The sequence below is a fragment of the Bacteroides sp. D22 genome (assembly GCF_000163675.1).
GTDB classification, from domain to species: domain Bacteria; phylum Bacteroidota; class Bacteroidia; order Bacteroidales; family Bacteroidaceae; genus Bacteroides; species Bacteroides xylanisolvens.
The window spans coordinates 1-55,379 of sequence record NZ_GG774819.1 but is presented as its reverse complement, the minus strand read 5'-3'; the positions used below and the strand labels follow the sequence as shown (position 1 = coordinate 55,379).

44 protein-coding genes and 2 pseudogenes are annotated in these 55,379 nt (G+C 44.5%); 27 read left to right on the top strand and 19 right to left on the bottom strand.

The features are described from left to right. The 13 genes and pseudogenes from HMPREF0106_RS04815 to HMPREF0106_RS04870 all read left to right on the top strand — a co-directional run. On the top strand, positions 1-615 hold a 615-nt coding region (locus tag HMPREF0106_RS04815), incomplete at its 5' end, for an IS66 family transposase (RefSeq protein ID WP_009040841.1). Positions 616-797: 182 nt separating this feature from the next. Continuing rightward, positions 798-1,799: a tyrosine-type recombinase/integrase gene (locus tag HMPREF0106_RS04820; RefSeq protein WP_009040840.1), complete on the top strand. Its 1,002-nt coding sequence runs from the start codon at positions 798-800 to the stop codon at positions 1,797-1,799. Positions 1,800-2,172: 373 nt separating this feature from the next. Continuing rightward, complete coding sequence (locus tag HMPREF0106_RS04825; RefSeq protein ID WP_004314687.1) at positions 2,173-2,544, top strand: hypothetical protein; 372 nt, start codon at positions 2,173-2,175, stop codon at positions 2,542-2,544. A gap of 36 nt (positions 2,545-2,580) precedes the next feature. Next, positions 2,581-3,879 carry a DUF3575 domain-containing protein gene (locus tag HMPREF0106_RS04830; RefSeq protein WP_009040839.1) on the top strand — a complete coding sequence of 433 codons (1,299 nt, stop codon included), beginning with the start codon at positions 2,581-2,583 and terminating at the stop codon, positions 3,877-3,879. After that, the gene (locus tag HMPREF0106_RS04835; RefSeq protein WP_009040838.1) at positions 3,876-4,928 is read left to right on the top strand and encodes a DUF5119 domain-containing protein; all 1,053 of its coding nucleotides are present in this window, start codon (positions 3,876-3,878) and stop codon (positions 4,926-4,928) included. The genes HMPREF0106_RS04830 and HMPREF0106_RS04835 overlap by 4 nt, the downstream gene beginning before the upstream one ends. A gap of 68 nt (positions 4,929-4,996) precedes the next feature. Then, entirely contained in the window at positions 4,997-6,280 is a 1,284-nt protein-coding gene (locus HMPREF0106_RS04840; protein WP_008021867.1) for a fimbrillin family protein, read from the top strand. 567 nt (positions 6,281-6,847) lie between these two features. Continuing rightward, complete coding sequence (locus HMPREF0106_RS28470; RefSeq protein WP_373167141.1) at positions 6,848-7,612, top strand: hypothetical protein; 765 nt, start codon at positions 6,848-6,850, stop codon at positions 7,610-7,612. Positions 7,613-7,809: 197 nt separating this feature from the next. Beyond that, on the top strand, positions 7,810-9,366 hold the full coding sequence (locus HMPREF0106_RS04850) for a fimbrillin family protein (protein WP_157133826.1): 1,557 nt from the start codon (positions 7,810-7,812) through the stop codon (positions 9,364-9,366). A 246-nt stretch (positions 9,367-9,612) separates the two neighbouring features. After that, positions 9,613-11,196: a fimbrillin family protein gene (locus tag HMPREF0106_RS04855; protein ID WP_229093041.1), complete on the top strand. Its 1,584-nt coding sequence runs from the start codon at positions 9,613-9,615 to the stop codon at positions 11,194-11,196. A 150-nt stretch (positions 11,197-11,346) separates the two neighbouring features. After that, positions 11,347-11,640 (top strand): annotated as a pseudogene (locus HMPREF0106_RS27965) (nucleotidyltransferase family protein). Between the two features lie 24 nt (positions 11,641-11,664). Beyond that, a complete protein-coding gene (locus tag HMPREF0106_RS04860; RefSeq protein WP_004314950.1) occupies positions 11,665-11,961 on the top strand; it encodes a DUF86 domain-containing protein in 297 nt (98 codons plus the stop codon). A 193-nt stretch (positions 11,962-12,154) separates the two neighbouring features. Continuing rightward, positions 12,155-13,720 (top strand): fimbrillin family protein, encoded by a 1,566-nt coding sequence (locus HMPREF0106_RS04865; RefSeq protein ID WP_009040833.1) that lies wholly within the window; start codon positions 12,155-12,157, stop codon positions 13,718-13,720. Between the two features lie 41 nt (positions 13,721-13,761). After that, positions 13,762-15,321 (top strand): fimbrillin family protein, encoded by a 1,560-nt coding sequence (locus tag HMPREF0106_RS04870; protein WP_009040832.1) that lies wholly within the window; start codon positions 13,762-13,764, stop codon positions 15,319-15,321. A 248-nt stretch (positions 15,322-15,569) separates the two neighbouring features. On the opposite strand, the gene HMPREF0106_RS04875 is transcribed toward HMPREF0106_RS04870, so the two are convergent. The 3 genes from HMPREF0106_RS04875 to HMPREF0106_RS04885 all read right to left on the bottom strand — a co-directional run bounded on the left by HMPREF0106_RS04875 (position 15,570) and on the right by HMPREF0106_RS04885 (position 18,270). Continuing rightward, a complete protein-coding gene (locus tag HMPREF0106_RS04875; protein WP_032851596.1) occupies positions 15,570-16,139 on the bottom strand; it encodes a DapH/DapD/GlmU-related protein in 570 nt (189 codons plus the stop codon). A 53-nt stretch (positions 16,140-16,192) separates the two neighbouring features. Next, positions 16,193-17,272: an alpha/beta hydrolase gene (locus HMPREF0106_RS04880; RefSeq protein WP_009040830.1), complete on the bottom strand. Its 1,080-nt coding sequence runs from the start codon at positions 17,270-17,272 to the stop codon at positions 16,193-16,195. 152 nt (positions 17,273-17,424) lie between these two features. Continuing rightward, positions 17,425-18,270: a helix-turn-helix domain-containing protein gene (locus HMPREF0106_RS04885; RefSeq protein WP_004314956.1), complete on the bottom strand. Its 846-nt coding sequence runs from the start codon at positions 18,268-18,270 to the stop codon at positions 17,425-17,427. 384 nt (positions 18,271-18,654) lie between these two features. Between HMPREF0106_RS04885 and HMPREF0106_RS04890 the strand changes: the two genes are divergently transcribed. From HMPREF0106_RS04890 to HMPREF0106_RS04935, 11 genes are all read left to right on the top strand, one after another. Beyond that, entirely contained in the window at positions 18,655-18,936 is a 282-nt protein-coding gene (locus HMPREF0106_RS04890; protein ID WP_009040829.1) for a tetratricopeptide repeat protein, read from the top strand. A gap of 54 nt (positions 18,937-18,990) precedes the next feature. After that, positions 18,991-19,218 (top strand): ferredoxin family protein, encoded by a 228-nt coding sequence (locus tag HMPREF0106_RS04895; protein WP_004297419.1) that lies wholly within the window; start codon positions 18,991-18,993, stop codon positions 19,216-19,218. Positions 19,219-19,229: 11 nt separating this feature from the next. Continuing rightward, positions 19,230-20,312 (top strand): 3-methyl-2-oxobutanoate dehydrogenase subunit VorB, encoded by a 1,083-nt coding sequence (locus tag HMPREF0106_RS04900; RefSeq protein WP_009040828.1) that lies wholly within the window; start codon positions 19,230-19,232, stop codon positions 20,310-20,312. A gap of 193 nt (positions 20,313-20,505) precedes the next feature. Continuing rightward, on the top strand, positions 20,506-21,270 hold the full coding sequence (locus HMPREF0106_RS04905) for a thiamine pyrophosphate-dependent enzyme (protein ID WP_004297416.1): 765 nt from the start codon (positions 20,506-20,508) through the stop codon (positions 21,268-21,270). Positions 21,271-21,290: 20 nt separating this feature from the next. Then, entirely contained in the window at positions 21,291-21,833 is a 543-nt protein-coding gene (locus HMPREF0106_RS04910) for a 2-oxoacid:acceptor oxidoreductase family protein (RefSeq protein ID WP_004297415.1), read from the top strand. Positions 21,834-21,954: 121 nt separating this feature from the next. Continuing rightward, positions 21,955-24,006 carry a putative porin gene (locus HMPREF0106_RS04915; RefSeq protein WP_009040827.1) on the top strand — a complete coding sequence of 684 codons (2,052 nt, stop codon included), beginning with the start codon at positions 21,955-21,957 and terminating at the stop codon, positions 24,004-24,006. Between the two features lie 17 nt (positions 24,007-24,023). Beyond that, positions 24,024-24,863: a transporter substrate-binding domain-containing protein gene (locus HMPREF0106_RS04920; protein WP_009040826.1), complete on the top strand. Its 840-nt coding sequence runs from the start codon at positions 24,024-24,026 to the stop codon at positions 24,861-24,863. A 159-nt stretch (positions 24,864-25,022) separates the two neighbouring features. Beyond that, positions 25,023-25,295 carry a hypothetical protein gene (locus tag HMPREF0106_RS0125110; protein ID WP_032851595.1) on the top strand — a complete coding sequence of 91 codons (273 nt, stop codon included), beginning with the start codon at positions 25,023-25,025 and terminating at the stop codon, positions 25,293-25,295. Positions 25,296-25,375: 80 nt separating this feature from the next. Beyond that, on the top strand, positions 25,376-26,362 hold the full coding sequence (locus tag HMPREF0106_RS04925) for a Gfo/Idh/MocA family protein (protein ID WP_004314960.1): 987 nt from the start codon (positions 25,376-25,378) through the stop codon (positions 26,360-26,362). 155 nt (positions 26,363-26,517) lie between these two features. Then, positions 26,518-26,988: a nucleoside deaminase gene (locus HMPREF0106_RS04930; protein WP_009040825.1), complete on the top strand. Its 471-nt coding sequence runs from the start codon at positions 26,518-26,520 to the stop codon at positions 26,986-26,988. A 39-nt stretch (positions 26,989-27,027) separates the two neighbouring features. Further along, complete coding sequence (locus HMPREF0106_RS04935; RefSeq protein WP_009040824.1) at positions 27,028-27,837, top strand: fimbrillin family protein; 810 nt, start codon at positions 27,028-27,030, stop codon at positions 27,835-27,837. 119 nt (positions 27,838-27,956) lie between these two features. On the opposite strand, the gene HMPREF0106_RS04940 is transcribed toward HMPREF0106_RS04935, so the two are convergent. Both HMPREF0106_RS04940 and HMPREF0106_RS04945 read right to left on the bottom strand, forming a co-directional pair. Then, on the bottom strand, positions 27,957-29,630 hold the full coding sequence (locus tag HMPREF0106_RS04940) for an OmpP1/FadL family transporter (RefSeq protein ID WP_009040823.1): 1,674 nt from the start codon (positions 29,628-29,630) through the stop codon (positions 27,957-27,959). Between the two features lie 26 nt (positions 29,631-29,656). Continuing rightward, positions 29,657-30,985: a hypothetical protein gene (locus HMPREF0106_RS04945; RefSeq protein ID WP_009040822.1), complete on the bottom strand. Its 1,329-nt coding sequence runs from the start codon at positions 30,983-30,985 to the stop codon at positions 29,657-29,659. 225 nt (positions 30,986-31,210) lie between these two features. On the opposite strand from HMPREF0106_RS04945, the gene prmA reads away from it, so the two are divergent. Beyond that, positions 31,211-32,059, top strand: coding sequence for a 50S ribosomal protein L11 methyltransferase (gene prmA, locus HMPREF0106_RS04950; protein WP_009040821.1), 849 nt, complete (start codon positions 31,211-31,213; stop codon positions 32,057-32,059). Between the two features lie 226 nt (positions 32,060-32,285). Here the strand turns inward: prmA and HMPREF0106_RS04955 are convergent, their stop codons facing one another. From HMPREF0106_RS04955 to HMPREF0106_RS05000, 10 genes are all read right to left on the bottom strand, one after another. Further along, a complete protein-coding gene (locus HMPREF0106_RS04955; protein WP_004314967.1) occupies positions 32,286-32,792 on the bottom strand; it encodes a flavodoxin in 507 nt (168 codons plus the stop codon). A 12-nt stretch (positions 32,793-32,804) separates the two neighbouring features. Then, positions 32,805-34,841: a thiamine pyrophosphate-dependent enzyme gene (locus tag HMPREF0106_RS04960; RefSeq protein ID WP_009040820.1), complete on the bottom strand. Its 2,037-nt coding sequence runs from the start codon at positions 34,839-34,841 to the stop codon at positions 32,805-32,807. 37 nt (positions 34,842-34,878) lie between these two features. Next, positions 34,879-36,315 carry a dihydrolipoamide acetyltransferase family protein gene (locus HMPREF0106_RS04965; protein ID WP_009040819.1) on the bottom strand — a complete coding sequence of 479 codons (1,437 nt, stop codon included), beginning with the start codon at positions 36,313-36,315 and terminating at the stop codon, positions 34,879-34,881. Positions 36,316-36,423: 108 nt separating this feature from the next. Further along, a complete protein-coding gene (locus HMPREF0106_RS04970; protein WP_009040818.1) occupies positions 36,424-37,146 on the bottom strand; it encodes a biotin/lipoate A/B protein ligase family protein in 723 nt (240 codons plus the stop codon). 19 nt (positions 37,147-37,165) lie between these two features. Next, the gene (gene lpdA, locus HMPREF0106_RS04975) at positions 37,166-38,509 is read right to left on the bottom strand and encodes a dihydrolipoyl dehydrogenase (RefSeq protein WP_009040817.1); all 1,344 of its coding nucleotides are present in this window, start codon (positions 38,507-38,509) and stop codon (positions 37,166-37,168) included. Positions 38,510-38,585: 76 nt separating this feature from the next. Then, complete coding sequence (locus tag HMPREF0106_RS04980) at positions 38,586-39,479, bottom strand: glycoside hydrolase family 25 protein (RefSeq protein ID WP_004325606.1); 894 nt, start codon at positions 39,477-39,479, stop codon at positions 38,586-38,588. Between the two features lie 169 nt (positions 39,480-39,648). Further along, complete coding sequence (locus HMPREF0106_RS04985; RefSeq protein WP_004314973.1) at positions 39,649-41,295, bottom strand: diphosphate--fructose-6-phosphate 1-phosphotransferase; 1,647 nt, start codon at positions 41,293-41,295, stop codon at positions 39,649-39,651. Positions 41,296-41,501: 206 nt separating this feature from the next. Beyond that, complete coding sequence (locus HMPREF0106_RS04990; RefSeq protein WP_008643984.1) at positions 41,502-42,881, bottom strand: efflux transporter outer membrane subunit; 1,380 nt, start codon at positions 42,879-42,881, stop codon at positions 41,502-41,504. Next, on the bottom strand, positions 42,881-45,985 hold the full coding sequence (locus tag HMPREF0106_RS04995; protein WP_008643983.1) for an efflux RND transporter permease subunit: 3,105 nt from the start codon (positions 45,983-45,985) through the stop codon (positions 42,881-42,883). Before HMPREF0106_RS04995 ends, HMPREF0106_RS04990 begins: the two co-directional genes overlap by 1 nt. 3 nt (positions 45,986-45,988) lie before the next feature. Next, positions 45,989-47,245 carry an efflux RND transporter periplasmic adaptor subunit gene (locus HMPREF0106_RS05000; RefSeq protein WP_004314976.1) on the bottom strand — a complete coding sequence of 419 codons (1,257 nt, stop codon included), beginning with the start codon at positions 47,243-47,245 and terminating at the stop codon, positions 45,989-45,991. Between the two features lie 271 nt (positions 47,246-47,516). On the opposite strand from HMPREF0106_RS05000, the gene HMPREF0106_RS05005 reads away from it, so the two are divergent. Next, complete coding sequence (locus tag HMPREF0106_RS05005) at positions 47,517-49,733, top strand: patatin-like phospholipase family protein (protein WP_009040816.1); 2,217 nt, start codon at positions 47,517-47,519, stop codon at positions 49,731-49,733. Between the two features lie 398 nt (positions 49,734-50,131). Here the strand turns inward: HMPREF0106_RS05005 and HMPREF0106_RS05010 are convergent, their stop codons facing one another. From HMPREF0106_RS05010 to HMPREF0106_RS05025, 4 genes are all read right to left on the bottom strand, one after another. Continuing rightward, complete coding sequence (locus tag HMPREF0106_RS05010) at positions 50,132-51,595, bottom strand: carboxypeptidase-like regulatory domain-containing protein (RefSeq protein WP_009040815.1); 1,464 nt, start codon at positions 51,593-51,595, stop codon at positions 50,132-50,134. A 47-nt stretch (positions 51,596-51,642) separates the two neighbouring features. Next, positions 51,643-52,860 carry a hypothetical protein gene (locus tag HMPREF0106_RS05015; RefSeq protein WP_009040814.1) on the bottom strand — a complete coding sequence of 406 codons (1,218 nt, stop codon included), beginning with the start codon at positions 52,858-52,860 and terminating at the stop codon, positions 51,643-51,645. Between the two features lie 6 nt (positions 52,861-52,866). Then, a complete protein-coding gene (locus HMPREF0106_RS05020; protein ID WP_009040813.1) occupies positions 52,867-53,616 on the bottom strand; it encodes a YjbH domain-containing protein in 750 nt (249 codons plus the stop codon). Positions 53,617-54,030: 414 nt separating this feature from the next. Further along, positions 54,031-54,984, bottom strand: a complete 954-nt coding sequence (locus HMPREF0106_RS05025; RefSeq protein WP_004314983.1) for a tyrosine-type DNA invertase cluster 3b — start codon at positions 54,982-54,984, stop codon at positions 54,031-54,033. 182 nt (positions 54,985-55,166) lie between these two features. On the opposite strand from HMPREF0106_RS05025, the pseudogene HMPREF0106_RS05030 reads away from it, so the two are divergent. Next, positions 55,167-55,379: pseudogene (locus HMPREF0106_RS05030) on the top strand (hypothetical protein); the annotation flags it as partial.

Genomic DNA, 55,379 nt, shown 5'->3' with positions numbered 1-55,379 from the left:
ACCACCGACGGCTACAATGTCTATAAAATGTTTGAACGGGAAGATTCCTCAATAACACGGTACGGATGTATGGCACACGTCAGGCGAAAGTTTGTCGATGCATTACAGACCGACCATCGGTCTGCAGACATAATTAACCTGATATCAAACCTATACTGGGTGGAGGCGGATTGCAGAATTAATCTTCTCTCCGAAGATGAACGCAGGATGGAACGTCAGAAGAGGGCAATTCCTATATTGGCAGAAATATGGCAGATGATAAAACCTGTTTTTGAGCAAACCCGCGGGGATACAGCCAACCTTTTTCTAAAAGCGGTCAGATATGCTGTCAATGAATGGGAAGCAGTATCGCGTTATGTGCAAAATGGAAAGGCGGAAATAGATAATAATCCGGCCGAGAGGATGATGAAACCCATTTGCATGGGACGGAAGAATTATCTGTTTTGCGGTTCTGAACTAGGGGCAAAGAATGCTTCTATGCTATACTCGATTATTGAAACATGTAAGATGAATGGATTACGGCCGGTGAAATATATAGCGGAGATTTTAACTAAATTAACGGCAGGAGAAACAAATTATATGTCACTATTACCTATCAACAATAATAAAGAATAATAATTTTTTTGATGAAGAGATTCTCTATACCCCCTAGAGAGGAAAGAGAAAGGCACAGCCATACAATGAGTGCTTACAAATGGAACTAGTTGAAACATCTTTTGTTTTCTTCGCCCATAAAATTCTTTATCTTGCATCCATAAACATTTCCCCAGTAGGTCTGTTTCAAAAAAGACCGCGGGATGCGGAAATTAAAATTTAAATTTATGGATAAAGAAGAAAAGAATGTTGAGATGGTGCATCTGTCACCATACATGAAGTCGGTCATTGAAAGGTTGACGGCAGACAAGAAACGCCCGGCAGTACATACTTATAATGCCACGCTAAACTCTTTCACGAAGTTTTCCGGCGGACAGGGCACAGAAGAAATGCTGGTAACGGACGTTTTTACGGCAGGCAAGCTGAAAGAGTACGAAGCATGGCTGCGAAGCAGAAATGCAAGCTGGAACACGGTTTCCACCTATATGCGAGTGCTCAAAGCGGTTTACAACAGGCTCGTGGAAGCAAAGCGCCTGACTTATGATGCCAGACTGTTTGATAGTGTATATACAAAGGTGGAGGCACAGTCCAAACGGTCGCTTACAGAAGAGCAAATGAATACATTACTGCGCACAGATTTTGAAAAATTGCCCGAAGACGTACAAAATGTACTCGCTTATTTTCTGTTGATGTTTCTTTTCCGTGGAATGCCATTCATTGATATGGCCTACCTGCGCAAACAAGACCTAAAGGAACACTGTATCACCTACTGCCGTCACAAAACCGGAAAGAAAATGGTAGTACGCATTCCGCATGAAGCAACTGCTCTGTTTGAGAAATGCCGGAACAAGAAAACTGATTCCGGTTATCTCTTTCCTATTCTTGACGAAACAACAGAAAACGAAAAGAAACTATACGAGAATTATCGTCAGGCTTTACGCACATTCAACCGCAAGCTAGCCAAAATGGCCGCATTGCTGCTCCCCGGCACTAATATCAGTTCGTACACCGCACGACACACCTGGGCAACACTAGCCTTTTACTCAGGCATTCCCATCGGTATTATAAGCAAAGCCCTGGGACACTCGTCCATCAAGGTAACAGAAACTTATCTGAAACCTTTCGAAAATGAAAAGGTAGATGCCGCAAATGATGAACTGATAATGTCGGTTGTAAAACGTTCTAAAGAAAAGATAGTAGCGTAAACGACCAAATAACAACAGATTAGAAGAGAAACTATTACTTACCAAGTAACGGACGTTTTACGATGCAAAGTAGTGAATATTTCTTCATATATCCAAATATATATTGTAAAATCTTCTTTTATTTTCAATATTAAAGAACTATATACTGACACAAAACCTGACAAAACAACATATTATCACGACTATGCTTCTTAAGGGCATACGCCCCCAGTTCATTTCTGTACTCCAAAATGAAACATTCTTTCATGCACTTTTCCCGCCAGAAAAGTCTTTCTATTATAAATCAAGCCTACGAAAAAACGCTTTTCACCGCTGCTTAATTATGAACAACAGCCGTTACTTGGTAAGTAACAGATAAATTAAAACGCAAAGTATGTTAACACAAGCCACACAAGCAGCAATAGCAATCCTGCATGATATTTCTACAGGTATCTACTTCCGTTCAGCCAACTTCCGGTTTACAGAGGAAGAATGGGAAAATCTGTTCCATAAATTAGAGGAAGGACATATTATACGATTGTTACCGAACTGTGAAGCAAACATAATATCATCCTACGTATTGTGCCGCTCCTTGAACGACCTTTCCTTATTAGATATACTTGAAGCATTGGGCGAACCTATTTATTGTATCCGCCCTACTCCCGAATCCCTCTATTTGCAGAATATGCAAGTCGCTCAAAAGACAGGCGTGCTCAACCAGGTTACGCGGATGCTTCTGACAGGAATCAAAATATCCGACTGGTAACCGTATAGTACACATAAAAATGACACACATCAACTTATGAAAAATAAACCTACATATTTAAAACGCCTCGCTTTTCTTTTCGGTTTACTATTATCCCTTTCTGCTGATATCTTTGCACAGAAGGAGCATACCGAAGAAATTTCTGTCAAGCCTGCCTTGCTTTATTTCCGCTTTGACAAAGCTTTGGTAGACAGTGGCTATATGGACAATGGACGCACATTACGCCGTTTAGATGAACTTTTCTCGGACAGTATTCCGACCGCACGGATAGATTCAATATACATACTGTCTTTCGCTTCGCCCGAAGGTGTTCCATCCTACAACAACCGCCTGGCAATGCGGCGTTCTCATGCGGTGAGGAATTACCTGATATGGAAATATCCCCACCTCGACAAGTGCCGTATCCTTCCGTGTCCGCAAGGTGAAAACTGGCAGGAATTACGCCGTATGATAGCAGAAGACGCGAACCTGCCCAAACAAAAAGAAGTGTTGCAAATCATTGATTGCACACCGGAAACGGAAAAGCGCAAGGCGCAGTTGAAAAAACTGGATAATGGTATTCCCTACCATTACATCCGCCAAAAGATATTACGCTATTTGCGCAATGCTTCCATCTGTACGGTCAAATTATATGCCGACACCCTGCCGGCTCTACCCGAGCCTGTCTGTGTAAAGCCGGAATACCAACGGCAAGAACCGTATGCGCATAATCTGCCGAATCCCTTGACAGAAGAAACAAGGCGAACTATGGAGCAAGTCCGACAGCAGGAACAGCTTGCAAAAAATAAACGCCCGCTATTTGCCTTGAAAACGAATCTTCTGTTCGACGTCGCCATGATGCCGAATATAGAAATAGAAGTCCCCATCGGCAAACGTTGGTCCATAAATGGTGAATATATGTTCCCGTGGTGGCTGTTCGACGGCGACAAGTACTCCATGCAAATCCTTATGGGCGGTCTGGAAGGCCGCTACTGGTTGGGAAGCCATCAGAAGCGCGAGAATAGCGAAGTGCTGACCGGGCATTTCTTCGGGTTATATGCCGGAGGAGGTAAATACGACCTTCAGTGGAAAGAGAACGGTTATCAAGGAGAATTCTTTATTGCTGCAGGCATCAGTTACGGCTGGGCAACACGGATTGCACGCAATCTGCACTTGGAATTCAATATAGGTATTGGTATGCTACGTACCGATTACCGGCATTACCATGCACGGGACAACTACCAGACCTTGCTCTGGCAGGAGAATGGCAAATACACCTGGTTCGGCCCTACAAAAGCCAAGCTCTCTCTCGTCTGGCTGTTGAACCGTAAAGTGAGGAAAGGAGGTATAAAATGAGTGATAAGTGGTTAATAACAAGCAGCGGACAGCTACTGTTCTTCTGTCTCTTATGTGTTTCCATCCTGCTTGTCTCCTGCGAGCGTCGTGACCTGACCTACTATGAAGTATCGGAGATTACCCTAACTGCCGACTGGAATGATTCGGGATTGGACGACAAAGAGCAAAAATACGGTGCCACAGTCGTGTTCTATCCGCGGAATGGCGGCGAACCGAAAATCTTCATGATGGGTGACCGTTCGGGCGACGCAGTACGCCTGCCGATGGGAGTGTATGACATCATTGTCTTCAACCGTTCGTTCAACGATTTCAGCAACATTGCTTTCCGTGGCAACAGTTATGAGACACTGGAAGCATACGCCCGCAAAGTGGAGACGCGTGTGGACAAAAAGACACGTGTGGAAACACGCACAATCATTTCCTCCCCCGATGAATTGGCGGCAGCCACGCTGAAAGGTTTCACTGTTACGGAAGATATGCTGGGAAATTATAGCCAGACCACCTACGGGCGGACGGCTCCTTCACGCTCGTCGGAAGAGACGCCGGACGGACTTTACCACCTTCATTTCGTTCCGAAAAAGCTGACCCGCGAAGTGTCCGCCGTGCTTCATATAGAAGGACTGAACAACATACGTTCAGCAACCTGCCGCTTGGGCGGAGTGGCAGAATCTATTTTCCTTGCAACAGGAAAAACATCCGCCAACACGGTGACGCAGGAGTTCACACCGTCAAATCCGGAATTCTCGCCCGGTTCTCCTTTCAACGGTACGTTGAGTTGTGAGTTTGAAATATTCGGTCTCAACGTTATTGATAACAACAACCTGCATCTGGATGCATTACTGGTGGATGGAAAAACTGAATTTGAAGGGGATTGTACCAACGTAAAAATAACGGAAAACGACGACGGAACAGGGAGCGTCACGCTTATTCTGGAAGCCAGTACTGAAAAAGTGCCGGACGTAAAACCAGAAGGAGGAGCCGGTTCCGGCTTTGATGTGGACGTAGACGGATGGGGGAACGAAATCAATACGGATATTCCCATCAATTGACTCTATAAAGATGAATGTGCAATAAATTTATTAATATATAAACAATGAAAAACTAAAGCTAAGAAACAATGAAAACGATTAACGCTATGATGTTATCGCTTGCGGCACTGACGATAGCAGGCTGCTCGCAGAATGAAGTGACAGAAATCAGTCCGGACGCTCACCCGCAGGTGGGATTCGGTGTGTACACGGGAGTACCAACCAGAGGTGTGGACATGACTACGGAAAGTATGAAGGATGATCCGACAGATGCCAATAAATATGGTGGATTCGGCATCATGGCCTACTTTACGGGACAAGATAACTTTGAAACTGTAAAGACCACGGTAACCCCCAGCTTCATGCACAACCAGATGGTAAAGTTTGACGGAACCAACAATGTCTGGACGTACTCTCCGGTGAAATACTGGCCGAACAGACAGAATGACAAAATTTCTTTCTTCGCTTATGCACCTTATGAGAGCGACTGGCAGAACGGCAGCAAATCAGGAGTAATCACCTCGGCAGCCACTGCTCCGGGTATCCCCTACATCAAGTTTAAGCTCAAAACAACGGACAAACTCGACAAGATGGTGGATCTTGTGGTTGCCGACCAGCGTGACAAAACGTATACGGCCGAAAATGGAGGCAAGATCAGCTTTACCTTCGAGCATACGCTCTCGCGTATCTCCTTCCGCGCACAGTTGGGAGCCGGTGACTTCGATGGTATGGACGGTACGAACAGTTTCGTTTATATCACCCACATGTGGATTGTAGGTACGGACCACAGTGCTGACGGCAGTAATCTTTCGCTGATAGACCCGGCATCGCCCGTTAATGCGAATTCCAAATTCTACACCAGTGCCAAATGGTCTGAACTTCACTGGAACTATGAGGCGGATGCCACTATTGCCCAGGCAGACTTCAGTCTCGACAAGATGCTGAACCTGGAAAGTCCGGGTATCGATATATCCACCCCCGCCGCAGGACATGACGCACGTACACAAGGTATCCGAATCACAAAAGCGTCACAAGGGACAGCAGAGAAGGCCGTTCCGCTTTTCAAGGATAAAGAGTACCTTTATCTCATTCCGGTAGGAGAAAAGAGCGGCACAGATCTAACCCAAAACAAGGGTTGTGCCAAAGGAGACATCAAGATAGGTTTCCATTACGATATCGTGTCCAAAGATGCGACTAATGCCGGCAAATTCATTGCCAGCCATGGGGAAGCTTTCATCGAGCTACCGGCAGGACACATGAAACGTAAGGAGTCTTATTTGTATACTCTGAAAATCAATCTGCATAAGATTGAGATTAGTGATGCTACGGTCACTCCATGGGAGGATATCAAAACGGAAGCAACAGTAGAATAATCAAACGCTGATTCCGGCAACCAAAGCCGGCACATCAGACCGGGCAGGGTTGAATGTCCCTTCCCGGTCACCAAAGAAAATGAAGAAAGAAGAAATATGAAGAATCGAACGATAAAAGCCGGACGGCTATTCATTCACAAAAACGGGATACGCGCCGGAGTCTCCGTCTTTCTCCTGACGCTGCTCGCTGCATGCGGTGCGGACGACAATGTCCCGGACATGCCGTTGGGAGACCGTTCCATCGATTTCTCCACCACGGTGGAGGATACACAGACGCGAAGCGGAGCGCTTGCCACCGGCAATCTCCTGTCTATGGGCATCTTTGCCTACTACACCGGCAGCAATGACCTGACGATAAGCGAAAAGCCGAACTTCATGTACAACCAGGAAGTAAAACGAAGCAATGCCTCCTCGCCGTGGACCTACAGCCCGGTGAAGTACTGGCCCAACAACCCGGGCGACAAGCTCACTTTCTTCGCCTACGCCCCGTATGTAAAGGAGGCAATCGGCAGTAACCCATCCTTCCGTCCAGCAACGGATAAAGGTTATCCCATCCTCGATTACATCGTGTCCGCCAAGGATAATGACCAGACGGACTTACTTGTCTCTATCCCACCGTCGATGAACCTGACCTACGGAACGAACAACGGCAAAGTGAGCCTCCACATGAGTCATGCCCTGACAAGAGTGTCCGCATACGTGAAAAGCGGCGATAACGTACAAGGGAAGCAGGTGACCGTTTTCTCCATGCAGGCCACCAAGAAAGCCACACTGATATTCCGTGACCCTACGCCGTCTTATAATAAGTATGCCAGCTGGAGCTATATAAACCCTATAGAGATGATTACCGTATCTCCTTCGGCCACTCTCCCATTCGCCGTACCGGCCGTGAAAGACGAGAAAAAGCTGCTTGCCGACTTCTTCCTCCTACCCGCCGCCAGGATAAATGAAAGCGACCATAAGTTCAGTATCACCTATACTACCGCCGGAACGGCCAGCAGTGGCGATACACCTGTGCAGACGGTGACATTGAGTAACCAGACGCTACCCTCGATGAATAAATGGGAATTCGGGGCTTACGTCAGCTATACTTTTCTAATAGAGAAACAGAAACTTACCGTCACTGCCACCTCACACCCCACATGGGGCGATGCCGGAACGGGTACCGTCACCGGCAGCGTGGTCATCACGTATGCCGAAAATGAAAGTACCCCCAACTGGAGCAACGGCGGCTCGGGCTCGGTGGACGGCAAGCCCGTGGTGACCCACAGTACCGTGCAGAACGACGTGCAATGGGAGGACGGGGGAACGGAAATCGTGGAAAAGAGTTGATTCCAAGTCGTAAATCCTACTAAAACAAGATAACAATGAGATACATCAAACACTTATTCGTCCGTTCTTTCTACCGGTGCGCAGCCCCCGCCCGCCTTGCCTTGCTCTGCGCCGGTTTCGCAGCACTGGGCGGTTGTACCGACGAAACCGACAGTGCCGGCGGATCATCCACGGCAGACAGTCACATTCCCCTTGCCTTGGAGATAACGGCAAGCGGCTTCACCGGACAGCCGGACGCCTCGCCTGACACCCGCGCCTCGGAACAGGATAATTATGACACTTGGTTTGAGGAAACCGACGCCATCGGCCTCTTTGCCGTAAGGGGCATCGGTACGCCGGCCGCCGCCATCGTGGACGGCATCAACAATTCCAAGCTGACATACGCCCCCGCCGCCGACGCTTCGCATAAGCCAACGTGGCAACCGGCAGATGCCGCCACCACCTTATATTATTATGCGGACGTGACCTATATCGCCTACTACCCCTACAAAGACGGCATCGTGATAGACCCCACACAAAGCGCGGCCACTATCCTTGCCTCCTTTTCCGGGAAGACGGAACTGCAACCCGCTGCCGACCAGTCCACCCCCGAAGCATACGCCGCCAGCGACCTGATGACCGCCGACGGCACGGCCACCGATACCGCCGACCCCAGCCGGAAGTTGCTGTCGCTTACCTTTACCCACAGCTACTCGCTGCTAGTGTTGAAAGCTAATCTGACCAAGGCGATGTATGTAGCGCCTGCCGGAAGCGCCTTTGACTATCATCCGCAAGCAACCGCTACGAGTGCCGACCCCGGTGCCGCCGACGTAATGATACGCGACGTAAAGGCATATAAGATAGCCGACGGCGTATTCCGCGCCATCACCAAACCTGTTTCTGACGACTACATGCGTGGCAGCTACTCTACCCACGGGATGATGGTGGAGTATAATGCTTCTCTTGCCGGATTGGCATCCCTGAAGGCAAACCAACGGTTCGAATGTACAGTGAATGTTCCCTTGTCCGGAACCGCCGATGCCACAGAACGTGCGTTGCAGCCCGGAGACTACGTTTTCCAACACAACGGCAAGATAGAGATTTATCCGGGCGACGGACCCGTAGATGCGAGCGGCAAGATACCGGACTACACCAACGCCGTAGGAATAGTGACGACTTGCATCCCCGCGAGAATGACTGATGAAGGATGCACCGGCAATGGCTGGACACATGCTTACGTGATGGGGACGGAAACCCATGGCAACAATCTTCGATGGTGCTGGCAGAATAGAATGCTGGCGGATCTTGAGGATGTCACTACCATTACTCAGGCAAAAGACTACATGAACGGCTGTAAAGATACAAAATACATTCTGTCGACAAAATATAATGATTATGAGATATTTGACGAACTGGTTACCTACCGGAATAACAACCCACTCCCTCAAGGAGTAAACCGCAGTCCGTGGTTTATCCCCAGCACAGGCCAATGGTATGACCTGATAGCCAATATAGGCGGAAAATCGCCGGATGATTTTAATAATAACACAACGGCAGGATGGAACAGCAACCAAGACGGAACAGCAATATTAGGAGGGATAAACGCCCGGTTGAACAAAATCGACAAATCCCTTCCCGATGGCGTGCGTTTTCCATGCAGCACAGAACCCGGCTTGGGTGCATGGATGGTCAGGTTCAACGGGAATACCGTTGAATTCGGCACAGTAGATAAAACCCTTAAAGAATTATCGCCATTATACTTTTTCGCTTTCTAATTATCAGCAACTATTAACTACAGTCTGACAATCATGAGATATATAAGCAAACATTCCTTCATAGCCCTCTTCCTCGGTGCCGTCCTTTCAATTTGGGGCGGCTGCACGGAGGAGGCAGACATAGATAAAAACGCCAGAAACAGCAACTCTGCCGCCGACGGCACGCCCCTCACCGTCCGCGCCACGGCAAGTGGCTTCCAAGCACCGGCACAGCCCGGAGGCAGCCCCACCACCCGCACCCCGGTGATGGAGGGCACGAGCACCAAGTTCCAGACGGGCGACGCCATCGGGCTCTTCTGCGTGCGCAAAAACGCATCTGGCACTGAATACATATCAACGGACATCTACAACCTCAAGATGACCTACACCGCAGCAGCGGACGGAACCGGCACCTGGGAAGCTCCTACAGCGGTCTCCGCCCCACTGCTCTATACCGATGCGGTGGCCTACTTTGCCTACTATCCTTATACGGACGCACTGACCACTGCCTCCGTGAACAACGAGCAGGACATCCGCGACTGGCTCAAGACCAATAAACCCTTGGCAACCGATATGCTTACGAAGGAGGTATTCACAGCCAACGACCTGATGACCGCCACCGCCCTGCCTTCGCTGGCCGATGCCGACCGCGGAGCACTGGTGCTGAACTTCAAGCACGAATATGCATTATTAGTGATAAAGCCCATGTTAATGAGCCCATGTATTCCTCCCACAGGGGTGACGGCTTACGGCTATCATGCCGAAGCCCGGAAATGGGGAATAGACAGGAATGTAGTACAAGGTGGCGGAGATGACTTCAAGATGAAGATAAACAACAGGAAAGCCAGCGAAATGAGCGACGGAACCTACCGCATACTGACGCAAGCCACAAACACCGGTTCTTCCATTGGATGCGAGTACACTACGTATGATGATGACTTAGGGCTGTGTCCGGTCACCGCCACCGGTTCCGCCATTTCCGGCGGCTTTCAGGCCAATACGTGCTACACATTGGAAGTGCACTGCACAAGTCGTACAGGAAGTACTGCTGTAGAACGCGCGCTACAACCGGGTGACTTTGTATATCAGCATAACGGCAAAATCGAGATTTATCCTGTCGACGGAGCGGTGGATGCCGGTGGAAAAATACCGGACTATGCCAACGCCGTAGGGATAGTGATGACGTGCGATCCCACAAGGATGACGGATGCGGGATGCAACACAAAGGGTTGGAATCATGCGTACGTAATGGGATTGGCTAACATTTCCTCCGGGCAGAGGACCTTGTGGATGAAAAACGGTCACTCATTATCGACTCCTTACCCTTACCCACCGGTTGCGGATATGAATACAGCGGAAACTTACATGAACGGATATGCTGAAACAGAAACGATGTTGGGAAAAACGCCTCTCAGTGACTACCCTATATTTGCGGCATTACAACAATACCGGAATGATAACGCCGTGCCTGCCGGCATAAATCGCAGCCCGTGGTTCATCCCGAGTATAGGTCAATGGTTTGATGTAATGATAACCCTTTGCGGGAAATCACCGTATGATTTTGTTTCAGTTGGAGAATGGGGTATCTGGCAGTCGGACAACAGCCAAAGAATTGAAATGCTGGGTAAAGCAAATAATTACTTGGCTAAAATTGGCACCACATTTCTTATGCCATCTTCTCCTGAAGAACATGAGATCGGTTTTTGGCTAACTTCCCATTTCGCTAATCAAGGTATATGGGCGTTCTATGGTACCGATAGAAGCGGTGTGTTTGCGATAGAATCTACGTATGGAAATTTAGAAAACTATGACGTGCCTGTTGCCGTCGCCCGTCCCTTCTTCGCCTTTTAACCGGAGACCGGGAGCGTAGTACATCAAAATATCCTTTGCAACTTTCGTTCGCTTATGCAGACCTGTTGCTTGAAATATCGCTCTTTGACATGCTGGAAACGGAAATTATGATTATCTTTGCAAGCATAGCAAAGTAAAAATTATAGAGTTATGAAATCAACTGCTGAAATATTAGAACTTCTCCGCATATATAAAACACAGTTTGCGAGTAAATACGGTTTCAAGCGTCTCGGTGTATTCGGTTCCGTAGCGCGAGGAGAGCAAACGGAGCAAAGCGACGTTGATGTTTGTTATGAAGGCGAGCCGCCATCACTTCTTACCTAGGAACATATACAGAGCGAGCTTGAAGAGCTACTGGGTTCCCCGGTAGATTTAATAAGAATACGTGAGCGAATGAACGCGCGCTTGAAACAAAGAATCTTAAAAGAAAGTATTTATGTATGATAAAGAATTGGCGCTCAACAGTTGATGATTACCCAACGGGCAGCTGTAGCTGCTACCCCGGATGATTTTTTATTATCGCCGGATGGTATGTTGCGTTTGGATGCTATTTGTATAAACCTAATCGCATTGGACGAAGCTGTGAAAGGTTTGGATAAAATAACAAGAGGTGAATTGCTCCCCGGATATCCTGAGATATATTGGAGTGGAGTAATGAAAATGCGTAATAAGATAGCTCATCATTATTTTGAAATGGATGCTGAAGTTGTATTCAAGACCTTAAAAGAAGACATTCCGATGATGCCCCCATTGTGCACCGCATGATAAAAGAAGTTAGTAGCAGTTTATAAACTTTGTAGTAGAATAATTTCCGTCCCGCCCGCCTCTCCCTCGTGAGAAGCGAGCGGGACGTTCCGTTTCCAACAGGTTGAAGGTCCGTCGTACCAGATAGGTGCTATCCTCGTGTGACGGGAAAAATAAACATGATTAGGAATATGATAAAAAAGACAAGATAGTTATGACGTTTAAAAACAAACATTCCTTCATCAGTGGCTTCCTTGGCGCCGCCCTCCTCATCGCGAGCAGTTGCGCTTTGGGAGGCTGCACGGAAATAGCAGATGAGCCGCAGGGCATCGACGATGCAGGCAACGGCACGCCCCTCACCATCCGCGCCACTGCAAGCGGCTTTGTTTCCTGCGTGCAGGGAGACACCCCCGCCACACGCACACCCACTGAGAACGGCTACACCACGGAGTTCAACGACGGCGACGCCATCGGCATCTTCGCCCTTAAAGAGTATGCAACGCCCGATGTAACTCCCGTTGACGGGGTGTACAACCTCAAGCTGGTCTACACCAAAGCCGCGGACGGCTCGGGAAGCTGGGCGCCCGCCTCTGGCGACACGCACGTGCTGTACAGTTACGACGACCTGGTTTACGTAGCCTACTATCCTTACCGGGAAGGAATCACTATCAAACAAGACATCGAGACGGAAATTTTCAAAGACCTGGCAGCCAACGCCAAGCTGCAACCCGCCGCCGATCAGTCCACCCCCGCCGCCTATACCGGCAGCGACCTAATGGCAGCCTTTGCCCGGCCTGCGACCGACCCTACGGATGCCAACAAGAAGGTGCTGACGCTAGCGTTCGAACATCTGCATGCGTTGCTGGTGCTGAAAACAAATAAGTTGTTCAATTGCACGCCCCCTGCCGGGGCAGGCTTTGAATATAGCGATCCAATGCTGGGGGCAGACGCTACAGCCAAAGACGCTGTCATAAATGGCATCAAAGCATTACCTATGGGTGACGGTACGTTCCGTGCCATTGTGAAAACTGCTTCGGCAGATATTGTACCTACCGGAAATTATAAGACTACAGGAGATAAAACAGTTCTCTATACAGGTGCTTCACTGGCAGCAGCTACGTTCACTGCCGGTAAATACTACACCCAACAGGTGAATATGCTGGAATCTCCCGATGAAAGTGTTATTCGCCCGCTTCAAGAGGGTGACTTCTTCTGTAGCAATGGCAAGATTTCACCTTATGAGGCAAACTCTTTCAGCAGTCCCGTTATCGGAGTTGTTTTTTATGTAGGACGGCATCCGGAAGATAACGGTGTATATGTCGATAAAAATGGAAACCCGATGGAAGTACACGGATATGTGATTAATCGGTCAGAAGGGACAGACCAATGGCACAATGGCGGTGGTACTGACTTTGGCACTTATAAAAGCACCACCGACTTTAATGGTTATTTCAATACAGATAAATTACAAGCAATCTCTGCCGGTTATAATGATATGATGACTTATGTAAGAAAGCAGACCAATTCACCCTCAACTACGAGTGGGTGGTTTTTGCCTTCGATAGGACAACTGATTTATATAAAGAAAAAGTATGCAGAGATAATATCTAAAAGTTTTGATAAGTGTGGCGGCGCCATGGGACGCGGATGGCAGCACCATTACTGGAGCAGTACGGAAGCGACTGCGGCAAATTCATATAACATTAATTGGGACTCAGGAACATACAGTCAAAAAAACAAAAGCTCAGGATCTATGGTACGTACCGCCTTAGCATTTTAATCCATCTATAAAAATTATTTTATAATAAATAAGAGAACACTATGCCGTTAAAAAACAAAACATTCTTGTCTAATATTTGTCTCTATACCTTCCTTATCCTTGGAGGTGGTTGTACGGACGAGGCAGGTATGGAGAACATCGGAAATACAGATCGCCGCATCCCTCTTACCATCAGTGTAACGGTGAGTAGTTACACCGCCATTGATAAAAAAAACACCTCCGTCACCCGCACGCCAATCGAGAACGGTTATACCACAGAATTTTCCGATAGTGATGCCATCGGCATCTTCGCCCTCAGGAATTTTGAAACGCCCAATGTAGCCACTATCGATGGTGTGTACAACCTCAAACTGGTTTATACAAAAGCAGCGGACGGAACGGGCAGTTGGGCACCTGCCACCGGTGATACACACGCATTGTACAGCTACGACGACAATCTCGCCTATGTGGCATACTATCCTTATCGGGACGGCATTACAATCAAACGAGACAATAAAGCGGAAATCCTCAAAGACCTGGCAAACAACGCTAAGCTGCAACCGGCTGCTGACCAGTCCACCTCCGCCGCCTATACCGGCAGCGACCTGATGGCAGCCGTTGCCAGCCCCACGGTAGACCCGGCAAATGCGAATAAGAAGGTGCTTACGCTGAAGTTTGAACATCTGCATGCGTTGTTGGTACTCAAACCGATGGGATTAGTTAATTGCGTTCCCCCGGCAGGAGCAAGCTTTGAGTATGCCGGTGGGGTACTGAGGCTGGACGTTACTGCCAAAGACGCTACTATAAACGGCATCAAAGCCCTGCGTATGGACGACGGAACGTTTCGTGCCATCGTACCTTCCCCGGCAGGCGACTTTGTGCCTGCCGGGAGTTATCTAACGAAAGGTGACAAAACGATTCTATATACGGGGACCTCACTAACAGCCGGAAAGCTCGCTGCCGGGAAATACTACACTCAGCAGGTGGAAACAGCGGTCTATACCGACGGAAGCATAACCCGGGCGCTGCAGGTGGGCGACTATTTTTGTAGCGATGGTAAGATTATTCCGGGCGAAACATCCATTATCAAAGGAACTTACATCGGGCTTGTCTTCAAGGTGGGGCGATTTACAGTGGATGATAGTGAATATGTCAATGGTAACGGAGAGCCGATGACTAACATTAATGGATATACAGTGGCACTGAAAGATGCAAATAATGGAGCAGCCATCAAGTGGGGGAACAAGAAGTTCGCTTTGGATTCCAATCGTAACGGAAGTAGTCCGTACGGATATTTTAATGGCTTTAAGATAACACAATTACTCAAAGCCGATGGTATAGGTAATTATCCGGCTGCTAATGCATGTATCAGCTACTCGCCTGCCGCAGATGCTAAAACCAGCGGATGGTTTTTCCCAGCCGGAGGACAGATGCTGGAGTTGAGAAATACAAGAGGAGAGTTAATCAAAAAAACTGTTTTCACTAATTATAATTCGGGCAGATATTGGCAATCCGTCCAAAATGGAAGTGGAGATTCGTGGAGTGTAGGTTTGACAAATGGTAACACTACTCAGTCCTATATATCGACGCCTTACTACGTACGTCCTATTGCCGCTTTTTAATATAGAATAAGATAACACTATGCCATTGAAAAATAAAACACTCTTATCTAATATGAATATAATGTAGAAACGGCTTATAACGAATCAATAAGGAAAACAGGCGTAACTGATTATATGAGTTCTAACCAATCTGCAGAAGGTAAGATATTTATTTCAACTACCTTACCTTCATTAGAGTTAGAACGCACCTTTATTAATTACAGTTTCTTCAGGTATAATTCCTATTTCATCAGGAAGCAGCCATTATATTATTCGCTTGTTTCTATCTTTTTGATGATTCGTGCCGGATTGCCGGCTACAATTGTCATCGCCGGAACATCTTTAGTTACCACGCTACCGGCTCCCACTATCGCTCCATAGCCAATCCTTACACCTGGAAGTACGGTCGAATTTATGCCAATCCACACCTTGTCTTCAATCACAATCGGACGTCCGTATGTGGCACTGCGGTTATCCGGATCCGGATCATGATTAATAGTTATCAAGTTGACTTTCGGCCCGATAAACACATCATTACCAATCGTAATGCCACCTCGTCCGAAAAACGTGCAGCATTGCTGGATGAAACATCGCTTACCAATTTTGACAGGTTTACCATAATCAATGTAGAGTGGCGGCAGGACGGTGGTGGTTGCATCCAGTTCTTTGTCAAGAATACGTTCCATATATTCATGCACCTCTTCAGGCGTACGATAACCCGTGTTCATCTCGGTCGCAGTCTTTATGGTAGCGAAAATGTCCGCAATCAGTTCATCATAACCCGGTTCATCAGGTGAGACCATCTCACCGCTCAAGTCTTTTGCAAAAATATCGTTCATCATTTAATTGTTTTAATTGTATATAGCTATTACTACTGTTTACTCATAATTTATTATTTCAGGTTCTTTCTGAAGAAGTCCTCCAATTTGTCGAAAGGAATTGTACGGTCGTAGAGATCAGTATGGTTCGCTCCAGGGATAATCATCAGTTCTTTATTATCACCTGTCAACTTTTTGAAAGCATCCTCACTGAAATAACGCGAATGGGCATTTTCACCATGAATAAGAAGTACGGGGCGGGAAATCTCATGAATATAAGCTAATAGCGGCATATTGATAAAAGACAGCGTCATTGTAGGACTCCATGCACCATTGGAATTGATAGAGCGAACGTGGAAACCACGGTTAGTCTTGTAATAATCGAAATAATCCTTGACGAATTGTGGCTCTTCACCGGTGATGCTGTCAGGCAACCCAGGGACACCGGGAGTGATTGTACCACTCTGCGCGTCACGGGTACGGATAACATTCATCATCTCCCTTTTTTTGTTGCGGTCGTCGGCACTATCCTCTGCGTCAAAATAACCATTGGCATTCACACGGCTCATATCGTACATTGTCGAAGCCACTGTAGCCTTGATACGTGTATCCATAGCAGCAGCATTTAGTCCCATCCCACCGAAACCACAGATACCAATAATCCCGATGCGCTCTGCATCCACATCAGACAATGCTGTGAGAAAATCGACTGCTGCGCTGAAATCTTCGGTATTGATGTCCGGTGAAGCTACATTACGAGGTTCACCGCCACTCTCACCGGTATATGAGGGGTCAAATGCAAGAGTAAGGAACCCACGTTCCGCCATTGTCTGTGCATAAAGACCGGATGCCTGTTCCTTTACAGCTCCGAAAGGACCGCTCACAGCTATGGCAGCGAGTTTGCCTTCAACATTCTTGGGTTCGTAGAGGTCGGCAGCAAGTGTGATGCCGTAACGGTTCTTAAACGTCACCTTGCGGTGGTTTACCTTGTCGCTTTGCGGGAATTTCTTGTCCCATTCTTGAGTAAGATTCAATGTTTCCATATTATCACTTGTTTCTTGATTTGTTTTACTATTTGTGCAGCCTGCGTCCGCAAGCATGACGATTCCTAACAAGGCTGCGATTGCCACGGATGTAAGATTCGTTGTTTTCATTCTGCTATTACTTAAATGGTTGTTGAATTATTCTTTCTTATTTTACAGCGCAAAGGTAAAGCAAAAGCCCCACAGCGGCATTGCTGTGAGGCTCAGATAGTATTGCTCAAAAGCTCAATATAAAACTGTCCCGATTTACACAAATAAGAATTCTATGCAAATATGGCGGTCGGTGATATACCATATTGTTTCTTGAATGCGGTTGAAAAATGGGAAGGATTCTTAAACCCTACTTCTGCGTAGACGTCCACAACCTTTTTACCGCCTTCCTTCATCTTGTTGTAAGCCACCTCAAGACGCTTGCGGATAAGCCACTTTTCAGGTGTCAGGTCACTTATCTTCTTGAAGTCCCGCTTGAACGTGGCAAGGCTGCGCCCGGTATAATGAGCCATTTCCTCCATTGTGAACTCATACATGTAGTTCTCGCTCATAAATTCCAGAATATCTATTTTCCACGGCTCGTTGAAATCGAAAAGCGTCGGGGCAAACCGTTCATCTATATCCAACAAAGCGAGCAGACCTTCCTGTATCTTCAGATTCATAAAATCATCTTTCGGTTTTACTTCAGGATTGAAATAAGGTGTCATTGAAGCGAAAAGGCTTGCGAGTTCCACCGTTTGGGGCAGTTTTATCACACCCGAATCAAGTTTTGGAGTATTGACGGGTACTCTCCGCTGTCCCAATTTGCTATACATCTCACGTAAAAAACGACGTGTAAACATCAGGAAAATACCACAATACCGCTCACCGTTGTACGTTCTCTTATACATTGTTATATGATGATCGCGGGGGATAAAGACACATTCGCCTTTTCTGACATGAATTTGTTCTTTTCCATTATCGAGAATCATCTCACCTGAATACACATAGTTGATAGCATATTCACGAGAACGGTGTATACAACCGCCAAGGTCATCATAATAGAAGCTGTAAAATACATTGTTATAATTGAATATAAGCTTCATTGGTTCTACTTGTTCCGCATCGCCCTTAGTCATAACATTGAGTGTTTTTTTAATTTCCAATCGCAAATGTAACAAAAGAATTCTGTTTCTTAACGGCTCATTATCCTTTTATTTGTGTGAGGGTATTTGAACTATCTAACCGAATTGAATCTTTTGTGGGATGTACAGGAGTTTTCGCTGAAAAATATTCCTTAAGTAACAATCAGGGAAAGCTATAAATAAAAGCATAGGATAACCAAGCATCAGTGTACATAATGTGACAAAAAACGCAAAATTCAAATGAGTTCTCTTTCCCCTGACTATATATTCATAGAATATGCAATAAACTCAAAACGTTGCAAATTTCCGTCCTCATTTGCCCTGTTTACATAAATAAAAACTATCTTTGCGTTTCAGAATCCCGAAAGACGAAAAGAAATGGAGCAAATAGACAACCTAAAAGAGCTTATCAATCAGGGGGATGTGGACACAGCGATTAAGCAATTGGACCAGCTTCTCCAGGACAGTTCTGTCGAAAAAGAGAAAGATACTCTTTACTATTTACGGGGAAATGCCTACCGAAAGAAAGGAGATTGGAAGCGGGCACTGGACAACTACCAGTATGCCATCGAGCTCAATCCGGACAGTCCTGCCGTTCAGGCCAGGAAGATGGTAATAGATATCCTCAACTTCTACCACAAGGATATGTTCAATCAATAAAAGAGATGTATAATCAATAACCGTACTCAAAGATAACGTAATAAAATAAAGATTATGGCAAAAATCAAAGGAGCAATCGTAGTCGACACGGAGCGTTGCAAAGGATGCAACCTGTGTGTAGTGGCGTGTCCGCTCGATGTAATCGCCCTCAATAAAGAGGTAAATATGAAAGGCTATAACTATGCCTGGCAAGTGAAGGAAGATACCTGTAACGGATGCAGCTCGTGTGCAACGGTTTGTCCGGACGGATGTATTTCAGTGTATAAAGTAAAAGTAGAATAAAAGAAAAGAATATGGCAGAAGAAGTTGTATTAATGAAAGGAAACGAAGCCATCGCCCACGCAGCTATCCGTTGCGGTGCCGACGGTTACTTCGGTTATCCTATTACTCCCCAATCGGAAGTGTTGGAAACGCTTGCCGAACTGAAACCGTGGGAAACAACCGGCATGGTAGTACTCCAGGCGGAAAGTGAAGTGGCAGCTATCAATATGGTATATGGAGGTGCAGGTAGCGGAAAAAAGGTAATGACCTCCTCTTCAAGTCCGGGTGTGAGCTTGAAACAAGAGGGAATCTCTTATTTGGCCGGTGCCGAACTTCCTTGTCTGATTGTGAATGTAATGCGTGGCGGTCCCGGACTGGGAACTATCCAACCTAGCCAGGCTGACTACTTCCAGACAGTAAAAGGTGGTGGCCATGGCGACTACAAACTGATTGCCCTCGCTCCGGCATCCGTACAGGAAATGGCGGATTTCGTAGCATTAGGATTCGAACTGGCCTTCAAATACCGTAATCCGGCTATTATCCTTGCCGACGGTGTGATCGGTCAGATGATGGAAAAGGTTGTTCTTCCTGTACAAAAGCCACGCCGCACAGAAGCAGAAGTAATTGAACAATGTCCATGGGCTGCTACCGGAAAAGCAAAAGACCGCAAACCTAATATTATCACTTCCCTCGAATTGAAACCGGAAGCAATGGAAATCAACAACCTCCGTTTTCAAGCTAAATATCGTGAAATTGAAGAAAATGAAGTACGTTTCGAAGAGATCAACTGCGAAGATGCAGAGTATTTGATTATCGCTTTCGGTTCAATGGCACGTATTGGCCAGAAAGCAATGGAACTAGCCCGTGAAAAAGGAATTAAAGTAGGTATCCTTCGCCCAATTACACTGTGGCCGTTCCCAACCAAAGCGATTGCTGCATACGCTGATAAAGTAAAAGGTATGCTCGTTACGGAACTAAATGCCGGACAGATGATTGAAGATGTCCGTCTCGCTGTTAACGGTAAAGTAAAGGTAGAACATTTCGGACGTCTAGGTGGCATCGTTCCCGATCCGGATGAAATTGTAACTGCCTTGAAAGAAAAAATAATCAAATAACGAAACAATGAATCCCGATAAAATAAGAAACGTACTGAACATCCTATTTATGATATTGGCTGTTGCAGCCATTATCACCTACTTTGTAGCAAAAGATGATTTTAAAATGTTTATCTACGTATGCGGCGCGGCAATCTTTGTCAAGCTGATGGAGTTTTTTATACGGTTCACCAACAGATAAGGAGATGAAGTTATGACTAAAGAAGAAATAATCAAACCCGAGAATCTGGTTTACAAAAAACCGACTCTGATGAACGATAACGCCATGCACTACTGCCCGGGTTGCAGTCACGGTGTGGTACACAAACTCATTGCCGAAGTCATTGAGGAAATGGGTATGGAAGATAAAACTGTGGGAATCTCTCCGGTGGGATGTGCAGTGTTTGCCTACAACTATCTCGATATTGACTGGCAAGAAGCAGCACACGGACGTGCTCCTGCTGTGGCGACTGCTGTGAAACGCCTGTGGCCGGACCGCCTTGTTTTCACTTATCAGGGCGACGGTGACTTGGCTTGTATCGGTACAGCCGAAACAATCCACGCTTTGAACCGTGGTGAAAATATCACGATTATCTTTATCAATAATGCGATCTACGGTATGACAGGCGGCCAGATGGCTCCGACTACACTGGTAGGTATGAAGAGCTCGACTTGTCCTTACGGACGTGACGTTGAACTTCACGGCTATCCATTGAAGATTACTGAAATCGCAGCCCAACTGGAAGGAACTGCTTACGTAACCCGTCAGTCCGTACAATCCGTACCGGCTATCCGTAAGGCTAAGAAGGCAATCCGCAAGGCTTTTGAGAACTCCATGAACGGTAAAGGTTCCAACCTGGTAGAAATCGTTTCCACTTGTAGTTCAGGCTGGAAGATGACTCCGGAGAAGGCGAACAAATGGATGGAAGAACACATGTTCCCATTCTATCCGCTGGGTGATTTAAAAGATAAAGAATAACGCTAAAAGTCAACAGAACAATGAAAGAAGAAATAATTATAGCAGGATTCGGTGGACAAGGCGTATTGTCTATGGGTAAGATTCTGGCATATTCCGGTTTGATGGAAGGCAAAGAAGTGACCTGGATGCCCGCTTATGGTCCCGAACAACGAGGTGGAACAGCCAACGTTACAGTTATTGTAAGCGATGACAAAATATCCTCACCGATTCTTAGTAAATACGACGCTGCCATCATTCTGAATCAGCCTTCACTCGAAAAGTTTGAAAGCAAAGTGAAACCCGGCGGTATCCTGATTTATGACGGTTACGGAATTATCAACCCTCCTACCCGTAAGGATATTAAGGTATATCGTATCGACGCAATGGATGCAGCCAACGAGATGAACAATGCCAAAGCATTCAACATGATCGTACTTGGCGGATTATTGAAGCTTCGCCCCATCGTAACGCTGGAGAATGTTATCAAAGGACTTAAGAAAACCCTGCCGGAACGCCACCATCACTTGATTCCTATGAACGAGGAAGCTATCAAGAAAGGTATGGAGTTAATCCGTGAGGTTTAATTAACAGATAATGTACAATGGATAATTGATAATTATTAGCTACGTATAGTACGTATGCAACATAATTTTCAATTATCCATTATCATTAAATCAATTAAAGTAAGTATCTTTGCCTCCAATTATGAGACGAATCTTACTATTATATATAATCTTTTCCGTTATAGGTTTGACAACTGTCCATGCACAGTTCGATAATGGTCGCCAGAGAGTGGACGAAAACGGATACGACCAATACGGTAACCAGGTGGACCCTGCCATGATTCCGGACAGACTGGATAGTGCAAATGTAGAAGTACAGGGGTTACCTCCGAAATTATATATGTGGCGTATTAATAATCAGTTGGGCGACCGGACTATCATCCCGGCGGATACTGTTTATCACCACTTCCAGAATTCAAATCTTACCGAAGGACTTACCGGACATTATAATTATCTGGCCAATATGGGTTCTCCCCGTATGTCACGCATCTTCTTTGAACGTCGTGATCCGGAACCGACTATCTTTATGGAGCCTTTCTCCAGTTTCTTTATTCGTCCTACGGAGTTCAATTTCACCAATAGTAACGTACCTTATACCAATCTGACGTATCATAAAGCCGGTAATAAAATAAACGGAGAAGAACGTTTTAAGTCTTATTTCTCTGTCAATGTAAACAAGAAGCTGGCTTTCGGTTTTAACATAGATTACTTGTACGGACGAGGATATTATAATAACCAAAATACGGCTTATTTCAATGCGGCAATTTTCGGTAGTTATATCGGCGACCGCTATCAGATGCAAGCTATCTACAGCAACAATTATCTCAAAACAAATGAAAACGGAGGTATTGAGGACGACCGATACATCACTGCGCCTGAAGAGATGGCACAAGGGCAAAGGGAATATGAATCAACCAATATTCCCACTGTATTAAGTGCAACGACCAACCGTAATCATGACTTTTATGTATTCCTGACCCAACGTTACAATCTGGGATTCAGCCGCGACATACCGCAGGCCGAAAATGATACGACTCCAGCCAAACAAGAATTTGTGCCGGTCACTAGTTTTATACATACCATTCAGGTAGAGCGTGCACGTCATAGTTTCAACTCTGATGATGACATGCGTGAAAAAAACTATTATCAAAACACCTATTTGGAACCGGATAATCCGATTGCCAGAGACAGTACGACCTATATGGGTATCAAGAATACCATAGGTATAGCTCTACTCGAAGGATTCAATAAATATGCCAAAGCCGGACTCACGGCATTTGCTTCCTATAAAATCAGCAAGTATACTCTTATGAATATGGAGGGGAATCCGTTGCCCGACAAATACAATGAAAATGAAATATTTGTTGGAGGCGAATTATCCAAACGTAAAGGAAATGTACTTCATTACCATGCCATTGGTGAAGTGGGACTTGCTGGAAAAGCAATCGGACAATTCAATGTGAAAGGAGATATCGACCTTAACTTTCCGTTATGGAAAGACACAGTGAGCCTTATAGCCCGTGGTGAAGTCAGCAATAAGCTTGCGCCTTTCTATATGCGTCATTATCATTCCAAACACTTCATGTGGGACAATGATATGGACAAAGAATTTCGTACCCGTATTGAAGGAGAATTAAGCATTGCACGTTGGAGAACACGCTTGAAAGCAGGAGTTGAAAACATAAAGAACTACACTTATTTCAACCAACAAGCAATGCCGGAACAGAAAAGCGGAAGTATACAGGTGTTGTCAGCAAGTCTTAATCAGGACTTCAAATTGGGAATCTTCCATTTAGACAATGAAGTAACCTGGCAAAAGTCCAGCGACCAGACCGTATTGCCTTTGCCTGATCTTTCGCTGTATCACAATTTCTATATGCAGTTCAAGCTGGCAAAGAAAGTGCTTAGTGTACAATTGGGTGCCGACGTGCGTTATTTCAGTAAATACAATGCACCCGCTTATATGCCGGCTATCCAAAACTTCTATTTGCAACCGGAAAATGACCAGGTAGAGATAGGAGGTTATCCGATCGTGAATGTATACGCAAACTTACACCTAAAGCGTACACGTTTCTATGTAATGATGTATCACGTGAATCAAGGTATGAGTAGCCCGAATTACTTCTTGGCTCCTCACTATCCTATCAACCCGCGTGTACTGAAATTCGGTCTTTCATGGAATTTCTATGATTAACAAAATCTATACGGCTTATGGTAACACGCCCCAAATTGAGACTGGCCAGATATTTAGTGCCCGTAATCATTGTATTGGCAATCATCTTTTCTATCCGCCAATGCGGTAATCAGGAAAAGCCGTCAGGACACCCACGTGATTATGCAGCCATTGCCAAAGAAGGTATATTGCGTGTAGCGACTGAATATAACTCAATCAGTTTCTACGTGGACGGCGATACCGTTTCCGGTTTTCATTACGAACTGATACAGGCTTTTGCCCATGACAAGGGATTAAAGACCGAAATAACACCCCTGATGAGTTTCGAAGAACGGCTGGAAGGATTAAGCGAGGGACGTTACGACGTAATTGCCTGCGGTATATTAGCCACCAGCGAACTGAAAGACTCTCTGCTCCTCACCTCTCCCATCACGCTCAACAAGCAAGTGCTCGTGCAACGGAAAGAAAACGGAGAAAACGACTCACTCTATATCCGTAGCCAACTGGACTTGGCCGGGCGGACACTTCACGTAGTAAAAGGGTCTCCTTCCATTCTGCGTATTCAGAATCTAGGTAATGAAATCGGCGATACCATTTATATCAAAGAAATAGAGAAATACGGTTCCGAACAATTAATCTCAATGGTAGCTCATGGGGATATCGACTATGCCGTTTGTGACGAAAGCATCGCACGCGCGGCCGCCGATTCCATCCCGCAGATAGATATAAATACAGCCATCAGCTTTACACAATTCTACTCATGGGCAGTCAGCAAACAATCACCCGCTTTACTCGATAGTTTGAATGTATGGCTGGATAAATTCCAAAAGGAGAAAGAATACCAGAAGATTTATAAAAAGTACTATGATAAAGAATAACCTTATCATTTTACAGATCAGAAGAAAACAATCAAAAACAGAATGTAAGATAGATATATTCATGTCTATTTCCAGAAATAAACTCCCAAAGACTTGACTTTCGCTTTCGAATGTCGTATCTTTACAGAGTTAATGATAAAGTAGTTTCAATTAAACTACATGCAAAGGAGGGAATCGCGATTCTCTCCTTTCTTTTTATCCAGCCGGGAAAAACCTCTCCCCGCCCCGGCTTTTCCTTTCGCTTTGCCCGGTGGTTATGGTTCTTCAGCCGGAGGATCAGCAATGTTCACCTTGCTTCTTACCGAAATGAAGTATATATCCGCCTCAAACAGACGTTCTGTTTGCCTGAAACAGAGCCTCTGTTCCGATAAAACAGAGCTTCTGTTGAAACAAAACGCAATGTCTGTTTTCCAACTGTCCCTGCTAAGTTAATAATCAATAAAGTTGCTCTTGACAAAAAATAGCTTTATCTTTGGGGTTTGTTAGAACAGACACAATAGGTATATTATATTATGAGTGAAAAGATGATCAAATGGGGCTTCATTGGTTGCGGAGAAGTAACCAAGACGAAAAGCGGTCCCGCTTTCCAGAAAGTAGAACATTCGGAAGTCGTAGCCGTGATGAGTCGTGACGGCGCGAAAGCGAAAGCGTATGCCAAAGAGAGAGGAATCAAGAAATGGTATGACGATGCACAGGAGCTGATAGATGATCCGGAAGTAAACGCTGTCTATATCGCCACTCCTCCTTCTTCACACGCTACGTATGCCATTATGTCCATGAAAGCGGGTAAACCGGCCTATATTGAGAAGCCAATGGCGGTGACGTATGAAGAATGTACCCGAATCAACCGCATATCCAATGAAACGGGGGTTCCCTGTTTCGTAGCATACTACCGACGTTATCTTCCCTATTTCCAGAAAGTAAAGGAATTAGTAGAGAACGGAACGATCGGCAACGTTATCAATGTACAGATTCGTTTTGCCCAGCCGCCACGCGATCTGGATTACAATCGTGATAATCTTCCCTGGCGTGTGCAGGCTGATATTGCCGGAGGCGGCTACTTCTACGACCTTGCTCCGCATCAGATTGATTTGTTGCAGGATATGTTCGGCTGCATCCTCGAAGCAAGCGGTTACAAGAGTAATCGCGGCGGACTTTATCCTGCCGAAGATACATTAAGCGCCTGTTTCCAATTTGACAACGGACTGGTGGGTAGTGGTTCCTGGTGCTTCGTAGCCCATGATTCTGCCCGCGAAGACCGCATAGAGATTATCGGTGACAAAGGAATGATTTGCTTCTCTGTCTTTACTTACGAACCTATCGGACTACATACCGAGAAAGGACGGGAAGAAATCTGTATCGGCAACCCGGAACACGTGCAACAGCCTCTTATCCAAGCAGTAGTAGACCACTTATTGGGTAAGTCGGTTTGCTCTTGTGACGGCGAAAGCGCAACGTTGACTAACTGGGTAATGGACAAGATCTTAGGTAAGCTATAACCCTAAAAAAAGCAAAAAAAAGTTCCTTCTTTTTCCGGATTCTGCCGGTATTGTTAAAAAATTAATAGGGACATTCCATTGTATATTGTTAGTTTTTTCTATCTTTGTAGAAAGAAGCAAAGAAAAAATGAAACTAACAATATATTTTTTGTGCCATGACTAAAGAAGCTTTAATGAGAAAAGCGATCGAGCTTTCAAAAGAAAATGTTGTAAATGGTGGAGGTCCTTTCGGTGCTGTGATTGCCACGAAAGACGGAGAAATTGTTGCAACAGGAGTTAATCGTGTCACTGCATCTTGTGATCCTACGGCTCACGCCGAGGTAAGCGCCATACGTGCCGCAGCTGCCAAACTCGGAACATTTGATCTTAGCGGATACGAAATCTATACTTCCTGCGAACCTTGCCCCATGTGCCTGGGTGCTATTTATTGGGCACGCCTGGACAAGATGTACTATGGAAACAACAAGACCGATGCCAAAAACATCGGCTTCGACGACTCTTTTATCTATGACGAACTGCAACTGAAACCTGAAGACAGAAAGCTGCCTTCCGAAATCCTACTACATAATGAAGCCCTTACTGCCTTCAAAGCCTGGGTGGCCAAAGAAGACAGAGTAGAATATTAGAAAACCTCTCACTATTATTAACCTATTAATTACCCTCAAATGAAAAGAAAAAGCCTTTTATTTGTTATGGCATCAGTATGCCTGTTCAGTTGTCAACAGCAAGAAGAACTGCAAGATCCCAGTAAAGGAGTGATCGACTTTTCTACTTCTATTGACCAAAGTATCAACAATGCTCTTACCCGTAACAGCAGTAGTCTGACACTTCCGTTAAAAAGCAATTTCGCCGCCGGAGATGTCATCTCCATGTCCATTGCCGAGCAGGATTATCATCCGTTTGCCATAGGCATGGATAGCCAAACCTGGAACGAAGCAGGCACCGATTCGGAAACGGTTACTTTCTATGCTCATTACCCAGAATTGACCAACGAAGCTGCTACTACCAGATCATTGAGCAGCCGCTATCGTGAAATCAAGGGTGGCTTAGAATATTTGTTCGGTACAGCCCAAGCCAACAAAGGTTCTAAGAATGTTGCTCTTACATTCAAGAGAATGACAACACCCGTCGTTCTGCTCGACGAGAACAACCAGCCTTACGAAGGTAGAGCAATCGTTAAACTGTTCTTGAAGAACAAAGGTGTACAGGACCTGTTCAGCGGTAAAATCGAAGCTGACCCCAATGCAAAACCGGAATACATTGATATCCGGAAAGTATCTGAAGGTATCTTGACTAACTTGATTCCACAGATCATCAAAGCCGGCGAGAAAATAGGAACGGTTATTCTGGAGGACGGTAAAGAAGAACCTATCATCGCAGAGGAGGACATTACCATAGAAGCCGGAACTCCTGTAGCGGTAAAAATGTACGCAAGACGCGGAATCATTGACGAACGAACTCCACTATTCAGATAAGACTGAAGAATAAAAAGTGATACTAATAAAAATCCCCGGAACCGCTGTAGACACTCAGCATTCCAGGGATTTTTTACACACAAAAGTTATTATTGAAATTGAAAACTGTCTTTTTTAGGTTAGAAACGCATACCTACGGTAAACAACACTTGACTGCGTGTATTCGTAACTTTCGTTGCTTCCGGTGAACCAATGACTGTACTACCATCTTCATCTGTAAATCCATTCACAAACGGATAGAAGTTTTCTTTATATGTAGAGTATTTATAAGCTAAATCAGCATAAAACATTGATCCGCGATAACCAATACCCAATGTATAATTACTCATTGATTTAGAATTGGCAAAGTCTGTATCTGTCTGAATAGAGTTAATAGCCAAATCTTTGAAAGCATCTTGATGGAAAGCCGCAGTACTATAATTATATCCTGCCCTAAAAGCAAACTGTGGAATCACCTTATACTCTAGGCCAAGACGGACTGTACTAACCCCTTTCAACATAGACGTCGTACTATTCTCAAATTCATAAGCAGAAGAATTACCTTCAGTATCTTTAAACTTCATGGAAGAATAATCTTGATACTCATATTCTGCTCCTAAAGCCAAGCTCTTGCCTACCGTATATCCCAAACTTACATTATAAGTCCAAGGAGTCTGAAAATCGAAAGGAAGGATCATATCCCCTTTTCCCGGAAGATTATCCCATGATCTCACGTCATATCCCTTTATTTCTCCAGTTACAACATCCATCACATCCGATATAACTTGTGCACTCGTTTTATAATCCAAACTATAGAATATTGGCGTATGTATAGCTAATCCAACTCGAAAAGGCGAATATTCAAAAGGACGAATAATAGCCCCCAACTTCACGTCAAAGCCAGACCCCTTTATTCTGTTCCAACTCTGCAAATTATATCCTTCATCGTTTCCATAATCCTCATCATAAAAAGTATACTTATTATAATCTACAGAATAAGCACCCAGCGTCACCCCCAAATATACCCGATCATTAAAATTAAACGATACATTAAAATCATATTGATCAATTCCCCCACGTTCTTCCGAACGAAAATTTGCATATCCATTATCTAACATTCCTTCAAAATGTCCAGGAGAGATATAAAGAGGATTACCATTTATATCCTTATACTGTACCTCCTTCCCTTGTTCATCCTTATAGGTATAAGGAATATTGTTTACCCCTCCTGTTTTGTCATGTATTGTAATATCTCTAATCAGCCCAGCATCAGCTCCAAGAATAGAAAGCCACCCAATACCATTATCCGTATAAGGCGAATCTCCCCATTTTTCAATGCCAGCAGCTTGAGATGCCATTAGATAGGTTTGGGAGTAAAGCCCCAAATTACCTTCCATACGCATGTTATTATTAAATGATTTCGCTTTATGATAGTTAAAACCGAAATTCACAAAACGCAGCGGAGTTTCATTACCAATCTTCGAAGAAAATACAAACCCGATGTTATTAAAATCTCCTTTAGTTAAATCGGAATTAAACTTTTTCCCCAAATACTGGCTTTCATTCCCATAAAGAGAAAGCCCAAATGAAGTCATTACATCATTACTGCGATAAAGGCCAATACCTGCCGGATTAGTCCCCATCGTAGATATGTCTCCTCCAAGAGCTCCCATAGCTCCACCCATACCCACAAATCGAGCAGTGCCATTCAAATCTTTTCCTGTTAGTTTGGCACCGTCATATATCGTTTGTGCCATTCCCCAAGGTGCTATCATTAGCATCCCCAGAGCAATTAAAACACTTATCTTTTTCATTCCTGTCAAAACCATTTAATTAATACTTATCTTCTGGCACTGCTACTACGAGAGGAACCTCCACCTGATGATGATCTAGAAGAAGAACCACCGCTCGAATAACTACCCCGAGAGCTACTGCCACCTGACGAAGCTGGAGAATAACTGCGTGAAGAAGAACGAGAAGTGCCATAGGAAGAAGAACGGGTATTACTATTACTTGCTGGAGAATAACTACGCGGTGCTTCTGAACTTCCACGACTATAAGTTGATCTTGCACTACTGCTTCTAGTAGTGGTTCCAGACGAACGCGAATAACCAGAAGAACCAGTCGAACGGGAAGATGAAGAACTTCCGCTACTTCTAGTACTACTTGGACGAGAATAAGTAGCACTGCTACGACTACTTGAGCCACTGCGTTCACCTGAAGTCCGTGTACCCACTACACGTCTGGAAGTAGTTCCCCTACTATAAGTAGAACCAGAAGAACGAACAGAGCTACCTTCTGAACGAACTGCAGAGCCTCCCCGAACAGAAGAACCACTGGAACGAACGGCACTCGAACCATAACGACGAATAGTAGAAGGATTCCTGTAACTGCTTTGTCCGGAAGAACGACGGTTTGTATAGGTAGGACCTGTCCAACGACCGCTTCCACCTCCGCCCCAGCCCCAGCTAGGACCACCATGCCAGTGGTGATGATGTCCCCAATATCCGCCGCCATACCAGCCACCCCAGTAGCCGCCGCCCCAATAACCGGGGTAATATCCCCAAGAGTAATAAGGACGATTCCATCCCCAGCCATAGTTCCATCCCCAGCCGTAAGAGCCATAACGCCAATCCCACCAAAGCGGGTTACTGAACGTCGGGAATGCATAAGCATACATACCATCGGTATATACGTTCCAATCCCATGAGTTCGGACCGTAAACTACATCCCAATACAACGGACTGCTGATACTGATAGCGAAACGCGGATTGCGGAAACGGATGATACGTTCAGCGTATTCATAGTCGTCTTCCGTACCATTGAATTCGCCCGTCACCCATTCTCCGTCCAAATCCGGATTAGATTTTTCTTTTATATATAAGGTATCATTATCCATTACGAATTCATTTTCACGTGCATCGTAACGGCGGTTATATTCATCCACATCCCGTGTTCTTCCCTTACGGTCCTGAACAACCACTGTAGTACCCGGTGAAGTATAGATGTTAGTCGTCACCTGTTTCTTCGGTTCCTTCTTAACCGGAGTTTCTTTCTTCTCCTGTTTGTCTTTGGAAGGTACGAAGTAAAGGTCGTCATCAACGCTTTGTGCAAAGATACCTATCGGAAGGCACAAGGCAAATAGCAAGAAATAAACAATCTTTTTCATATCATCTCGGTTTATGTAATTACTTAAACTTATTCACGTTACAAAGATAAGGAAGAGATTTTTCGTCCGGGGGAGATTTTCCCCAAAGGATAATAGGGAAATCCCTATTTCTAACTATCTTTGTAGAAGATACAACGCTCACCGGCATAAAGTTCAGGCAAACTTGACTTTCTATACCCGGATTGCTGTATCTTTGCACATTATTCACCAGCATTAAAAACAACTATGAAGTATTTTGAGTTCACATTCCGCACCCAGCCTTGTACCGAAACCGTCAATGACGTACTAGCTGCCATACTGGGTGAAGTCGGATTTGAAAGTTTTGTTGAGTGTGAAGGCGGACTGACCGCATATATCCAACAGACATTGTGTGATGAAAACGCCATCAAGATTGCCATCAACGAGTTCCCCCTACCCGATACGGATATTACTTATACATATACCGAAGCGGAAGACAAGGACTGGAACGAGGAATGGGAAAAGAATTTCTTCCAACCCATCATTATCGGAAACCGATGTGTGATCCACAGCACTTTCCACCAAGATGTCCCCAAAGCGGAATATGACATCGTCATCAATCCTCAAATGGCCTTCGGAACAGGACACCACGAAACTACCAGCCTCATCATTGAAGAATTATTGGACAGCGAACTGAAAGATAAATCCCTGCTCGATATGGGCTGCGGAACTTCGATTCTTGCCATCCTCGCACGTATGCGGGGCGCACGCCCCTGTACAGCCATCGACATTGATGAATGGTGCGTACGAAACTCCATCGAAAACATCGAATTGAACCACGTAGACGATATTGCCGTATCACAAGGAGATGCCTCGTCGCTTGCAGGAAAAGGACCTTTCGACGTTATCATCGCCAACATCAACCGGAATATATTACTGAATGACATGAAGCAATATGTTGCCTGTATGCATACGAATTCTGAACTCTATATGAGTGGATTTTATATAGACGACATTGCCGCTATCCGCGAAGAAGCGGAGAAGAACGGACTGACTTTCGTTCATTATAAAGAGAAGAACCGTTGGGCAGAAGTGAAATTTATTTATAAAGGATAAGAGCCAACAAATATCTTTAAAAGAGAAAGCTCCCTTATCATTAAAAGATATAAGAAAGCAAGCAAAAATCGCAGTCGATATACGCTATAAACAAGCGTAAGACTCCAGATTAATGCAGAAAAAAAATAGTGACGGTATACGCGTGGGATAGTGACGCTATCCATAGCATATACCGTCACTATTTGCATCGGATAGCGTCACTATCTTATAAAGAGAAATAAAGTCGTTACGCGAACTCTTTTTTGACCTGTTGGCACCATGCTTTGATTTTCTTTTCCGCCTGTTCGGACTGATTATCCAAATCGACAACCAACCCGCACCACTGCTCGCCACGTAAAGCCTTAGAACGTTCGAAAGTGTAACCTTCGGAAGAAGTAAAACCGACCAAGGTAGCCTCATCCCCTTCAAAGACTTCTGCCAGCAGACCAATTCCATCTGCAAAATTTTCCGGATAACGTATCTGATCTCCCAAACCGAAGATAGCAACCTTCTTACCTTTCAATTTCATTGTCCGGAGTTCCGGCAACAGTTCGTCCCAATAAGTAGGAAGTTCCCCGTCAAACCAAGTGGAAGCACCCACAATGAAGCAGTCATAAGCTGCAAAATCATTCTGCCAGGCCTGCTCGATAGGCACTACTTCTATCTTGTCTTCACCAAACTCTTTCTGTATTTTCTCTGCCACCCAACTCGTTCTTTCGGCTTTGGTAGCATAAAACAAACCTATCTTTTTCATAATTCTTCTCTTTTAATATTCCAATAATTTCCGTGCAGCTTCGTATATCTTAGCTTCGTCCGGCAAAATTTCTTTTTCCAGTATCGGATTGAAACCGACGGGAGTAAACGTAGAACCGACACGCTGCACCGGTCCGTCGAGATAACGGAACATTTCCTCACCAATCATTGCTGCAAGCTCCGCACCGAAACCGGAGAATACTTTATCTTCATGTACAACCAATGCTTTGCTGGTCTTCTTGACCGATTCAAAGATTGCCTCTTTATCCAACGGAATCAGAGAACGAATATCGATCACTTCTACTTTCCAACCACCCTCTTTCTTCAATCGTTCGGCGGCATGCAGACAGAAATGGGTCGTATTTCCGTATGTGATAATACTCAAGTCCGTACCCTCACGGCGAATACGTGCTTTTCCGAAAGGTACTTCAAAGTCTTCCGGCACCACAGTAGCAGCTTCTACCGAATTATACAATGCTTTCGGTTCAAGAAACAAAGTAAATCCCTTAGAGCGCATACTAGTACGTAACAATCCGGCTGCATCATCTGCAAAAGAAGGGCAGACAATTCGTGCTCCCGGCAATGTAGTCAAAGCTCCTTCTATATTTTGAGAGTGATACAACCCTCCACCAATATAACCTCCGGAAGCCAACCGCAGCGTTATATTCGGGGCAAACTTACCATTGCTGCGCCAATACTCATGCGTACATTCTACATATTGTTCTACGGCAGGCCAGAAGTAATCAGCAAACTCCGCTCCCTCTATCACGACATGGATTTTAGGATCAAAGCGGCTCATTCCGTTGGCGGTGCCTACAATATAATCTTCGGCAATCGGCGCACTGAACACACGGGCTTCGCCGAATTCCTGCTGCATCCCTTTGGTGACATTAAACACACCGCCTTTCTCTCTGTTTGCTACGTCCTGTCCCCAGATAAACGTATCGGGATTATAGCGGAATTCGGCTTTCAATGTCTCGTTAATGGCATTTACCAGGAAGGTCTTTTCGCCCTCTGCTTCATGAGTACCTTCTTTGTACTTCTGGGGTTGATAAGGTTCGGGCATCACAAAATCGTAGATACTCTTAGGATCAGGATCGGGAGCAGCCAACGCTTTTCGGTTGGCAGCCGACAGTTCTTTCTTTGCGTCAGCTTCGATCTGCTGCAATTCTTCCTCCGTCAGGCGTTTGTAACGCAACAACATCCGGCGGAATTTCATCAGCGGATCGGCATCTTTTACGTATTCCAGTTCGTTCTCATCCCGGTACAGGGTATGTTTATCCGAGTTGGAATGGGAACCGATACGAACACAGTTTGCCTGCACAATCACCGGGTTACGGGTTTCCCTTGCATATTCGTGAGCTTCGGTCATGGCATTCATCGAGTCGAACACATCTTTTCCATTGCAATAGATGATTTTCAGGTTCTTGAAACCGGAGAAGTTCTCGGCTACTTTGCGGTTGGCTGTCTGTTCCGATTTAGGGACAGAGATTCCATATCCGTTGTCCTGTATCACAAAAATGACAGGAAGACGTTCAAGGCTGGCGCCATTGATAGCCTCATATACAAATCCTTCGGAAGTAGCAGATTCTCCGTGAGAAGTGATGGCGACTCCTTTGTGTCCATAATATACCATCGCTCTGGCTACACCGGCCGCATGAAGGTCATGCGTTCCCGTAGCGGAAGAGATATTTTCGATGTGCCATTCCGGTTTGGCGAAATGGTTCGACATGTGACGTCCGCCGCTGCCCGGGTCTGTCGCTTTCGAGATACCATTCAGGATGATTTCTTCCGGAGTCATTCCGGCAGAAAGTACAGTCAGCATATCGCGGTAGTAAGGAAACAGGAAGTCTTCGCCCAAAGTGAATACCTGACCGATGGCAAGCTGAATACCATCATGCCCCGCGTAAGGAGCATGATAAGACCAACCCAAAGATTGTAGCAGGTATGACGGTGCTTTTTCATCCAAAGCACGCCCCAATGTCATCAGATGATACCACTTTTTCAGGGTTTCTACATCTGTCGTTTTTATATCATATTTCTTTTTCATAGTGAATGAAGTTCTTAATGAGTGAAACAATCAGTTATCAGCCTTGCCAGTTTTCGAGGTAGTCGGCTATAAAGTGGAGGAAGTTACCTCCCAACATTCCGTCTACTACCCGATGGTCGTAAGACAAAGACAGATACATTTTATGGCGGATGGCAATCGTATCGCCTTCCGGTGTTTCTATCACAGCAGGTTTCTTTTCAATACATCCTACTCCCAAAATAGCAACCTGCGGCTGATTAATTATCGGTGTACCGAACAGGCTCTTGAACGTTCCGAAATTGGTAATGGTAAATGTACCGCCATCAATATCTTCCGGCATTAATTTATTATCCCTTGCTTTCAGGGCTAAAGAGTCAATGGCAACTGCCAGGCCATTCAGATTCAAACGATCGGCGTCATGCACCACAGGAACAATCAGATTTCCATCATTCAGAGAGACAGCAATACCTACATTGATATGTTTCTTAAAGAGGATATTATATCCGTCTACTGACACATTCACTTGAGGATAGGCTGCCAATGCTTTCGCTACGGCCTCGGTTATCACAGGCATATAAGTCAACTTCACTCCTTCGCGACGGAAGAAAGCATCTTTGTTCTTTTCACGCCAACGCACCAGCTTGGTGACGTCTACTTCTACCACATTAGTTACATGAGGAGATACTTTCTTAGACATAACCATGTGGTCGGCAATAATTCGGCGGACACGATCCATCTCTTTCACTTCAACTCCAGGCATGGCAACAGGAGCAGACGATTTGGATGAAGTAGCAGCCGACTGTGCAGCAGGGGCAGATGCAACCGGAGACGTTTTCGGAGTTATCGGTTCGGGAGCAACAGCCACCGATGGTTTGCTTGCAGCCGGAGCAGCAACAGCAGAGGCCGGTTTCGGTTCAGCCATATCGCCTCTTTTCTTCTTTTCAATATAGTCTTTTATATCTTTCTTACTCAACCGCCCTTCATAACCCGTACCTTGTATAGCATCCAACTCTTCTTTCGGAATCTTAGCCTCCCGCGCCAACTGAATCACAACAGGAGAATACCAACGTTCTTCCTCAACAGCAACGGGCTTCGATGTATCAACGGGGGTTGATGCAGTATTCACTGATTGATTCTTAGCAATGTCTGCAGCTAATTGTGATGTTCCGGAAACATCAGCGGCAACCTGACTGGCATCAGCTCCTTCATTTGTGGCACCTTCGCTTGCCGGCTCCGTACCGGATGATTCTTCGCCATCCAAATCAATAATAGCGACGACTGTTCCTACAGCTACCGTGTCACCTTCCTTATATAAAATCTCCACCACTTTTCCCGCTACGGGAGAAGAGATTTCCGCACTTACTTTAGCAGTATTCACTTCAAAAAGCACATCGTCTTCCTGAATCATGTCACCCACCTTTACAGACCAAGAGACAATGGTCCCTTCGGTTATACTCTCGCCCAACTTAGGCATTTTTATTTCGAATTTTGACATAGACAGTAATTTTATTATTCAACCTTAGATATATTACAACAATGGGCTGAAATAGAAAGTTTTAAGTTAAGTAAATTTTAACCGGAGGCCAATCGGTACAACCAAGCATCAACGGCTATATATCCACTCTTTCTGAATATATTTCTCTTCCCGGAGCTGATTGACAGCTTCTATCTCCTCCTTAGTGAAAGCACTGACAGATTGCGACTTACTGAAATACTGAAAAGCCTTTTCTTTGAAATCAGTGACAGTCCCCGCCGGCAAATGCCTGCGAATATTAGTTACCTCACTCCGAACGGAAGGAACAGCATATACAGACGATAACGTTTCATCATCGGCCATCGGTTCCGGATTCAATGCTTGATGCAACGCTGTAAGGTCCGTATCATACAATAGCGTGCAATGATACAATACCCGATCCTTGTACAAGCATTGCGCACTTCCTGATATTTTCAATCCATTCAGATAAATCCCCAATCGTTCGCCTCCTGTTGCCATCAGTCCCATAGAGTTCAGGAAATCCAACGTCCGCTGCAAATACGTGACAAACTCCGGCAAGCGGGGAGTCGTTTCTATAAAAGTCAGATTGACATTGCCCAAATCATGGTACACTGCTCCCCCACCGGAAAAACGACGGGCAATATGTACCTGCTCCCGTTCCGCCCATTCCTGATCGACTTCCAACCGTAACCGTTGATGTTTCCCTATTACCACAGAAGGAGTGTCCTGCCAAAGCATGAAAATGTCTTCATTTCCCTGCTTCAACAGATATTCTTCTGCAGCCAAGTGAAAGTAAATATCAGAAAACGGACTATAGATACATCGAATCATAGGTCAGACAGAATAAGAGTTAAAACATAATCTCGTGATAAATCTCTCCGACCGTAGGATGCGGGAATACAGTCTTCTGAAATTCTTCCACCGTATAGCCTCTCTGAATAGCAATACCTGCGATCACAATGAGTTCCGACGCCGGATTTCCCAACATGTGGCAACCGATGATCTTCCCTTCTTCATCCTGAATCAGTTTACAAAGGCCGTTTCCCTGTTCATTCTCGGCTACGAACCGACCGGAATAAGCCATCGGTAATTTGGATACACGGTAAGAAAGTCCTGATTTTATCAGTTCTTCTTCTGTCTTTCCCACTCCTGCCACTTCGGGATTGGTATAAACAACTCCCGGAACACAATCGTAATTCATCCGGTCTTCCACTCCCAAGATATGATTGATAGCAACTTCCGCTTCACGAATAGCGGTATGTGCCAATAAAGAATAACCTGTAATATCCCCACAAGCATATACACGGGGATGCGAAGTCAACAGATGTTCATCTACTTTGACCCCGTTCCGATGCAATTCTATATTCAGCTTGTCCAGCCCCACTCTGGATAAATTTGCCTTACGACCTACACTAAGCAAGATTTTCTCCGCTTCAATAGTGGAAGCTTTGCCTTCTTTTTCTATCACGACTCCATGAGCGTTCACTTCCACTACTTTCGTATTCAAATAGAAAGTGACTCCCCGTTTGGCATATTCGGCACGAAGCATGCCGCTCGTTTCCTTATCCATCGCTCCCAAAATCTCCGGCATCATTTCTACCACATGCACCTTTACTCCCATACTGTTGAAGAAAGAAGCAAATTCCATCCCGATCACTCCACCGCCAATAATAACCAGCGTCTTGGGAAGTTCTTTTATCTCCAACGCCTCCTTGGAGGTCCAATAACTGACTCCCGACAATCCCGGTATGGGAGGAATCACTGTATCGGAGCCGGTACATACCAGCAAGTATTTCACGGAATAGTTTTCTCCATCACAGGTGATGCGAATCATCCCCTCTTTCTCTCCCTCTATAAAAGCTTCTTTCTCCACGATCGTCACTCCGTAAGAATTCACAGTCATCTTCACGCCACCCGTCAACATTTTCACTGTTTTGTCTTTGCGGCTCATAATCTTGGACAAATCGAACGAAGGAGATTCGGCAGAAACGCCATATTTGGAAGCACTTTTGATGCTATCCAGTATTTTAGCAGAATATAACAAAGTTTTAGTAGGAATACACCCCTCATTGAGACACACTCCACCCATTGCCTTTTTCTCAAAAAGAACGGCTTTTAATCCGTTGGCCCCTGCACGTTCGGCAGCTGTGTACCCGGCAGGACCACCACCAATAATAGCTATATCAAAGTTCATAATCGTATCTTTTTTTATAATAATACGATTATAACAAATGAGAGAAGAGATAAGTTGTTGGGAAAAGAAATACCTGTTACTTAATTGTCAGCTTTTTAAGTTCCTCTAACGAGCCATTGAACACGTTCAGGTCTACGTCTTCTTTGATACCGGGAACACTTCCTACATCAGTATGTTGCCAAAAGTCCCATTTTCCCTGATACTTTACAGAGTCAACATAATAATGGGCAATCCAGTAAGGGTATGTATTGAAGATGGAATCGTCCAGATAACGGGTTTTAAATTTATAAGAAGTATAAAGAATAGGTTTCACTCCATAATGAGATTCCACCCGGTCCAGCCAGCGTTTAATGCCTTGCTGCAATTCCTTTTTTTCCTTCCGCCCGGTCACTTCCACATCAAGTACGGGAGGTAAATCACCCGTGTCCAGTTTCACCGTACGAATAAAGAAGTCCGCCTGTTTCAAAGCATCCGTACCAGGAATATAAAAATGATAAGCACCACGGATAAATCCATGGTTACGGGCATTGGCGAAGTTCGCCTCAAAGGTGGTATCGTTATGATCTCCTCCTTCTGTAGCTTTCATAAAAACGAAATGCAAAGGAGTAGCCGTCTCTTTATTCTGCAACAGTCTTTTCCAGTCAATCTTTCCCTGATAATGAGAAATGTCAATACCATGAATATCATATCCGTCAGGGATACAAACTCCGTATTCCTTTAAACCATGACAAGGTTTCCATCGATAAGCATAAGGACGGATAAAGAAATAGTAGAATACAACGGAAAAACAACCGATAATCACCACAGCCAAAATGTTACGAATCCAGACAGGCATCACAGTTCGATGCTTCATCTGTTCCTTTTTTGAGGTACGGGAAGTTTTGGAAGAAGAGGTCGTTCCCTTTTTCTTGGTAGTGGAAACGGTTCTTTTCTTCTGTACGGCAGACATCGGGTTGTTGCGTTGCGGCATTTACTTTAAACGATCAATGTTTTTAGAGATAGGCACGGATTACGCGAATTAACACGGTTTTTTAGTTATTTCTTATAAACCGTGTAGTCCGTGTAATCCGTGCCTGAAAGAATCTTTCATTGCAGCTGTTATTGCAACTGTTACATCAACAACTGCCTCTGAAGTGTATTTATTTAGCTTGTTCCAGCTGCAAAGTCTTAGTTGCCTGGTCGCAAACCTCTGTAGGACCGAAGTACTGGATCGGACCCGGATATACATAATCCGTTTCGATAGCCCAACGATCACGTTGCGCAGCAAATGCCTTGAAAGGAGCGCCATCCAGTTTCACCAATGCTTTCTGGATAACCGGTTTCATTTCACCGTGGCGACGTTCCATGTTCATCATCATAGTGATAGGCACACCACCTGCGATCCATTCGGCAGCAGGAGCAGTTGTGTTGCGTACAGAAGACATATAACCAGTCTTACCGTTAGCAATCAACATAGAAGCTGTGTAACCCAAAGAGTAGCAATAGTCAGCGTCAAAGTTTGATGGAGCAGCACAACGTCCTTCATAACCGAAGAAGTGGTGTTGAGCAGCAAATTTACCAACATACTTGCCTGCTTCTTTCCATGAAGCCAATTTGGTAGCTACCATTTCAGACAACAGCTTTTCTGTTTCGATCAGTGATACCTGAACGTTTCCGTGCGGGTCACGATCCAAAGTCAGCTGGCGGGCAACGCCTTCCGGCAGACTTGCATAGATAGCAGAGTTTTCCGGAGAAAGTTTGCGGATGATATAATCACGTTGGTGAGATTTCTTAATCTGACCGAATTCTTCAGCATTAGCAGCCAGGAAGTCGTTCAATTCAGCAATCAGGCGTTTCATGGCAGGAATGAATTCTACCAATCCTTCCGGAATCAATACAGTACCGAAGTTGTTTCCCTGTGCAGCACGGTCAGCTACCACTTTAGCGATGTAAGTCACTACATCGTCCAAAGACATATCTTTAGCTTCTACTTCTTCAGAAACGATACATACGTTAGGCTGTACCTGTAAAGCACATTCCAGTGCGATGTGAGAAGCCGAACGACCCATCAACTTGATGAAGTGCCAGTATTTACGTGCAGAGTTACAGTCACGTTGGATGTTACCGATTACTTCCGCATAAGTCTTACATGCTGTATCGAAACCGAAAGAAGTTTCAATCATATCGTTCTTCAAGTCACCGTCGATTGTTTTCGGGCAACCGATTACCTGTACACCGTAGTTCTTAGCTGCATAGTATTCAGCCAATACACAAGCGTTTGTGTTAGAGTCGTCACCACCAATGATAACCAATGCTTTGATGCCAAGTTCTTTGATGATTTCATATCCCTTTTCGAATTGGCTTTCTGCTTCCAGCTTCGTACGTCCGGAACCGATGATATCGAAACCACCAGTGTTACGGTATTCGTCGATAATATCAGCAGTCAGTTCCATATAATTGTGATCTACCAGACCACCAGGACCTAGAATAAAACCATATAATTTGTTTTCCGGGTTCAATTTCTTGATACCGTCGAACAAACCGGAGATTACATTGTGTCCGCCCGGAGCCTGACCACCGGAAAGAATTACACCTACGTTCATAGCGGGAAGAGCAACAGCTTCACCAGCTTCGAATGTAATCAACGGCATTCCATACGTGTTCGGGAATAATGCTTTGATAGCTTCCTGATCGGCTACAGATTGAGTAGCAGCACCTGCTACAGCCTTAACAGCTCCTGATGCCAATGCTTTCGGAAGTTTGGGCTGGTAAGCAGCCCTTGCGATTTGCAATGCACTTTTAGTCATTTTCTTTAATTTTTTATTTAAAGGTGTTAGTAAGTTTCTTGTCAAACTTGAAAAGCGTTGCAAATTTCGCACTTTTTTCCGAATTATGAAAATTCTTCTGTTGTTGTTTTTAAGACAAAAAGAAGAAGAAAGAAAAATTAAGGCTACCTCCCGGTGTGGGAGATAGCCTTTACGTTTTCTTCAATGAGTGAATCGATATGATAATTCTAGGGATTTTGCTCCCAGCCTCCACCAAGAGCCTTATAGAGTTGAACTACCGCAATCAACTCGTCACGGATAGCATTACTCAACCCAATCTGTGCATCAAAATATCCACGTTGGGCATCCAATACGTCCAGATAATTAATAACTCCATTGATGTATTGCAGTTGTGCCAGGTCCATGTAGCTCTTGGCCGAACGTTCCAAATTGGCACGAAGTTCATACACTTCCTTGATCTTGTTGAAATTGACAATTGCATTACGTGTTTCCTTGAAAGCTTCCAGTACGGCTTTTTCATAACTATGTACTTCAGCCTCATAAGCTGCCTTTTTTGCTTTCAATGCCGCACGGTTCTTTCCCCAGCCAAAGATCGGAGTCAGCAAAGCTCCTTCCATCACTGCATAAGGAGATTTCAAAAGTTCCGACAAAGAAGTACTTTCACTACCGAAACCACCTGTCAGGGCAAGACGCGGGAACATATTTGTATAAGCCACTCCCACTTTCGCATTGGCAGCAATCAATTTCTGCTCTGCCTGACGAATGTCGGGACGACGTTCCAATAATGTAGACGGCAATCCAACAGGAAGTGTTTCCGGAGAGTTGAATTCCTGAAGCAAACGGGAACGGGCTATCTTATTAGGATATTCACCCGCAAGATAGGCAATATCGTTTTCTTTCAGGGAGATTTTACGTTCGAGGTCAGGAACCAAAGTTGCCGTACGCGCCAACTCCACCTGCGCCTGCCGATAGGAAGTCTCGGAAGTCAATCCGCCGGCAAACCGGATACGTGCCAGACGTACTCCTTCTTCACGGGCTTTTAATGTTTGCTTTACGATGTCCAGTTCTGTATCTAAAGCAACCAATTCATAGTAAGCTTGTGCCACTTCAGCAACAATCGTCATCCGCAATGCGCGTTGCGCCTCGATAGATTGCAGATATTCGGCAATACTGGCCGAACGTGCCCAGCGCAGATTTCCCCAAAGATCGAGTTCCCATGAAACGAGGAATTGTGCTTCAAAAGTATCTGATCTCTTGAAAGCGTCTCCTCCATGATTTTCAAGTTCACGTTCTGCCGTTACTTTTCCTTTGATATCCGGAAGTAACGCAGCAGTGGAAATACGTTTCTGTGCTGCCATTTCTTTCACACGGGCAGCGGCAATCAACATATCCTTGTTGTGATCCAGTGCACGTTCTATCAGACTTCTCAAGGTAGCATCCGTATAAATATCCCTCCAGTCCTGATCGCCGAAACTGATCGAGTCTTGCGCTCTTTCCAAGCTGTCGGGCAAATGAAGATCAGGACGGACATAGCTTTTCCCTACCTTGCAGGAAGTCAAGACTCCGGCAAGTAACAGAATAGCAATATATAGTTTCTTTCGTTTCATTATTTCTTATGTTTTAAAATTTTCGACTTTGTTTTATACACCATCACAAAGAAGAACGGCACAAGAATGATACCGAATACAATGGCAAATATCATTCCGAAAAATACACCTGTACCGATTGCCTGCCGGCTTGCCGACCCCGGACCGCTTGCCAATACCATCGGAAGCATACCGAGTACGAATGCGAGAGAAGTCATCAGAATCGGACGGAAACGCAATTTGGCTGCGTAGATAGCCGACTGCACCAGGTCTTCACCTTTATCTACCTGTACTTTTGCAAACTCTACAATCAAAATCGCGTTCTTAGCGGCAAGTCCCACCAGCATTACCAGACCAATCTGGAAATAGACATCGTTCTCCAATCCGCAAACCCAGACTCCTAAATAGGCTCCCAAAGCGGCAACAGGTAAAGAGAGCAACACGGCAATAGGCACCGTCCAACTTTCGTATTGTGCAGCAAGGAAGAGGAATACGAACAGGAATACCAATGCCATCACCATACCAGTCTGACCTCCCGCCTGCTTCTCCTGATAAGAAAGGCCACTCCATTCAAGACCGATATTATCGGGAAGATGGTCACGGGCAATCTGCTCCATGATTTCCATCGCCTGTCCGGAACTATATCCCTGTGCAGCTGCTCCGCGAATAACGGCCGTAGTAAACATATTGAAACGTTTAATACTTCCCGGTCCTGTGGTATAGGAGGCATTTCCTAAAGAAGTCAATGGTACCATCGCTCCATTGGAGGCTTTCACGAAGAACAGATTGATGTTGTCTTTGTGTTCCCGGTAAGGAGCTTCCGCCTGAATGTAAACCTTATATATACGGTTGAACATATTAAAGTCGTTCACATACACCGAACCGGTATAAGCCTTCATGGTAGAGAACACATCAGCCAGTGGCACACCCAGCATCTTTACTTTGTCACGGTCTACATCGAAATAGAGTTGTGGTATTTCCGACTGCAAAGAAGATGACAGACCAGCCAGCTCTTTGCGCTTGGATGCGTAGTACATTAATGTATCTGCCGCGTCTACCAAATTATCGAAAGTGGCTTCTCCACGAGCTTCCAATTGCATTTCAAAACCTCCCGAGCTACCCAGTCCCGGAATAACCGGAGGAGTGGACAGATAGACTTTACATTCTGGATATTCCCTCAAATGTTTTTCCACCGTATCCATAATCTTTTCAATAGTGGTGTTCTTCCGCTCTTCCCAAGGTTTCAGGATCACCGTCAGTTCAGCACGTCCCTGGTTACTTCCAACACGCGGACTACTTCCCGTTACGTTCTGTATATATTCAATATATGGATTCTTTTCCAAATAAGCAATGGCACGTTCTGTTACGATACGGGTACGTTCCAAAGTAGCTCCTTCCGGCAGTTCCAATTCAATTTTGAAATATCCCTGGTCTTCTACAGGCAAGAAACTGGTCGGAATAATACGGTGAATCAGCATAATAGCGATCAATACCATACCAAAAGCACTTAAAACCCGGCGAGGATGCTTGATCGTACGAGTCACGGCAGCCACATATTTATTGCTACCGATGCCCAGCCATTCATTAATCTTCCGGAAAACGATATTCTTTTTCTTTCCGTTATCCGGCTTCAGAATCAATGAACACATCACCGGGCTCAATGTCAGAGCCACTACCGTAGAAATAAGTACGGACACCACAATCGTCACCGTAAACTGGCGATACAACTGCCCTGTAATCCCACTTAAAAAACTAACCGGAACGAACACTGCCGCCAATACCAGTGATGTGGCAATCAAAGCACTAGCAAGTCCGTTCATCGCTTTCTTCGTTGCTTCGTATGGGCTTAGATGTTCCGTTTCCATGATATGTTCTACGCCTTCCACCACCACAATCGCATCATCCACCACAATACCGATGGCAAGAATCAATCCGAGTAATGTCAGTATATTCAGCGAGAAACCGAAAATCAACATGAATCCGAAAGTACCGATCAATGAAATAGGCACCGCTACTACCGGAATCAACGTTGCACGCCAGCTCTGCAAGGATAGATAAACCACCAATACAACTAATACCAACGCTTCAAACAACGTCTTATATACTTCATGAATAGATTCAGAAATATAAGTCGTCATATCGAACGGAATCTCATAGCTCAATCCTTCCGGAAAATTCTTGCTAATCTCATCCATAGCCTCTTTGACCCTCTCGGCTACTTCCATCGCATTTGCTCCCGGCAACATATAAATGCCAAGCACAGCGGCATTCTCGCCGTTGATACCACTTTCCGTGTTATAGGAAGAAGCCTCCAACGATACACGCGCCACATCTTTCAACCTGATAATAGATCCGTTGGCATTGGCACGCACTACAATATCTTCAAACTGCCCTACGGTAGACAAACGTCCTTGAGTCGTAATAGGAATGGTAATATCCAGTCCCTGCACCGGTTGTTGTCCCAATACACCGGCCGCTGATTCACGGTTCTGATCCTTCAATGCATTCTGTAAATCCTGTACGGTCAGCCCAAAGTTTGCCAACTTATCGGGTTGCGCCCATATCTGCATCGCATAATAGCGGCTACCTATATTAGATACACGTCCAACCCCAGGAATACGGCGAATTACATCGAGCACGTTGATAGTAGCAAAGTTACTCAAATAAATTTCGTCGAACTTCGGATCAGTAGAAGTCAAACAAAGCGTCATCAACTGACTGGGAGCCTGTTTTTCTACTGAAATACCATTCTGAATGACTTCCGCCGGCAAACGGGATTCCGCTAATTTCACACGGTTTTGAATCTCAACGGCTGCCAAATCCGGATCAGCAGATACATCAAAAGTGACCGTTGCCGAAAAACCTCCGGAGTTAGAACTGTTTGATTCCATATAAAGCATACCCGGCGTACCATTGATTTCCTGCTCAATCGGAGTGGCTACTGCCTGCGACACGGTAAGTGCGCTGGCACCCGGATAGGATGCGCTGATCTTCACCACCGGAGGGGTAATCTGCGGATATTGATCCACCGGAAGCATCGTCAGACCAATAATGCCGACAATCACAATCACGATGGAGATTACGGCCGAGAAGACCGGCCTATCTATAAAAAAAGTAACTTTCATCGTTTATTCTCCTTTCGCGTTATCCTTCGTTCCGGTAGTGTTTTCTTTTACTCCGGTCACTTCATTTTTTGTCGTAGTTATACTGTCCCCAGCTTCGGCTTCCGGATCACTGACCCGTACTTTCATGCCCGGAGTCAACTTATGGAACCCTTCTACAACCACCATTTCTCCTTCTGCCAGTCCTCTTTCTACCACCACATTATTCCCGACTTCCGGTCCTAATTCGATAAAACGTTTCTCTACCGCATTATCTTTGCGCATGGTATAAATATATGCTCCACCCTTTTCGATAGTAACGGCTTTCATCGGAACAACAAGTGCACCTTCACGAACATCCAGCAACAACTTTACCTTTGTAAATTGTCCCGGCAACAATACTTGTTTCGGATTCGGCATTTCTGCACGTACAGAGAAAGTTCCGGTTTGAGGATCGACTTGCGGTTCGGCAAAATCCACATATCCTTTAAATGGATAGACGGTATTATCCGCCAATGTAATGGTAATATTCGGCTGCCAGGAACGGGTGGAATCCTGCTGTCCCAAATTAATGTTTCTTTCTTTACTCTTCAAATAATCGAGTGCTGTCATACTGAAATCCACCAATACTGTATCACTCTTCACAATGGTAGCAAGCAATGATTTTCCTCCGGGGCCGACTAACGTACCCAAGTCCACATTTCTTTCACTAATGTGTCCCGATAAGGGCGAACGAACAATGGTATAACCCAATTCCAGTTCAGCCTGTGCCAAATCCGCCTCGCTCATGGCTACCGTTGCCTCGGCACTTTCATAAGCGGCTTCCGCATTATCCAAGTCCAACTGACTTGCAGCGTTCTGTTCAAACAACGGACGGATACGTTTTAAATCACGTTCCGCTTTCAAAGCCTGCGCTTCGTCTTTTTTCAATTGCGCTCTGGCTTTATCTGCTTTGGCACGATACTGGTCCTGGTTGATTACAAACAAAACCTGATTCTTATTGACATATGTCCCTTCGGCAAAAAGCATATTTTCCAGATAACCTTCCACACGGGCACGTACTTCGACGAACTGTTGGGCACGAATACGCCCCACATATTCCCCGTATATCTCTACGTCGTCTTTCACTACCGGTTCAACAATGACTGTCGGCATTTCCGGCGCAGCCTTCTGAGGTCGGGTCAGTATCCAATACACACCCAACACAACTACCATACACATAATAGCAGCAATGGTTCTCTTTCTCCTCAGTTTCAACTCATGTTTCGAAAAGAATAATCTCATATCGAATCTTATTATTTAATTTAACTTATGTTTGTTCTATATCCTTATTTACAACTCATATACCAAAAATGCGTTACCTGCATTATTTGCTTAAAATCAAAGCATTAGATATTTCTTCGTTTTGCAGAAAGTGTGGAAATTCACTGTATGGTGTAGAAAAAATCCACATTTCCGACTTTTGGAACATTTTTTTTAGTTCCCATTTCAACAACTAAACAAATTATGCTCTACATTTGTATTATATTAAACATCAACACTAGACCACATCCTAATGAAAAAACAAATCTTTTCAACATTAGTTTTATCAATTGGCATCTTATTGCCTTTTTCTTTGCATTCTCAAGAGCAAAGGAAAAAGGTAGGTGTCGTTCTAAGCGGCGGCGGTGCCAAAGGAATGGCACACATCAAAGCACTGAAAGTAATTGAGGAAGCCGGAATCCCTATCGACTACATAGCCGGTACCAGTATGGGAGCTATCGTAGGTGGCCTTTATGCCATCGGTTATACTACGGAACAATTGGACAGCATGGTACGGAAACAAGATTGGACATTCCTGTTGAGCGACCGTATCAAACGAAGTGCCATGTCATTGACTGATCGTGAACGGTCTGAAAAATATACAGTCTCTATCCCTTTCACCAAAACTCCCAAAGATGCTGCTACCGGAGGACTCATGAAAGGGCAAAATCTGGCTAACCTATTTTCAGAACTCACTGTGGGGTATCATGACTCCATCAACTTCAATAAACTTCCCATTCCTTTTGCTTGTGTGGCAGCCAATGTTGTCAATGGAGAACAAATTGTATTCCATGACGGAATACTCTCAACCGCTATGCGTGCCAGTATGGCTATTCCGGGTGTATTTACTCCGGTACGGCAAGACAGCATGGTATTAGTGGACGGCGGCATTGTAAACAACTATCCGGCAGATGTTGTGAAAGCCATGGGAGCCGATATTATTATCGGAGTAGACGTGCAGAATGCTTTGAAGAAGGCTGACAAGCTCAACAGCGTCCCCGATATTCTGGGGCAGATTGTAGACATTACCTGCCAGTCTAACCATGAAAAAAATGTAGACCTCACAGACACTTATATCCGTGTCAATGTGGAGGGATATTCATCCGCCAGTTTTACCCCGGCTGCCATCGACACTCTGATGCGAAGAGGCGAAGAAGCGGCTAAAGAACAATGGAATTCGTTGCTTGCCTTGAAAAAGAAGATAGGGATAGCCAAAGATTATACTCCGAAGCAACATGGCCCTTATTCTTCTCTTTCCAATGCACGCACGGTTTATGTGACGGACATCTCATTTTCCGGTGTAGAGGTGGATGATAAAAAATGGCTGATGAAGAAATGTAATCTGAAAGAAAACAGTGACATTACCACTCAACAAATAGAACAGGCCTTGTATCAATTACGCGGTAGCCAATCCTATTCCAGTGCCAGCTATACGTTGAAAGAGACTCCTGAAGGTTATCACCTCAACTTCCTGTTGCAGGAAAAATATGAAAGAAGAATCAATCTGGGCATCCGTTTCGATTCGGAAGAAATCGCGTCTTTGTTGGTGAATGCAACGGCAGACCTCAAAACTCATATACCTTCCCGCCTGGCTCTTACCGGTCGATTGGGTAAACGATATGCTGCCCGCATAGACTATACGCTGGAACCCATGCAGCAACGTAATTTCAACTTCTCGTATATGTTCCAATACAACGATATCAACATTTACGAGGAAGGTGACCGTGCCTATAATACAACGTATAAATATCATCTGGCAGAATTCGGTTTCTCCGATGTATGGTACAAGAATTTCCGCTTCGGACTCGGTCTGCGTTTTGAATATTACAAGTACAAAGATTTCCTGTTCAAGAAACCTGAAATCTCCGATCTGAAAGTGGAATCGGAACATTTTCTAAGTTATTTTGCCCAAGTGCAATATAATACTTATGATAAAGGACGCTTCCCTTCTAAAGGAAGTGACTTCAGAGCTGCCTATTCGCTTTATACGGATAACATGGCACAATACAACGACCACGCTCCATTTTCAGCATTGAATGCTTCGTGGGCAAGTGTCATCCCTGTGACCCGCCGTTTCTCCGTCATTCCTTCCATTTATGGACGTATCCTGATCGGAAGAGATTTTCCTTATCCGCTGCAAAATGCCATTGGCGGTGACGTACCCGGTTTCTATATTCCACAGCAATTACCATTTGCCGGGGTTACCAACCTGGAATTGATGGATAACACCATAATGATTGCGTCTATTAAATTCAGACAACGCATGGGAGCCATTCATTATCTCACGCTGACGGGTAATTACGGGCTAACGGATAGTAATTTCTTCGATATATTGAAAGGCAAGCAATTATTCGGTGTTAGTGCAGGTTATGGAATGGACAGCATCTTCGGACCATTGGAAATATCGTTGGGGTATTCCAATCAGACGGACAAAGGAAGTTGTTTTGTGAATTTAGGGTATTACTTCTAGTCAAATCTAGTCAACAAAGAATATAATAACACTCCAAGAAAGACAGATTTTAGCAATACTACTTGCAGTAATACAGTATTTTCGAAGAGCAAAAGAGGAGACCGCTTCACAGTGACCTCCTCCTTCTATACTCTATATGAACATGCTCCAAAGGGTTTATTAAAAAAGGAACATATTCAAAAGGGTTTTATTAAAAATATTACATATCGATTCAATGAATCGTTTCAAATCATATCAACGATCTTCACAGACAGTTGATATTCAGGGAAATGTGCATCAAAATAAAATCTGATGCGTGGCCCCGATTAGGTAAAGATGTACCTCTGTACTTTTTCCTAATCGGCTAAGGCAGGGATTCAATGCTACAAACGAATCCAAGCCCCTTACTATAAAACATCTTAAATACTACCACCCTTACCGCCGCTATGTGTCGGATTATAAGTAACCGTCTTATATTGATGATCCGTTCCGGTATAACGAGTTGCTGTAATCGAAACCGTCTTGTTTTGACCATTAAACTTTACATTAGCCGTCAATGTGGTAGTACGAGCTTTTGCATAGCAAGTATAACTCATAGTGGTGTATCCGTTTACATTTACAGTGTTATAAACACGTTCAGTTTCCGTAATGCCAGATACCGATCCCATTAATGAGAACATACGAGTTTTCATGAAAGCAACCATTGCATTCACCGTTTTTGTATCTTCAGCACTAGCACCAGCTCCTAATTGCGATTTTACTTCAGCAACAAGAGCAGCATCATTCTTATCATAGTCCCAACCAGACTTTTCCTTATATTTCAGTTCAATACCAGTCACTGCTTTAGCATTCTCGCTATTATCACGACTAGCTTGTCCTAGAATAGTAGTTGTCACAGTTTCATTACTAATCTTGCTGTATACTTTATTCTCTATAGCATAAGCAGAGAAGTGATCGACATCGGCTGTATACGCAGTGACAGCTCCACCTTCTGTAGTAGAAGATATATTTTTAATTACATTTCCCTGATTATCTTTTGCATCTCCCCATTCTCCTGTATCTGGATTCTGATAAGTAAGTATCATATCAGCATCAGCGAATGTTATTCCAGGGATAGGGTTAGGAATAGAAATCGTAACCTTTTTTGCAAATTGCAAACCAGACGGTTCAAATTTAGCAGCAGCTAAAGGGATGCTTTTAGGTATATCTTTATTCACTTCTTCAGCCTTTACTTCAGTAGTCACTTCTGCAGGAGCAGGAACAAAGGTTGTTACACTGATGTCTACTTTACCATCTTTAACAATTTCTGCATTCTCTCCTGTTGCCTCAATTGCACCTGCCGGTATTGCCAATTCGACTTTTACGAGTGGTTTATCCTCTACCACTTCTTCCGGAGCAACTTCTCCCGGCTCTTCAATTGCCAGATTCGATTCACTCTTATCCTCTACCTTAGTTTCTTCTGCTGCCGTTATTGACACAGTCTCTTTCGGACTCTCCTTTGTCAGAGCCAGAGCTACCGTTACCACACTACGATTCTCCGCATTATCTGCAATGACAACTGACGTTTTCTGTGAAAGATATCCATTAGAAGACGCTTCAATACTATAAGTACCTGTAGCACTTTCTGTAACAGAGAACTTACCATTCGAGTCGGTTGTGTAATTTTTACTACCCACTTTTACCTTTACCCCATTCATTGCTTTTCCTCCGGAAGTCACCGTACCCATAATGTAATACTCCACTACCGGTTTTGGAGTTTCAATTACTTCCCCTTCTGCCGGTTTCGGATCGTCATCATCATCGTGACAGGCTACTGTCGCAAAAGTTAACATACCCAAGGCTATTGCCATGGCACCCACATAAAACCATTTTACACTTTTCATAATGTTTCAATTTTGTTAAAAATACTAGTTAAAATACCAATCATGTTTCACTTCTCACTCGTTTTAATCAAATAATATCGAATATAATCCGGCTGCCAGAAATGTGAATTCTCTGCCGACTTAGGTTCAACACTATAACTTTCGCCCAACGAACGATGGGCATATTCATTCCCGCTACGCATATCATACTGAAAAGCAAAATATTCGGGAAGCATTAGCCGTAGCAGATGTCGCTTGCGTTTCTTTCCCGGTAATGGAATAGAAAAGTTGAATCCTGCATTCGTTGCTCCATTTGTATACATACCATATATACCTACAATATATTCGCCGAAGTAGCGTGAAAGAGTTCCGCGTACTCCATAATCGCCATAAATAAAGCGATCTCCTTCTACTTTTACCAAGGTATTCACTTCCGGAATATAATATCCTACGCTAATCTGTCCATTGACTCTTTTCCACTTGCTCATTTTCCATTCGCTACCATAGAAATGAGCAGAGCCGGTTATTCCTCCTCCACCTTCTACCGTCCACCGACCATTTGCCGAAAAATAGCCGATGCCTGCTGCAAGTCCCTGGCGATCATTGGAGAAGCTACCGCCTGTGAGGTATCCTTTCCAATGATTAGTCAAGCGAAAATCCTGTCGCAAAGCCATGAATCCCAAGCGAACGCAGTTCCACTTACCATCTTCATTACTTACAACAGGTAAAGAAACCTGCATCCGTAGCGAAGCTCCTTTCCATAATTGCATTTCCAGGGCAGGTTGCAACTCGAGAGCCGCCTTATACAACTTATAAGTTACATTATTGACTAACATCACGTTGGGATATACTACCAAATCCATCTTACCGAAAGAACTTTCTTTTCGCTTTACACCTTTCAGCTGACGCACAGCAGTTTCGGTAGAAGTAGTTATCCCCATCTTACGATACACTTCATCCAACGCACATTCACCGGACTGATATTTTTGAATCAATTCTGCAGGGATGGTTATGCATAATTGTGGTAAGGCATTATCTAATATAAGTAGCTGCAAAGTCGGTATTTCCGGTATAATAACCAAATGGCGTATGGCAATACCGATTCCATTATAAATACCTCTATAAGCAGAGGTCTCAAAAGCCGCAGTTATCGTATCCCTTTTCTCCACAACTGAAATATTCTCCATATCCAACTCTTTCAGTGTCTCACTCACACGAACAGGCTGTGCCTGTAACAAAGAAATACCACAGAGAAAAACAGCGGTCACACTAACAATCCTTTTCATCTTCTTTTAATGCATTAATGTACATTCATACCGCAGACCGGCGGAAACACATGTAAATTCACGAGTAAACACATTGACGGACAAATGCTTCCAAAAGCGCATGGCAGCACCCATATTCCATCCACGCGTATCATATTCCACCATCAACTTCAATTCTTTGCAAAAAGAAGGCGTATAGCGGACACCTCCGAAAGGTCCTTTATTAAATACACGACAATCACCTTGATGAATATACCATCCGGCCGTTACAGCCAATTGGTCTCCCGAACGAAATCCGATAGTCTTTGTCAACACACCATAATAAGCTCCCCAATACGGAGTCTTCTTCTCCGTCAAAAGATCATCTCCACCAATCACAACAGCTGGGAAATAGCGACTTTCTTTTAGCGGACGAATACGAATCGTATTAGAACGGTCCTGATTATGATAACCCGTCCTGCCTGTACCGGTTGTCATTTTGAGTAATGTCATCCGGTAAGTGAATTCGATAAAAGAGAAAAGAGTCATATCTACAAAATAGTTCATGGTAGGAAAACTGAAAACCGATGGAGTAACTTGCTCGGGTAAGAAATTGACTCCTCCCATAAATGTACCGGTCTCCTGCATTTCAGCGGTAGGTATCATCAACTGCCCCGTTGTTCCCATGGAATATTGCGCATGAATCAGACCGCTCATCGGAATGAGTATCAGAAATAGAATACTACCTTTTAACGAAATAAATGGCTTATTCCTAAAAGCCGCTTTAGTTTGTTTCATCTTTATTTGTATGTTATACTTTTAAATAGAGATATTCTCAAAACTTTTTTGATTAATCCACTATTTTTACCTTATATAATTCCGTTACTTCTTAGGTAACGGAAAACACACAATCAAGACCAATCGGAATGAGAACAGAGAAAAACATCGACAATTACAGTGGTAGAAGAGTTTTTGCCTTTAGCGAAGGGGGAAATTCTTTTTAAGACAGGACATATAAATCATAGGGCATGAAGATATGATTATTTCATGTTCAGATTTTTTTTTGCCGTATGCATCAGATAAAACGAAAAAAAATGGGAGAATATTTGTTTGCTATTTATATTTTTGTCTATCTTTGCGTCACATTTGATTCCGTTACCTAAGAAGTAACGGATACATTTAAATACTGATTATTAAAGCTTTGCCTATCTATCACCTACTTACATTGTAATTTTTAACGTAAGATAAATTCTTTCTATTCACTTCTGTGCGTTCTCTTAATCCAAAGCCTTTCAGATATATTTGTGTGGTTTTAATAGATTTGTGTCCCAGCGATTCACTAATCATTTCAATCGGAACTCCGCGATACTTGGCAGTAGTGGCCCAAGAATGTCGGAAGGTATATGAAGTGACGGGTGAGTCCAGGCGCAACACTCTCGCCAAATCCTTCAAAGAATTATTAAAACGACGAAGAGCAGACTGATATTCTTTATATGCTTTTTCATCTTTCCGCTTCTTATCACCATGCAGAATATCGAATAAATAGTCGGGACAATCAGGAAGAGCGGGTTTATTGCTTCGAAGCTGATTCACCATCTCTTTTGCACTTTCCAGAATTTCCAGGCTTATAGGTGTTTTAGTCTTGATACGGTTATATTGAAGCACATTCCGGTCTAAAGCCGATTTCTCCAAATGCGCCAAATCCGCGAATGACATTCCACAGAACTGAAACATCAGAGCTGCAATCGTCTGCGTACGACGCAAACGTTCGGATTTCGGGTCCTCATACAGTAGTTTGTGCAATTCGGTCACAGGCAATGCTTTCTTTTGCCGGATATCCACGCCTGTATAGACATCATGAAACAACCGGGGAACATAAGGGGCACTTCCCGCTTCTACTCCCCGATTATAGATACTACGCAACATACGCATATAAGTAGAAACCGTATTGAGCTTTAATCCGGACCCGTAAAGATGCTGTCCATAGCATCGTAAACACTCCCGGGTGACTTGCCTGAACGATATGTTACCTGTTCCACAAAACTTACTAAAAGAAAAAAGAGCATTCTTATAAACATGAGCGGTAGAATATCGCCCTTCTTTTCGCAAACGCTCAATGTACGCTCCGGCACATTGGCTAAATCCATTTTTATTCATTTTTTGCATCACTAGTTATTTTAGATTATACAATATATAGAGAAAGAACAAAAGTAAGCTACTTTATGATTGCAGCTATTATAAAAAAAGAAAAGTAAAAGAAAACCTTCACTCGGTAAGCGTCTCCGCGATTCTATCTTGTCGCCCTTTTTTCATTCTTATATTTTTGCGATGTATAAAAATGAAGCATTATGGATTTAGCAGAAAATCGATTTGGAAAAACTTGGAAACATTTCCTTGAAGTATTGAAAGTAGACTACAATTGTTCTTTAGCCGATGTTTGCCGCGATCAGCATACCACTTTTGGTGGTATGAGTTCCTGGATGTCCAGACGGGGCTATAGCGTTAAACAAGCCAAGGCAGATGTGGTCCGTGATTATTATGGCGGCGTTGAACCCTCCCAA

Excerpts from the sequence above, each read along its gene's own strand:
- HMPREF0106_RS04820 (WP_009040840.1), top strand. The coding sequence starts at position 798 with ATGCGGAAATTAAAATTTAAATTTATGGATAAAGAAGAAAAGAATGTT.
- HMPREF0106_RS04825 (WP_004314687.1), top strand. The coding sequence starts at position 2,173 with ATGTTAACACAAGCCACACAAGCAGCAATAGCAATCCTGCATGATATT.
- HMPREF0106_RS04830 (WP_009040839.1), top strand. The coding sequence starts at position 2,581 with ATGAAAAATAAACCTACATATTTAAAACGCCTCGCTTTTCTTTTCGGT.
- HMPREF0106_RS04835 (WP_009040838.1), top strand. The coding sequence starts at position 3,876 with ATGAGTGATAAGTGGTTAATAACAAGCAGCGGACAGCTACTGTTCTTC.
- HMPREF0106_RS04840 (WP_008021867.1), top strand. The coding sequence starts at position 4,997 with ATGAAAACGATTAACGCTATGATGTTATCGCTTGCGGCACTGACGATA.
- HMPREF0106_RS04855 (WP_229093041.1), top strand. The coding sequence starts at position 9,613 with ATGGAGGGCACGAGCACCAAGTTCCAGACGGGCGACGCCATCGGGCTC.
- HMPREF0106_RS04860 (WP_004314950.1), top strand. The coding sequence starts at position 11,665 with ATGATTACCCAACGGGCAGCTGTAGCTGCTACCCCGGATGATTTTTTA.
- HMPREF0106_RS04865 (WP_009040833.1), top strand. The coding sequence starts at position 12,155 with ATGACGTTTAAAAACAAACATTCCTTCATCAGTGGCTTCCTTGGCGCC.
- HMPREF0106_RS04870 (WP_009040832.1), top strand. The coding sequence starts at position 13,762 with ATGCCGTTAAAAAACAAAACATTCTTGTCTAATATTTGTCTCTATACC.
- HMPREF0106_RS04875 (WP_032851596.1), bottom strand. The coding sequence starts at position 16,139 with ATGAACGATATTTTTGCAAAAGACTTGAGCGGTGAGATGGTCTCACCT.
- HMPREF0106_RS04880 (WP_009040830.1), bottom strand. The coding sequence starts at position 17,272 with ATGAAAACAACGAATCTTACATCCGTGGCAATCGCAGCCTTGTTAGGA.
- HMPREF0106_RS04885 (WP_004314956.1), bottom strand. The coding sequence starts at position 18,270 with ATGACTAAGGGCGATGCGGAACAAGTAGAACCAATGAAGCTTATATTC.
- HMPREF0106_RS04890 (WP_009040829.1), top strand. The coding sequence starts at position 18,655 with ATGGAGCAAATAGACAACCTAAAAGAGCTTATCAATCAGGGGGATGTG.
- HMPREF0106_RS04895 (WP_004297419.1), top strand. The coding sequence starts at position 18,991 with ATGGCAAAAATCAAAGGAGCAATCGTAGTCGACACGGAGCGTTGCAAA.
- HMPREF0106_RS04900 (WP_009040828.1), top strand. The coding sequence starts at position 19,230 with ATGGCAGAAGAAGTTGTATTAATGAAAGGAAACGAAGCCATCGCCCAC.
- HMPREF0106_RS04905 (WP_004297416.1), top strand. The coding sequence starts at position 20,506 with ATGACTAAAGAAGAAATAATCAAACCCGAGAATCTGGTTTACAAAAAA.
- HMPREF0106_RS04910 (WP_004297415.1), top strand. The coding sequence starts at position 21,291 with ATGAAAGAAGAAATAATTATAGCAGGATTCGGTGGACAAGGCGTATTG.
- HMPREF0106_RS04915 (WP_009040827.1), top strand. The coding sequence starts at position 21,955 with ATGAGACGAATCTTACTATTATATATAATCTTTTCCGTTATAGGTTTG.
- HMPREF0106_RS04920 (WP_009040826.1), top strand. The coding sequence starts at position 24,024 with ATGGTAACACGCCCCAAATTGAGACTGGCCAGATATTTAGTGCCCGTA.
- HMPREF0106_RS0125110 (WP_032851595.1), top strand. The coding sequence starts at position 25,023 with ATGCAAAGGAGGGAATCGCGATTCTCTCCTTTCTTTTTATCCAGCCGG.
- HMPREF0106_RS04925 (WP_004314960.1), top strand. The coding sequence starts at position 25,376 with ATGAGTGAAAAGATGATCAAATGGGGCTTCATTGGTTGCGGAGAAGTA.
- HMPREF0106_RS04930 (WP_009040825.1), top strand. The coding sequence starts at position 26,518 with ATGACTAAAGAAGCTTTAATGAGAAAAGCGATCGAGCTTTCAAAAGAA.
- HMPREF0106_RS04935 (WP_009040824.1), top strand. The coding sequence starts at position 27,028 with ATGAAAAGAAAAAGCCTTTTATTTGTTATGGCATCAGTATGCCTGTTC.
- HMPREF0106_RS04940 (WP_009040823.1), bottom strand. The coding sequence starts at position 29,630 with ATGAAAAAGATAAGTGTTTTAATTGCTCTGGGGATGCTAATGATAGCA.
- HMPREF0106_RS04945 (WP_009040822.1), bottom strand. The coding sequence starts at position 30,985 with ATGAAAAAGATTGTTTATTTCTTGCTATTTGCCTTGTGCCTTCCGATA.
- prmA (WP_009040821.1), top strand. The coding sequence starts at position 31,211 with ATGAAGTATTTTGAGTTCACATTCCGCACCCAGCCTTGTACCGAAACC.
- HMPREF0106_RS04955 (WP_004314967.1), bottom strand. The coding sequence starts at position 32,792 with ATGAAAAAGATAGGTTTGTTTTATGCTACCAAAGCCGAAAGAACGAGT.
- HMPREF0106_RS04960 (WP_009040820.1), bottom strand. The coding sequence starts at position 34,841 with ATGAAAAAGAAATATGATATAAAAACGACAGATGTAGAAACCCTGAAA.
- HMPREF0106_RS04965 (WP_009040819.1), bottom strand. The coding sequence starts at position 36,315 with ATGTCAAAATTCGAAATAAAAATGCCTAAGTTGGGCGAGAGTATAACC.
- HMPREF0106_RS04970 (WP_009040818.1), bottom strand. The coding sequence starts at position 37,146 with ATGATTCGATGTATCTATAGTCCGTTTTCTGATATTTACTTTCACTTG.
- lpdA (WP_009040817.1), bottom strand. The coding sequence starts at position 38,509 with ATGAACTTTGATATAGCTATTATTGGTGGTGGTCCTGCCGGGTACACA.
- HMPREF0106_RS04980 (WP_004325606.1), bottom strand. The coding sequence starts at position 39,479 with ATGCCGCAACGCAACAACCCGATGTCTGCCGTACAGAAGAAAAGAACC.
- HMPREF0106_RS04985 (WP_004314973.1), bottom strand. The coding sequence starts at position 41,295 with ATGACTAAAAGTGCATTGCAAATCGCAAGGGCTGCTTACCAGCCCAAA.
- HMPREF0106_RS04990 (WP_008643984.1), bottom strand. The coding sequence starts at position 42,881 with ATGAAACGAAAGAAACTATATATTGCTATTCTGTTACTTGCCGGAGTC.
- HMPREF0106_RS04995 (WP_008643983.1), bottom strand. The coding sequence starts at position 45,985 with ATGAAAGTTACTTTTTTTATAGATAGGCCGGTCTTCTCGGCCGTAATC.
- HMPREF0106_RS05000 (WP_004314976.1), bottom strand. The coding sequence starts at position 47,245 with ATGAGATTATTCTTTTCGAAACATGAGTTGAAACTGAGGAGAAAGAGA.
- HMPREF0106_RS05005 (WP_009040816.1), top strand. The coding sequence starts at position 47,517 with ATGAAAAAACAAATCTTTTCAACATTAGTTTTATCAATTGGCATCTTA.
- HMPREF0106_RS05010 (WP_009040815.1), bottom strand. The coding sequence starts at position 51,595 with ATGAAAAGTGTAAAATGGTTTTATGTGGGTGCCATGGCAATAGCCTTG.
- HMPREF0106_RS05015 (WP_009040814.1), bottom strand. The coding sequence starts at position 52,860 with ATGAAAAGGATTGTTAGTGTGACCGCTGTTTTTCTCTGTGGTATTTCT.
- HMPREF0106_RS05020 (WP_009040813.1), bottom strand. The coding sequence starts at position 53,616 with ATGAAACAAACTAAAGCGGCTTTTAGGAATAAGCCATTTATTTCGTTA.
- HMPREF0106_RS05025 (WP_004314983.1), bottom strand. The coding sequence starts at position 54,984 with ATGCAAAAAATGAATAAAAATGGATTTAGCCAATGTGCCGGAGCGTAC.